This window comes from Mesorhizobium sp. M4B.F.Ca.ET.203.01.1.1, assembly GCF_004791025.1.
In the GTDB taxonomy this organism is placed as follows: domain Bacteria; phylum Pseudomonadota; class Alphaproteobacteria; order Rhizobiales; family Rhizobiaceae; genus Mesorhizobium; species Mesorhizobium abyssinicae.
On the sequence record NZ_SRUO01000004.1, the window covers coordinates 438,120 to 494,212 of the forward strand.

Sequence of the window (56,093 nt, forward strand, 5' to 3'; positions counted from 1 at the left end):
GCGGATCTAAGGGATATCGTCGAGCGGACGCTGGCGTGACTAGCGATCTCCCCCCTCGTGGGGGGAGATTGGCAGTTTCGACGAATTTCAATCAACTTTTAATCTTTTTTGGCCGCGCCTCTGGACAACGCGAATCACCTTTGATTCTTTAATGACGATTCGGACGTGCGGCGTAACCGGATCATCAAGCAGAGGGAATTCGGGGAGTAGCCATTTATGGCCAAGGCGGACGCGTGGGGCGCGCCCGGAGGGAAGGCTTTTGAGCGTCGCAAGGCGCGGCGCGACGGCCTTGCCGGCAATACAAGGCTGATCGCCGAACCCGCCTATCGGCGGCTGCTGGCGGCCGAGCCGTGGCTGCGCCGCTCGATCCCTGCCCTCATCATCATCTTCCTGATCGTCATCGCCGCGCTGCGCGTCCTGTCGCTGATGAACGAGCGCGACGAGGTCGAGCGCGACGCCAAGGCAATCCTTTCGCTGGCGGTGGGCCAGATGGCGAGCGCGATCGCCGCCGACCCGAATGCGGCCACCGTCAGCGCGGCGGACCTGATGGAGAGCACCGGCCGCCAGGGCGCCATGGGCCGCAGCCATGTGCTGGCGATCACCGACGGCAGCTTCAAGATCATCGCCGTGTCGCCGCTGTCGAGCGGCTGGCAGGGGCGTTCGCTGGACAGCCTCGTTCTCGGCGGCCAGCCGCTGTTCATGTTCGGCGAGCGCGCCGGCGTCATGGAGGTCAGCATCGGCGGGCAGGACTGGTACGCGGCGGTGAGCCTGACGGCCAGCCGCAAGAACGCCGCCGCCGCTCTGGTGCCGAAAGACGCAGTCTTCGACAGCTGGCGCAAGACGGTCTCGCTCAACGTCACCCTGTTCGTGCTGACGGCCGGCGTGCTGATTATCATCCTCTACGCCTATTTCGGCCAGGCGGCGCGCGCCCAGGCCGCCGACCGCATTTACCTCGAGGCGCATCAGCGCATCGACATGGCGCTGGTGCGCGGCCGCTGCGGCCTGTGGGACTGGGACATGGTGCGCGGCAAGATGTACTGGTCGCGCTCGATGTACGACATGCTGGGCTACGAGCCCTGCGACACGATGCTGTCCTTCGGCGAGGTCGACGAGATCATCCATCCCGAGGACGGCGACCTGTTCGAACTCGCCAACCGCATCGTCGAGCGCGAGATCGATCATATCGACCAGGTGTTCCGCATGCGGCACGCCGACGGCCAATGGGTATGGATGCGCGCGCGGGCCCAGGTGATCGACCCCGAGGCGCCGGAGATCCAGCTGATCGGCATCGCCGTCGACGTCACCGAGCAGCGGCATCTCGCGCTGCGCTCGGAGGCGGCGGATCTGCGCTTGCGGACCGCCATCGAGAACATCAACGAATCCTTCGTGCTGTGGGATGCCGCCGAGCGGCTGATCATGTGCAATTCCAAATACCAGAAGGACAACGGCCTGTCGGACCGCGACGTGATGCCGGGCGCCGTCCGCGCCGTGCTGGAGGAGCGGATGCTGGCCTTCGCCTCGGAGCGCAGGCTGGCCAACGCCAACGGCCCACAGGGCGGCTCGACGTTCGAGCGCCAGCTTGCCGACGGCCGCTGGCTGCAGGTCAACGAATTGCGCACCAGGGACGGCGGCACCGTCTCGGTCGGCTCCGACATCACCCAGATCAAGCTGCACCAGGAAAAGCTGGTCGACAGCGAACGACGGCTGATGGCGACGATCCACGACCTCAGCCTCGCCCGCCGGGCGGAAGAGGAGCGCGCCAGGGAACTGGTCGAACTCAACCGCAAATACATGAAGGAAACCGAACGCGCCGAGGCGGCGAACCGGGCGAAGTCCGAATTCCTGGCCAACATGTCGCATGAGCTGCGCACGCCGCTCAACGCCATCATCGGCTTCTCCGAATTGATGGAACAGGGCCTGTTCGGGCCGCTCGGCTCGCCGCGCTACGAGGAATATGCCACCGACATCAACGGCAGCGGCAAGTACCTGCTCGGCGTCATCAACGACATACTCGACATGTCGAAGATCGAGGCCGGCCAGTTCTCGATGGACCGCGAGGAGATCGACCTCTGCCCTCTGATCAAGGAGACGGTGCGCGTCATCTCGTTGCAGGCGGCGGAGAAGTCGATCACGGTGGAGACCCGCATCGCCGATGCGATGCGGCTGTTCGCCGACCGCCGCGCCATCAAGCAGATCGCCATAAATCTGCTTTCCAACGCCGTGAAGTTCACCGGTCAGGGCGGGCACATCTCGGTGCGGGCGCGCAGCGCTTCAGGAGCGCTGGTTCTGACGATCGAGGACAATGGCTGCGGCATCCCCAAGTCGGCGCTGAGCAAGCTCGGCCGGCCGTTCGAGCAGGTGCAGAACCAGTTCTCCAAGAACCATGCCGGGTCGGGCCTTGGGCTCGCCATCTCGCGCTCGCTGGCCGAGCTGCAGGGCGGCGCGTTGAAGATCCGCTCGACCGAAGGCGTCGGCACGATCGTGTCGGTGCGCATCCCGCTGAAGAAGGCGACGCCTTCGGTAAAAGCTGCGGCTTAGTTTTTCAGCTTCGCGTGTTTCAGAATCCGGCTATGTCGGCGGGACAGCACCCCCTCTGTCCGGCAGGACAGAGGGGGGCGCGAAAGAACGTGGCCTTTCGAGAGTCCGGCACTCCAGTCGCCGGATCCAGATCATTCAGCCTCACTGCACGCCGTCGTCGCCGTCCCCGCCGTCCCACTGCCGATGACGTCCGAAGCGGCCGCCCTTCGGCAGTTCGCCCTTTTCGATCTTGCCGTCATTGTTCCTGTCCAGCATGGCGAACAGCTTCTTCTGGCGGCTCGTGATGTCGTCTGCGGTCAGCGTGCCGTCGCCCCTGCTGTCGAAGCGCGCGATGATGCGCCTTGCCATGCGCTCGAAGCGCGCCTTCTCCAGCGCGTCGGCGAGCTCGCCGACAGTCAGCCTGCCGCCATTCTCGGCGACGAGCTTCTTCAGCCGCGAGTCCATGGCGTCGGAGAACTGGTCGAAGGTGATGGCGCCGTTGGGGCCCTTCAGCGCCTCGTCGAGGCGCTGCATCATGTCGTCACGCATTTTGGCGCTGGCGTTGTTTTCGGCATAGGCCGTGGTGCCGACAGCGCCCGCGAGCGCCATGAAAGCAAGGGCAAGCTTGGTAGACTTTCTCATGGTCTTCTCCTGTTGCATCGTCACCCCCGATGCCAGGACGGCAACCTCTCAATCAGATTCAGGCCGCCATCCATCTCTTTGTTCGAGCATCGGATTTCCTCCGCATCGGGCCCGACGCTCTCGCCGTAACATTCATCCCTTCGTCATGAGTTCTTAGCACGCAGCAAGAGGTCGAAATCCTGTCTGACCTTTCGCGACGTGTCCTTGAGATGCGCTTCCAGAACAGCGAAATCCGGCAGGTCGGTCACCGCCAGAAGCAGATCCGAGAGCCCCGGCGGCACGTCGTCGCGCTGGAACTCACCGGTGAGGCAGAGCCTGATCATCTGGGTCAGCGCGAGATAGAGCGCGTAGGCATCGCACAGTTGCTGCCTGACATCGGCGCCGGCGAAATCGGGAGAAAGCCGCGCCAGGATGTCGGCCGTCGCGGTCACCCTGCGGCCAGCCTCGACGACATGGCCGGTGAGCACCGCCACCTGGGCGATGAATTCGAGATCGATCAGGCCGCCCGGGATCAGCTTGATGTCCCAGCGGTCGCGCGGCGGCTTTTCCTTCTCGATCAGCGCGCGCATCTCCGACGCCTCGGCCACCACCTTGGGGGCGTCGCGCTGCAGGGCCAGCACGGCGGCCACCTCCGTCTCCACCTCGGCGCAGAGTGCGGCGTCACCGCCTATGGCGCGCGCCCGCGCCAGCGCCATGTGCTCCCAGGTCCAGGCGTCCTGGCGCTGGTACTTCTTGAAGGCATCGACGTGAGTGGCGACCGGCCCCTTGTTGCCGGAGGGGCGCAAGCGAAGGTCCAGCTCGTAGAGCACGCCCTCCGCCGTCGGCGCCGAGACGGCGGCAATCAGGCGCTGCGTCATGCGGGTATAGTAGTGGGAGGGCGCAAGCGGCTTTTCGCCGTCGGACTCCTCTGCGTCCGGATCGTGGTCGTAGAGCAGGATCAGGTCGACATCGGAGCCCGCCGTCAGCTCGCGGCTGCCGAGCTTGCCCATGCCGAGCAGCGCCACCGTGCCGCCGGCGATGCTGCCGTGGCGCAGCGCGAATTCGGCGATGACCGCCTGCAATGCCGCCTCGATGGTGAGATCGGCAAGGTCGGAAAAGGCGCGGCCGGCGCGGGCCGGATCGATGGCGCCGGCAAGCAGCCTGACGCCGATCAGGAATTTTTGTTCCGAGGCAAAGATGCGCAAGCGATCGAGCACGTCCTCGTAGGCGCGGTCGCCCTCGATGAAAGCGGCGAGCCGCGCCGAGAGATAGGCGCGGTCGGGCAGTTCGGCGAGCAGAGCCGGATCGAGCAGGCCGTCGAAGACATGCGGCCGGCGTGTGATGATGGCGGCAAGCCTCGGGGCGGCGCCCATGATCGTCGCCATCAATTTCAGCAGAGCCGGGTTGGACTGCAGCAGCGAGAAAAGCTGGATGCCGGCAGGCAGGCCGGCAAGGAACTCGTCGAAGCGCATCACCGCCTCGTCGGCCCGCCGCGTCTGGCCGAAAGCCTTGAGCAGCGCCGGCGTCAGTTCGGTCAGCCGCTCGCGCGCCTCCGCCGACAGGGTGACGCGGTAGCGGCCGAAATGCCAGCCGCGGATGACGCGGCAGATGTCGCTCGGCCGCTGGAAGCCGAGGCGCTGCAAGGTCTGCAGCGTATCGGGATCGTCGACGTCGCCGGTGAAGACCAGGTTGCCGACGCCGGCCGAAAGTTCCGGCGCGGTCTCGAACAAAGCCGCATAGTGACGCTCGACCTGCTGCAGCGAGGCGCGGAAGGCCTCGGCGAAGCGCGCCTGGTCGACAAAGCCGAGCATGCGGGCGATGCGCTCCAGCCCCTCGTCGCTCTCGGGCAGGATATGGGTCTGCTCGTCCGCGACCATCTGGATGGCATGCTCAACGCGGCGCAGGAACCAGTATTGCCGGGCGAGGGCATCGCGCGCGTCGGCGGTGATCCAGCCGCGCGCGGCAAGCTGGCCGAGCATCGGCACCGTCTCGCGGCCGCGCAGTTCCGGGAAGCGGCCGCCGGCAATCAACTGCTGCGTCTGGACGAAGAACTCGATCTCGCGGATGCCGCCGCGACCGAGCTTGACGTTGTGGCCCTTGACCGCGATCTCGCCGTGGCCCTTGTGCGCATGGATCTGGCGCTTGATTGAGTGGACGTCGGCGATCGCCGCGTAGTCCATGTATTTGCGCCAGACATAAGGCTGCAGCTCTTTCAGGAACGCAGCGCCCGCGGCGAGATCGCCGGCCACGGGACGCGCCTTGATCATGGCGGCGCGCTCCCAGTTCTGACCGCGCCCCTCATAGTAGTGAAGCGCCGCCTCGACCGGTATCGCCAGCGGCGTCGAGCCGGGATCGGGCCGCAGCCTCAAATCGGTGCGGAAGACATAGCCATGCTCGGTGCGGTCCTGGAGGATCCGCACGAGGCGGCGTGTGAGGCGCGCAAACAATTCCGTCGCATCGAGCGGATCGACGATCGCCGGCGCGTCGGGATCGAAGAAGACGACGAGGTCGATGTCGGACGAAAAATTCAGCTCATGCGCGCCGAGCTTGCCCATGCCGAGCAGGATCCAGCCCGACTGGCGCGCCGGGTTTTCGGGGTTGGGCAATCTGAGCTTGCCCTGCCCGTGCGCGTCGCGCAGCAAAAAATCGACGGCGGCGCGGGTGCAGGCGTCGGCGAGGTCGCTGAGGCGCCGCACGGTCAGCGCCGGCTCGGCCTCGCCGGCGAGATCGGCCAAGGCGATCAGGAAATGCGACTCCGTCTTCCATTGCCTGAGCTCCATCATCAGGCTCTGTTCGGAGACCGTCTCGGCCCGCGCCGCCTTGCCTATGGCCTCGCCGATCGCTGCAAGCCGAGCCTTCACATCGGTGTCGAACAAGACATCGAGGATTTGCGGGCGGCGCCGCGCCACATCGCGCAGGAATGGCGACAGGTCGAAGACGGCGGCGAGGAGGTCCTGGTCCACGCCCTCGGCCGCCAGGAATGTTTCCAGGCGGGCAAGGCCTTCTTCCGCGGCCGCCGAAGCGATTTCCGACAATTCGCGTCTTGCGCGATCTGCGTCCAGCGGCAAAAGCGTTGCCGCCGGTTGCAGGCGCCATTCGGTATCAATGCGTTTCGCAGCCATCCTCACCGCCATCATTGGTTCTCCCGTGCGGGAAAACTCATGATAACGGACAATCCGGGATTGGCGGGCAGAAGATCAAGCCTGCCCTTGTGGAAAGTCATGATCGCCTTGGCGAGGCTCAGGCCTAGGCCCGACCCTGGCTGCGAGCGGCTCTTCTCCAGCCGCACGAAGCGCTCGGTCACCCTGGCGCGATCGGCATCGTCGGGAATGCCCTGGCCATTGTCCGTGACCGACAGCCTGACTTCCCTGTCGATGCGCTGCAGCGCCACGCGGACGGACGGCTTCGTCGTCGCGTCGGTCGAATATTTGATGGCATTGTCGACGATGTTCGAAAGCGCCTGGCCGATCAGTTCGCGATTGCCGTTGACGGCGAAATCCTCCTCGACGGAGGTCTCGATCGTCACGCCAGCCTCTTCGGCCACCGGCTCGTAGAGCTCGACGACGTCGCGGACGGCTGCCGCAAGGTCGACCGGGCTGGTGGTCTCCGAGGAATAGCCGGCCTCCAGCCTGGAGATCATCAGGATGGCGTTGAAGGTCTTTATCAGCTGGTCGGATTCGGCAATCGTGCTTTCCAGCGCCTGCCGGTAGTCGGGGGTCTTTTGCCGGCCGGCAAGCGTTGCCTCGGCGCGGTTGCGCAGCCTGGTCAGCGGCGTCTTCAGATCATGCGCGATGTTGTCGGAAACCTGCTTCAGCCCCTCGTTCAGCTTGGCGATCCTGGCCAGCATGGCGTTGAGGTTCTCGGACAGGCGATCGAACTCGTCGCCGGCGCCGGTGACCGGGAGACGACCGGTAAGGTCGCCGCCCATGATGCGGCGGCTGGCCTCGGACACACTGTCGATGCGCTTCAGCGCGGCGCGCCCGACGAAGAACCAGATCAGGAGCCCGCCAAGCCCCATCATGCCCAGCGCCAGCATCAGGGCGCGGCGGATGACGGCGCGGAAGCGCTCGGGCTCGCCGAGGTCGCGGCCGACCAGCATGATCATCTGGTTGGGAAGTCTCAGCACCAGCGCGATCGCGTTGTGGCCCTTTTCGCCCTCGGACTGCGTCTCGTTCTCGCCAGCCGGGGGCGTGGTCTGGTCGGGAGCCTGATTGCGCTGCCGTTCGAGTTCGCCCTCGCCGAAGCGCTGATATGAGAACGGCTCGGTCGTCCAGCCCTCGGTCTCGATCACCCCGGGCGCCAGGCTCTGCACGTTGCCGGTCAGGATCTGGCCGTTAGCGTCGGCGATGAGATAGAGATTGGCGCCGGGCTGGCGGGACCGGGCTTCGACAACGCGGACCAGAACCGGCAGGCCGCCGCGCTGATAGGCGCGGGCAAGCCCCAGTACCTCGTCGTTGATGGTCTCCTGCGTCTGCGCGGTCAGCATGCGCGCCGACAGCGAGGTCATGTAGAAGACCAGCAGCACGGCGCACAGGGCGAAGAGCAGGAAATAGAGCGCCGAGAGCCGCGCTGCCGTCGTCCTCATGATGGCGGGCACGGACAATGCCATGGCAGGTGCTACCCGCCCTTCAGCATATAGCCGGCGCCGCGAACCGTGTGCAGGATCGGCTTGTCGAAACCCTTCTCGATCTTGCCGCGCAGGCGCGAGACGTGGACGTCGATGACGTTGGTCTGCGGATCGAAATGATAGTCCCAGACATTCTCGAGCAGCATGGTCCGCGTCACCACCTGGCCGGCATGGCGCATCAGATATTCGAGCAGGCGGAACTCGCGCGGCTGCAGCGTGATCTCGCGCGCGGCGCGGCGGACCGAATGGGAGAGCCGGTCGAGCTCGAGATCGCCGACCCGGTAGACGGTTTCGGCTTCCCTGGCGCTGGCGCGGCGGTTCAGCACCTCGACGCGGGCGAGCAGTTCGGAAAAGGCATAGGGCTTGGTCAGATAGTCGTCGCCGCCGGCGCGCAGGCCGGTGACGCGATCGTCGACCTCGCCCAGCGCCGACAGGATCAGCACCGGCGTCGTGTTGCCCCTGGAGCGCAGGCCGGCGATCACCGACAGGCCGTCGCGGCGCGGCATCATGCGATCGACAACCATGACGTCATAGTCGCCGGCATCGGCGAGCGCGAAGCCGGTTTCGCCGTCGCCGGCGACATGGGCGGTGTGGCCGGCCTCGGCAAAGGCCTTCTGCAGATAGTCGGCGGCCTCGCGATCGTCTTCTATGACCAGAATCTTCATAGAGCCGTTATACGCAATTTCGCTCTGAGATTGAGTGGCCGGCATGAGCATCAGGGCCTTTGATGGTTGGGAGCGGCAGCGGGCGATGGGAAGCCCGCTGCCGCCGGGGTCGGAACACGGTGACTGACTAACGTATTCGGGCCCCGTGCTTTCCCCTGCGGCGGCTCGGGGGTGTTGAAACCGCCGCTTCGGGAAAAGTTGCGCGATCGTCAGCCCTTGGCGACGGGCAGCGCGACGAAGCGGTTCGCGTCGTCGCGGGTGATCTGCACCAGCACCGCCTTGCGGCCCGACTTCACCGCGTCGGCCATCGCCTTGTCGACATCTGCCGTGCCGCTCACCTCGGTCGAGTTGACCGAGGTGATGACATCGCCGGGCTGGATGCCGCGATCGGCGGCGTCGCTGTCGGGATCGACATCGGTGACCACCAGCCCTTTGCCGTTATCCGACTTGGTGACGGTGAGGCCGAGATCGGCCAGCGTATCGGCCTTTGGCGTCGCCGGCTGCTTGCTGTCATCGTTCGACGCCTGCTTGTCGCCCGCCGGCAGCTTGCCGAGGTCGACCTTGACGTTCTCGCTCTTGCCGTCGCGCCACACGGTGACATCCACCGACTTGCCCGGCGCATAGGCGCCGATCAGACGGGCGAGCTCTTTCGGCGAAGCGACGTCCTTGCCGTCGACCTGGGTGATGACATCGCCGGCGGCAATACCTGCCCTCTTGCCAGGGCCGTCGTCCTGGGCGCTCGACACCAGCGCGCCCTTTTCGGACTTCAGCCCGAGTGACTCGGCGATGTCGGAGGTGACCGGTTGGATCTCGACGCCCAGCCAGCCGCGCTGGACGGAGCCGCTCTTCATCAGGTCCTGCACCACTTCCTTGGCGGTCGAGGCCGGGATGTCGAAGGCGATGCCGACGCTGCCGCCCGAGGGCGAGAAGATCGCGGTGTTGATGCCGACGACCTGGCCGTTGAGGTTGAAGGTCGGGCCGCCCGAATTGCCGCGATTTACCGAGGCGTCGATCTGCAGGAAGTCGTCATAGGGGCCGGCGCCGATATCGCGGCCGCGGGCCGAGACTATGCCGGCGGTCACGGTGCCGCCAAGGCCGAACGGATTGCCGACGGCCACCACCCAGTCACCGACGCGAACCTTGGAATCGTCGGCGAAGTCGACATAGGTGAACTTGCCGTCGCCTTCGACCTTGAGCACGGCGAGATCGGTGCGCGGATCGGTGCCGATCAGCTTGGCGTCGAGCTCCTTGCCGTCGTTCATCACCACGGTGAAAGCGGAGCCCTCTTCGACGACATGGTTGTTGGTGACGAGGTAGCCGTCATCGGAGATGAAGAAGCCGGAGCCCTGAGCGACCGGGCGCGGCTGGCCGTCATTGTGGCCGCGGTGATTGAAACGGCGCATGCCGAACTGGCCGCCCTGATCGCCGAAGCCACGGAATTCCTTGAAGAAGCGGCGCAGCTGCGGATTGTCGGGCAGGTTGTTCATGCCGTCCTGATCGTCGGACTGGTCGGAACCGTCATCGGCGGCGGGCTCGATCTTGGCCTTGACTTTGACGCTGACGACGGCCGGGGAAACGCGCTCGACGACATCGGCGAAGCTTGGAACCTGCGGCGCCTCGACACGCACTGCATCGGCCAGAACGGGGGCGGTTCCGGTGGCGAGCGCGCCGACGCCGAGCGCGCCTATGACAGCCAGCGACGCAACGGTCGCGGTCAGCCGCTTGCGGGTGCCGAAATATGAATTGGGGGCAATATTCATGGGTCTCGTATCCTCTTTCACAAGGGATGCGCTCAGGCTGGCATCCTCCGGCAAGAGGAATAGAGAGCCGCACATTACGGCGCCATTTCCGGTACATGAAAGTTTTGTAATGTTGGTGCTCAGTCGCGCAGCATCTTGTCCAGCGCCGCCTGCTCCTCGGCGGTGAGCGTGTTCGCGGGGGCCGAGCGGCGTGAGCGGGCGCTGAGCAGGATGAACAACCCGCCGGCAAGGAGAAGAATGACCGGCGTGCCCCACAGCAGCGCGTTGCGCAGGCTGAAGCGCGGCTTCAACAGCACGAACTCGCCATAGCGAGAGACGATGTAGTCCATCACCTGCTGGTCGCTGTCGCCGGCAACGAGGCGCTGGCGCACCAGGAGGCGCAGGTCGCGGGCGAGGTCGGCGTCGGATTCGTCGATCGACTGGTTCTGGCAGACCATGCAGCGCAGCCCTTCCGACAGCGCGCGCGCCCTCGCCTCCAGCGCCGGATCGGCGAGCACCTCGTCGGGCTTCACCGCGAAGGCGCTGCCGGCGAAGAGCAGGCCCAGCAGCAACGCCAGCGAGGCGAGCGAAAGCCTGACCTTCATGGCGCGCTCGCGGCAGGCGCGGCGCCGGCCGGCTTGCGGCGGCGCGACGGCGCACCGACGCGCAGGCGGCGGTCCATCAGCGACATCAAAGCGCCCGCCATCATCACCAGGGCGCCGCCCCAGATCAGCGTCACCAGCGGCTTCCACCACAGCCGAACGACGACGGAGCCGTCATTGCCCTCGTCGCCGAGCGAAAGGTAGAGCTGACTGAACCCGATCGTCCTGATGCCGGATTCGGTCGTCGTCGTCTGCCGCACCGGATAGAAGCGCTTTGCCGAGCTGATCTCGCCCTTGGCGTTGCCGTCGGTGCCGATGACGAGGAAGCGGCCACGATCCTCGCTGTAGTTCGGTCCCTGCGCCGGGTAGAGGCCCTCGAAGCGCAGCGTGTTACCGGAAAGCTCCACCGTTTCGCCGGCGTGCATGGTCAGGATCTTCTCGGTGCCGAATGAGACCGTGCCGACGATGCCGAGCAGGGTCAGGCCAAGGCCGAGATGGGCAAGCGCGGTGCCGAACACGGAGCGCGGCAGGCCGGTAAAGCGGCTGAGCACAACCGCCGGCGCAACATTGCCGAGCCCGGACTTGACGGCGAGATCGGTGAGCGCGCCGCAGAGCAGCCAGACGGCGAGACCGACGCCAAGGGCGGCGAACACCGAGGCGCCGTCGATGAACAGCGCCGTCACCAGCACGGCGACGAGCGCTGCGGCGAAGGCCGCCATAAGGCGCTGGGCGGCCGCAAGGACATCGCCGCGCTTCCAGGCAAGCAGCGGCCCGAACGGCACGATCGCCAAGAGCGGCAGCATCAGCGGGCCGAAGGTGAGGTCGAAGAACGGCGCGCCAACCGAGATCTTGCCGCCGGTGACGGCTTCGAGCGCCAGCGGATAGAGCGTGCCGACGAGCACGGTTGCCGTGGCGGTGGTGAGAAACAGATTGTTGAGGACGAGCGCGCCCTCGCGCGAGATCGGATGGAACAGGCCGCCGGCTGTCAGCCTCGAGGCGCGCAGCGCGAACAGCGCCAGCGAACCGCCGATGAACAGCGTCAGGATGCAGAGGATGAAAACGCCGCGCGCCGGGTCAGTGGCAAAGGCATGCACCGAGGTGAGCACGCCGGAGCGCACCAGGAAGGTGCCAAGCAGCGACAGCGAGAAGGTGAGGATGGCGAGCAGCAGCGTCCATATCTTCAGCGCCGAGCGTTTTTCCATGACGATCGCCGAATGGAGCAGCGCCGTGCCTGCGAGCCACGGCATGAAGGAGGCGTTCTCGACCGGGTCCCAGAACCAGAAACCGCCCCAGCCGAGCTCGTAATAGGCCCAGTAGGAGCCCATGGCGATGCCGCCGGTGAGGAACATCCAGGCGACCAGCGTCCATGGCCGCACCCAGCGCGCCCAGGAGGCGTCGATGCGGCCCTCGATGAGCGCGGCGACCGAAAAGGAGAAACAGATCGAGAAGCCGACATAGCCGAGATAGAGCAGCGGCGGATGGATGGCGAGGCCGAGGTCCTGCAGGATGGGGTTGAGATCACGGCCCTCGATCGGCGCCGGATTGAGCCGGATGAAGGGATTGGACGTCGCCAGGATGAACAGGAAGAAGGCGGCGCCGATCGTCCCTTGCACGGCGAGCACATTGGCCCTGAGGGTTGCCGGAAGGTTGGAGCCGAACACGGCGACAAGCGCGCCGAAAAAGGTCAGGATCAGCACCCAGAGCAGCATCGAGCCCTCGTGGTTGCCCCAGGTACCGGTGATCCTGTAGATCAGCGGCTGCAGCGAGTGCGAGTTCTCCCAGACGCTCGCCACCGAGAAGTCGGACCCGGCATAGGCGCTGGCCAGCGCGGCGAAGGACAGCGCGGTGAGCGCGAAGCCGGTGACCGCCACCGGACCGCCAACCGCCATCATTTTCAGGTTGCCGACGCGCGCGCCATAGAGCGGCACCAGCATCTGCACCAATGACAGCGCAAAGGCCAGGACGAGCGCGAAATGTCCGGTTTCGACCATTATTGGCTCTTGCTTTCCTGCCAGACACCCTTGGCCTTCAGCCCGTCGGCGACTTCCTTCGGCATGTAGCGCTCGTCATGCTTGGCAAGCACGCTGTCAGCGACGAAAATGCCGTCCGCGCCAAAGCTGCCTTCTGTGATGACGCCCTGCTCCTCGCGAAACAGGTCGGGCAGGATGCCAGTATAGGTGACCTTGACCGATTTCTGCTTGTCGGTCACCGAAAAGGCGACCGTCGCGCCCTGCCCGCGCACGATCGTGCCCTTTTCGACGAGCCCGCCAAGGCGGATGCGCTGGCCGGGCTGGACAGTCGCTGTTGCCAGATCGCCGGGCATGTAGAAATAGGACGCCTTCTGGCCAAGCGCGTAGAAGGTGAGACCGGTCGCGGCGGCGAGGAATGCCAGCCCGGCCACGATCACCGACAGTCGCTTCTGCTTGCGCGTCATCGTCTACTCCGTCGCCGCCAGGCCGAGCGTGGCGGCAAAGGCGGTGAATTTCTTCGCTTCCTCGCTGTCGGCGCCAAAGGCGGCAATGGCGCGGCCGAGCGCATCGCGCGCCTGGTCGGCCTTGCCCAGCACCGCATAGGAACGAATGAGCCGCATCCATCCTTCCACATCGCGCGGGTTTTGCTTGAGCTTTTCGTCGAGGCTGGCGACCATGGTCTCGATCATCGCTTGCCTGTCCTGGGGCGACATCTGCTGCGCGGCGTCCACGGCTTGCGCATCCGGGCCGTTGGCGGGTGCGCCCGCCGCAGCGGACTTGCTTGCCGTGTCGGCCAGCGCCTGCTCGACCGCGCCGCGCCACGGAGAGTCCGGCGGCAGCGCGGCCAGCATCTTTTGCCAGGCCGCCGTCGCCTCGCCGGTGCGGCCCTCCTGCGCCAAGCCCATCGCCAGATAGAAGCTCGCCTTCGCATTGGCGGGGTCCTGCTTCAGCGCCGCCTCGAAGGCAGCCTGAGCCTCGGCCGACACGATGCCGCCGGCGGCGTTGGCGATCGCCTCGCCGAGACCGGCCTGGCGGGCCGCGCTGTCGCCGTCGAGGCGGATGGCGTTGCGGTAGGCGCTGACCGCGTCGGAATAGCGCTGCAGCCGCAGATAGACCGGCGCCAGCACGTCCCAGCCCCTGCCATCGGACGGGTTGGCGGCAAGATGCGCCTCGGCGCGCGCCACCAGTTCGTCGACCGAGGAGTCGGCGGGGTTCTTGGCGAGCCTCTCCGTCAGAGGCTGCGACGGCAGGTCGGGCGAGCCGAGCTTGATATAGAGGCCCCAGCTGACCAGTGGCACCGCCAGCACGGCCGCCGTCGCGACCAGCCTGGTCGCCATGGATGACCGCCGGGCGGCCGGGCCGGACTGACCAGCAGCGCCCAGGCGCAGGATGCGACGACCGATTTCGGCGCGCGCTTCCTCAGCCTCCGCCGGCTGGATCAGGCCACGCGCCACGTCGCGGTCGAGTTCCGACAACTGGTCGCGATAGACTTCGAGGTCATGCTCGCCGGCGCTGGACGCGCCCTTGGTGCCGCCGGCCAGCGGCAGCAGCACCGCCAGGCTGGCGCCCAGCGTGAGGATCGCGGCTATGACCCAGAACAGCATGGTTCTTCCAATAACGGCAGAGCCCTGCCCTGCCAACACAGGCACGCTGCGACGCTTTGACGGCCAAGCGTCCGCCCGTCATTGATCGACGTCAACCCGACAAGCCTCTGGCCGGTTTCTTCTTGATGCATGTCGTTGTCCCAAAACCGCTTCACACTTTTGGGCGACATGCATTGGTCAGGTCAGCGGCGTCCAGCTGCCGTCGCCGTTGCGGCAGGCGGTACCGCGCGCGGTGGCGCTGGCGGTGCCGGTGAAGACCGTATGGGTGTACTGCCGGCAGTCCTGCGAACCCACCCTATACGGCTGAGCTGCGACGACTTCGCCGGAATGGCCCGTGCTGTCGCCCTTCCAGGTCACCTTCTGGCCGCTCGCCGTGTATTCGAGCGCCTTGTATTCGGCTTCCAGCGCCTTGCGCTTGTCGGTGTCGTCGAGGCCGGAGCCGATCGATCCGCCGACAAGGCCGCCGTGCATGGCCGAAATGATCGTGGTGGCCACCTTGCCGCCGGCCGGCGGCGTAGCGGCCGGCGTGACGCCGGCGTCCGGGCCGCCCCGGCTCAGCGTCGTGCAGCCGGAAACGGCCAGCAGTGCGGAAACGAGCGCGACGCGAATCTTCATGCCAACAACCGGTTTTCTCGAGCAGGATGTGCTGGGGGCGGCGCCATCGGGAAAGTTGGCGTGGCCATAGTGTTGATGTTTGTCGGAAATTTGGCCGCGGCCGCCGACATCGGGAGCAATCGACGTGGCGCATACCATGCTCCGCCCATCGATGTCGACCGGCCCGGGCAAGGCATCACTGAAGGCTCCGCAACCGCACCACCGCCTTCAAGCCGCCCGTGGCGGAGCGTTCCAGCGCCAGCACGCCGCCATATTCGTTGACGAGGTCGGCGACAATGGCGAGGCCGAGCCCGGTGCCGGGCTTGGTTTCGTCGAGGCGCCGGCCCCGCTTCAGCGCCTCGCGCGCCTTGTCCTCGGGAATGCCCGGGCCGTCATCCTCGATCGATATCTCGAACAGGCCGACGCCGGGAACCGGCGCCACCGAGACGGCGACCGCACCCTTCGCCCATTTCAGGGCGTTGTCGAGGAGGTTGCCCAGCAGTTCCTCCAGATCCTCGCGCTCACCGCCGAAGATGATCTCGGCCGCCGGCAGCGACAGTGTAAGCTTGATCTCCGGCTTGAGCTTCTGCAGCACCCGCACCATGCGCTGCACCAGCGGCGTGACCGGCGTGCGGTAGACTACGCTGTCGCGCTGGGCGGCGACGCGCGCCCGCTGCAGATAGTGGTCGACCTGCTTCTGCATCGAGGCGGCCTGTTCGGCGATGAGCTGGCCCTTGGCGCCGCCGAGCGCCCGGCCCTCGTTGAGCAGCACCGCGAGCGGCGTCTTCAGCGAATGGGCGAGGTTGCCGACCTGCGTGCGCGAACGCTCGACGATGCGCTTGTTGTTCTCGATCAGCGCGTTGGTTTCGTTGGCAAGCGGCTCGATCTCGGCCGGGAAGCGGCCGTCGAGCCGCTGCGCAGTGCCCTCGCGCACCATGGCCAGCGCGTTGCGGACACGGCGCAGCGGCTGCAGGCCGATCAGGATGGCAATGGCGTTGATGGCTATCATGCCGACGCCGAACAGCGACAGATAGGTGAGCAGGCGGCGCTGGAAGGTAGCGATCTCCTGTTCCAGCTCGGTCTGATTGCCCATGACGCGGAAGCGCGCGGCGCGGTTCTTGGCGTCGAGGACGAATTCGCTCTCGAACACTTCAAGCTCCTCGCCCTTGATGCCTTCGGCCGAGTAGCTGCGCTGGAAGTTCGCGTTAAAGGGAACCTCGGCGACGGAAGGCGACAGGACCGACGTCGTCATCGAGGAGGAGTGGATCTCGCCGTGGACGCCCTCGGAGGCCGGCTCCACGGACCAGTACCAGCCGGAATTCGGTTCGGAAAAGCGCAGGTCGCCAAGATCCGGCGCGCCGGTGAGCGCCCCGTTGTCGGAAATGCCGACCGACCCGATCAGGTTGAACAGATGCGCCGACAGCAAGCTGTCGAAGCCGCGCTCGCTCGCCTGACGGTAAAGCGTTGTGATCAGGGTGAAGATGACGACCAGCGTCAGGATCGCCCAGAGGGTCGAGAACGCAATGACGCGGAAGGCCAGCGAGCGCGGCCAGAGCCGCGCCGCGAAAGGCTTCCTTGCGATTGTAGCGAGCGGTTCCGCCTTACGCCTCCGGCTCACGCATGCGGTAGCCCATGCCGCGCACGGTTTCGATCATGTCGATGCCCATCTTCTTGCGCAGCCTGCCGACGAAGACTTCGATGGTGTTGGAATCGCGATCGAAATCCTGGTCATAGAGGTGTTCGACCAGTTCGGTGCGCGATACCACCTCGCCCATATGGTGCATGAGATAGGCAAGCAAACGGAATTCGTGCGAGGTCAGCTTCAGCGGCACGCCGTCGACATCAGCTTTGGATGCCTTGGTGTCGAGGCGCAGCGGCCCGCAGGTCAGTTCCGACGAGGCATGGCCGGCGGCGCGCCGGATCAGCGCCCTGACCCGCGCCAGCACCTCCTCGATGTGGAAAGGCTTGGTGACATAGTCGTCGGCGCCGGCATCGATGCCGGCCACCTTGTCGCTCCAGCGGTCACGCGCGGTGAGGATCAGCACCGGCATCTTGCGGCCGCCGCGGCGCCAGCGCTCGACCACGCTGATGCCGTCCATCTGCGGCAGGCCGATATCGAGGACGACGGCGTCGTAAGGCTCGGTGTCGCCGAGGAAATGCCCCTCCTCGCCGTCGAAGGCGCGGTCGACGACATAGCCGGCGTCGACCAGCGCGTCCGACACCTGCCGGTTGAGATCCTTGTCATCTTCGACGACGAGCACACGCATGCCGGAGTTCAAACCTCTTGACGTTCAGGGCGGATATACAGCGATTCCAATAGTTTGGGAAACTTCGATATCAATTCAGCGGAACGACGATCTCGGTGCGGCGCGGGCGCTGCCCATCCTTGCCGGGCACCAGCACGACGATGACGCAGACCGCCTGGCCGCCACGCGTCGCCTGCGAGGCCTTGGCCAGCGTGCCGCCATTCTGCGCCGCCACCTGCTGGCCGATCGCGTAGCAGTCCGATGCGGCGACCACGAACGGCTGCGTGTCGTCAGGCGCGATGGCCGGAGCCGACATTGCCTGCGACGCGAGCAGGCCCGTCGCTGCGAGCGCCAGTGTCGCGGTTCGGAGATGGGAGCGAAACGTATTCATGGCAGGCGTTGTAACGCATCGGTGCTGAACGTGAAATGAACGGTGAACGCCCGAAAAACCATGCCCGCAACACCCCCTGAAACGCAACTGCGATCGCGCCGTTCCCCTCAGGCCCGACCCCAGACTCATAACCGGAAAACGGCGGTGGCGGCTAATGGTTTCGTTGCAGACCTTTCGCCTTGCCCCGGGTAGAGTACGAAGACCCGATGAGGAGAGTAGCAGGCGATGGGACGCGAGGAACTTGCCGAACTTTACCGTGGCTACATCGCGTGTCTCAACGCCCAGGACTGGGCCAATCTCGGCCGGTTCGTCGGCGAGGCGGTGCAGTACAATGGCGAAACGGTTGGACTGTCGGGCTATCGGCGCATGCTCGAAGGCGATTTCCAGGCCATTCCCGATCTCCGTTTCAGCATCGAACTCCTGGTTTGCGAGCCGCCGCGCGTGGCTGCCCGCCTGCATTTCGACTGCACACCCAAAGGCAGGTTGTTCGGATTGCCCGTGAACGGCAAGCGGGTCAGCTTCGCCGAGAACGTGTTTTACGAATTTCGCGACGCGCACATATGCGAGGTCTGGTCGGTCATCGACAAGGCCGAGATCGCGGCTCAGCTTTAATGCGATCCGTCAGGCGTCTTCCCGCGTGACGGCGCGGAAGCGCTGCAGTCCATGATGGACCGCAAGGTCCTCGTCGTAGCGAGCCTCGGCGAACTCCAGCGACAGGCGTGTTTGCCCGCGCGGGCCGATGGACAGCGCCGCTCCCGCAAGGCGCGCCTCGATGCGGTTCATGATGAGGCGCGTTTCAGCCTCGCCATGGGCCTTCGACCAGACATGCAGCGTGACAAGCTGGTCGGCGTCGTTGTCGGCGCCGGTGTCCTGGTCGAACGCGCTGGTGTGGCCGTACGTGACATAAGGAAAGGCGGCGTTCTCGGTTGCCCGCTCGAGCAGGCCGGCGCCGCCCAGCAGCGCCGTCAGCTTCGCGTCACTCTTCAATCTCTGGAACAAGGCCTGCAGCAAATCGTCGGGCGCCGTCATCGTCGTCTCCGCTCGCCAGTCACGCCTTGGACAATCCCTTGCGCCGCCAACAGTCTTCACATGCAGCGTAGCCGCGTCGCAAGACCCGCGCCAGACCGCATGACACTTCCTGTCCGGATATGACTGGCCTGGCGTCAGGAATGCCTTGTCGCCTTGCGGCAGTTCCGCAAGGCTGGACTGATCTCCGTCAAGACACCGGCGCAGCGCCGCCCTCCTCGGTGCGTCGGGCGATGAACTCGTCGAGCACGCCGGCCGTGGCGGCGGCCGAAGCCGGGGGCTGGAAGTCGGCGAGCAGCCGCTTCCAGATGCCGGTAGCGCGCTCGGTGGCACTCTTCGAACCGGCCTGCGTCCAGCTACCGAAGTTCGACCAGTCGGCGACCAGCGGCTCGTAGAAGGCGGTGCGGTAGCGCGCCATGGTGTGACCGGCGGAGAAGAAATGGCCGCCCGGTTGCACCTCCGCGATGGCCTCGAAGCCGATGGAATCCTCGTCGCCGGGTGTCCTCGAGCAAAGCTCGGCGACCGTCTGCAGCGCCTCGATGTCGGTGATCAGCTTCTCGTAGGAGACGCTCAGCCCCCCTTCCAGCCAGCCGGCGGCGTGGATGCAGACGGTGGCGCCGGCCAGTACCGAGCCCCACAGCGCGAACTGCGTCTCATGCGCGGCCTGAGCGTCGGAAATGTTGGCGGCGCTGCCGCCGCCGGAGCGCCAGGGCAGTCCGGTGAAGCGGGCGAGCTGGCCGGCGCCGAGCGTCGCCTTGACGTGCTCCGGCGTGCCGAAGGCCGGCGCGCCCGACTTCATGTCGACATTGGAGGAGAAGGAGCCATAGACGACCGGCGCCCCGGGTCGCACGATCTGTGCCAGCGTCAGCCCTGCCAGCGCCTCGGCATGCTGCAGCGTCAGCGCGCCGGCAACGGTGATCGGCGCCATGGCGCCGGCCAGGCAGAAGGGCGTGATGATCGACACCTGGCCGGCCCTGGCGAAATCGATGATGCCTTGCGCCATCGGGATGTCGAGCTGGCGCGGCGAGTTGGTGTTGATGACGGTGTAGCAATGAGCGCCGGCGCGGAACTCGTCCTCGGAGAGGCCGCGCGCCAGGCGGACCATCTCGAAACTGTCGTCGACCTGCGGAGTGCCGCGCGCGAAGACGAACGGGAACTTGTCCGAGAGCGTCAGCTGCGCCCGGTTGACGGCATAGTGACGGAAGCGATTGTCGACATCCTGCGGCTCGATGCTGGGACAAAGCATGTGCAGCACGTCGAAATGCTGGATGAGCTTGGTCAGTTCCTCGTAGGCGGCCAACGTGCCCGGCCGCCGGCCGCGTTCGAGATCGGTGACGTTGGGCGCGCCGGCCCCGGCGAGGAAGGTCATCGAGCCCAGTTCGAGCATCAGATCGCGATCGCGCGCGCCGCCATGGGCTTTGATCGAGCGCGGCGCCGAGGCCAGTGCCGCCTCGACCAAGTCGCGGCCGATGCGCACCATCTGGCTGTCCTCGTCGACCAGCGCGCCGGCGCCGGCCAAGACATGCCGCGCTTCCGGCAGCAGCACCTTGATGCCGAGTTCCTCCAGCACGCGCAGCGCCGTGTCGTGGATGGCCGCGACCTGGTCCTCCGAGAAGATCGGCTGCGGCAGGAACGGGTTCTTGAGCGACCGGTAGTCCGGCCGGCGGCTTGACTCGCTGCCCGCCTCGCCGGTGCGTCCACGCCGGCGTTCGCGCCTCAGATCGCGGGCGACATCTTCAACCATGTCATATCCTCCTTGGAACAGGATGACTTTTCTTCGAAGCGTCATCCCGTTCCATCTTATCCTCTTGTTTGGGCATGATCTTTTCCGAAAACCGGTTCCCACTTTTCGGGATCATGCTCTATTGCCGCATCGCCTTGCCGTCGGGGTCGTGGGGTGAGGCAGGGATGACGCGCGCCGGCCGTTCGACGCCGACAATGTGCACCGAAAGCTCCGTCCCCTCCCCGGCGAAATCGTCGTCCACCAACGCCAGCGCGACGCTCTTGCGAACCGTGTAGCCAAAGCCGCCGGAGGTGACGAAGCCGACGCGCCGACCCTTGTGCCAGACCGGCTCGAAACCGCTGGCGTCGGCATCGACGGCATCGATCTCCAGCGTCACGATCCGCCGCGAGACGCCGGCGTCACGTTCCTTCAGCGCCGCGTCACGGCCGATGAAGTCGCGCTTGGAGACGGCGATGAAACGGTCGAGGCCGGTCTGCCCCGGCGTACGACTTCACGAGCCTCTCCCTCTCGTTGGAAGCCGTGACCATATACCCACTGTACATATGTGTCTAGACACTTATGTGCAGAGCTTGCGCGAGGCAACTGGCCGTGCCACTTGTGTGTCCATGATCATGATTGCTCCGCAGGACGAGCCGGCGCCCGGCAACATCAAGGTGACGCGCCAGGACTGGATCAAGCTCGCGCTCGAAATCCTGATTTCCGACGGTATCGAGAGCGTGCGCGTGCTGTCGCTCGGCCAGAAGTTGGGCGTGTCGCGATCGAGCTTCTATTGGTATTTCGAAAGCCGGCAGGATCTGCTCGACCAGTTGCTGAAGCATTGGCATGAGACCAACACCAAGGCGATCGTCGAGCGCGCCCGGCGCCCGGCCGCAACCATCATCATGGGCGTGCTCAACGTGTTCGAATGCTGGGCCGACGAGCGCATGTTCGACCCGAGGCTCGATTTCGCCATCCGCGAATGGGCACGCCGTTCCGACGACGTGCGGCGCATGATCGACCAGGCCGACGACGATCGCCTCACCGCCATCCGCGACATGTACCAGCGACACGGCTATGACGCGGAGAATGCCTTCATCCGGGCGCGCGTTCTCTACTACATGCAGATCGGCTACTATGTGCTCGACCTGAAGGAACCGGTCGAGGCGCGCGTCAGCCATCTCGCTGCCTATCTGCGCGCCTTCACCGGCCAGGAGCCGAGCGATGCGGACGTGGCGCATTTCATGCGCTTCATCGCGGCGCGGTGATATCGCTGAGTCCGCATTATCAACCTTAGCGATCAACAAAGCTTGTGTGTGGCTTCGCTGCCCTTGTGAGCGGTGGTAAAATGGTCGAATAGTCGCGCAGGGTGCCACTCTCCGAAACTACCGATGCTGTTTCGGGCAGTGCGCTGGGGCGGAATTCTGCAATGGCAAGTCCTTTGAGACCACGCAAGAGAAGGGGCCGCATCGCCTCGGCGCTGCTTGCCATCGACGCCTGGCTCGATTCCTCGCTCTACGAGATCGGCTTCAAGGCGCGGGAATTCTGGGAATCGGCGACCATCTTTTCCCGCCGCTTCCGCGTCAAGGGCTGGCGGCGCGGCATCATCGAGGTGCTCAGCGAAGGCTTCACCATGGGCGCCGGCGGCGTCGTCGTCCTGCTTGCGCTGGCCATGCCCGCCTTCCAGATCACCGACGGAGACTGGCGCGCCCAGGGCGACTTCGCCGTCACCTTCCTCGACCGCTACGGCAACGAGATCGGCCAGCGCGGCATCATCCAGCGCGATTCCGTGCCGGTCGACGAGATGCCCGACCATGTCATCAAGGCGGTGCTGGCGACCGAGGACCGGCGTTTCTTCGATCATTACGGCATCGACGTGCTCGGCCTGTCGCGCGCCATCTTCGAGAATGTGCGCGCCAATTCGGTCGTGCAGGGCGGCTCCAGCATCACCCAGCAGTTGGCCAAGAACCTGTTCCTGACCAATGAGCGCACCCTGGAGCGCAAGATCAAGGAAGCTTTCCTGTCGCTGTGGCTGGAGGCCAACCTTTCCAAGAAGGAGATCCTGCAGCTCTATCTCGACCGCGCCTATATGGGCGGCGGCACGTTCGGCATCGAGGCGGCGGCGGATTTCTATTTCGGCAAGAGCGTCAAGGATCTGAACCTCGCCGAGGCGGCGATGCTGGCCGGCCTGTTCAAGGCGCCGACCAAATACGCCCCGCACATCAACCTGCCGGCCGCCCGCGCGCGGGCCAATGTGGTGCTGTCCAACCTCGTCGATTCAGGCTTCATGACCGAGGGCCAGGTGCTGCAGGCAAGGCTGCATCCGGCCGACGTCGTCGACCGCGGCGAGCAGAAAAGCCCGGATTACTTCCTCGACTGGGCCTTCGACGAGGTCAAGAAGATCGCCAAGCCCGGCCAGCATTCGCTGGTCGCCCACACCACCTTCGACGCCAACATTCAGAAGGCGGCGGAGGAATCGGTGGAATTCCATCTCCGCCAGTTTGGCAAGGAATACAACGTCACCGAAGGCGCGGTGGTGGTGATCGAGACCAACGGCGCGGTGCGCGCCATCGTCGGCGGCCGCGACTATGGCGCCAGCCAGTTCAACCGCGCCACCAAGGCGCTGCGCCAGACCGGCTCCTCGTTCAAGCCCTATGTCTATGCGACCGCGATGGAGCACGGCTTCACGCCGGACTCGGTCGTCTCCGGCGGCGCGATCAGTTGGGGCGGCTGGTCGCCGCACAACTACAATGGCGGCTCGGCCGGCAATGTGACGCTGATCACGGCGATCGCCAAGTCGATCAACACCGTGCCGGTGCGGCTGGCCAAGGACCATCTCGGCATCGGCCCGATCAAGGCGATGGCCGAATCGATGGGCGTGGAGTCGCCGCTGGAAGGGCACAAGACCATGGTGCTCGGCACGTCGGGCATGACGGTGATGGACCAGGCGACGGGCTACAGCGTCTTCGCGCAGAACGGCCTCGTCGGCTCGAGGCACGGCATCACCCAGCTCGTCACCCGCACCGGCGATGTCGTCTATGACTGGGCCAAGGACGCGCCGCCGCCGCACCGGGTGCTGTCGGAGCAGGCGCTGAAATACATGAACACGATGCTGGCGGCGGTACCGGTGATCGGCACGGCACGGCGCGCCCAGCTTCCCAACATCGTCGTCGCCGGCAAGACCGGCACGACGCAATCCTATCGCGATGCCTGGTTCGTCGGTTTCACCGGCAACTACACGGCCGCCGTCTGGCTTGGCAATGACGACTTCACGCCGACCAACAAGATGACCGGCGGCACGCTGCCGGCGATGGTGTGGCAGCGGCTGATGGTCTATGCGCACCAGAACATCGACCTGAAGCCGATCCCCGGCCTCGACCACCCGTTCGTCGATCCGGAAGTCGCGGCCAAGGCCGAGGAGGCCGCCAAGAAGAACGTCGAGGCGGCCGAAGCGCAGGCCGCGGCCGAGCGGCCGCCGGTGTTGTCCAGCCAGACCACCCAGATGCTGCGCGAGATGACCAAGGCGTTCCAGACAGCCCCAGTGCTCGACGCGCCCAAGGCGCCGGAAACGCTGTCGGCGCTCTGAGCTGCGCTCTGCTCCCACTAGGGGAGAAGGGGGAAGTCCCGCTTGCCACGAGGCCCCTGCCCGCGATATCCCCGAACGGCAAGTTCTCCTGTTTTGGCTGTTCATGCTCAAGACCGCCCTCCTGACGCTGCTTTCGCTTGCCATTGCCGTCGGCGTCGGCGGCGGTAGCGTCTGGTATGCGCTGCAGGCGCAGGACGGCGTCGGCGCGATCAGGATCGGCCAATGGACGGCCTTTCCCGAGATCGGCACGCAAGGCGCCGATCCCTATTCGAAAGCGCGCGTGGCGCGCGAGGGCGTGCTGGCGCTGGGCAAGGCCGAGGGCCTGTCCTTCATCGCCGAGCGCGATGCCGCAGGCGAGCCGTTGAGGCGCGAATGCGCCTATACGATCGAAGGCGGATTCCCGACCGCCCGCTTCTGGACGCTCTATGCCGCCGACCAGTCGCTGGGCGTGGTCGACACCGGCAAGCCGAGGCTGGCCGCGCTTCAGTCCTACCAGGTGCTGCGCCAGCCCGACAATGCGGTGACGATTGCCGTCGGCAACCGCCCCGCCCCCGGCAACTGGCTGCTGACCGACGGCTTCGGCAAGATGTATTTCGTGCTCACCTTCTACGACACGCCGATCGCCAGCAGCACCGGGCTTTCCGACGTGGCGCTGCCCAGCATCGTGAAAGTGGGCTGCAATGCGTAGGCTCTTCCACGCCGTGCTGCTCGGCCTGATCGGCGCCGGCATCGTCCATATCGTGGTGCTGATGCTGGTGCCGGATTTTTCCGAGCGCGATGCCTGGTCGCGGCTGGCGATGGCCTCGGACCTTTACAGGATGACCAGGCTCGACGCCGAGGCCGGCGGCGCGCCGGTGGTGAAGTCGGTCGATCCGCTGTTCTACGCGGCCGCGTGCCGCTTCGACCTCGCCGAAGGCCTGGTGCGCATCAAGGCGCCGGGCCACGTGCCGTTCTGGTCGGTCTCGGTCTATGACCGCAACGGCCACAATTTCTATTCCTTCAACGACCACACCGCGACCGGTGGCGTGCTCGATACGGTGGTGCTGACGCCGGCGCAGATGATCGATGTGCGCCGGGAACTTCCGGAGGAGCTCCAGGGCGCGATCTTCGTCGAGGCGCCGATCGAGGAAGGCATCTTCGTCATCCGCGCCTTCGTGCCGGACGACAGCTGGAAACCGATCGTGTCACGCTTCCTGGAGCAGAGCTCCTGCGAGCTGCAGGAGTACTGACCGGCCGGCCCCGCCTGCGCTATCCCCAAGTGCTGGAGCGTCCTTGCCGCCCTCTAGTGATGCGGCACGGGCGTCGGCGGCTTGTCCGGGCCAGCCGGCCGCGTCTCGCCGGCCACTGGCGGCTGTTCGTAGCGGACGCCGGGGAAGATGATCACCGCCGCCGGCGTGCCGGTGTTCTGAACTGCTCGATTTACTGGTGCCGGTCGCGGCACGAAAGACAGTACCATGCCCATGGTTCGCGTATTCCTCTCGGTTGCACCGGAGCAGAACGCAACGCCTCCAAAGTTGATTAAGGCGGGCAGAGGGTTAACGGAGCGCTAACGGATCGCCGCTAATTTGATCTTTGTTTCTGGCGGACGCGAAACCGGCACGGTTCGGTCGAGCAAAGCCAGGCTTGTGTCGAGTATCGGGCGTATCCTCCGTGTCATCTTCGGATTTCAGGCAAATCGCTATTCGGACGGAGGCGGGAAAGGCCGAAAGGCTGTTCCGCGCATCGGTATCGGCATTCTGCTCGCTCACGCGCCCATCGCGGCGCGAGATCGGCCAGCTCGAGGACCTGACGCTGCCGCTGTTCGAAGAGGTGTCGGTCGAATCGCGCCGCTACGTCGCCGCCGCGCTTTCCGAATGCGAATACGCGCCAGGCGCCCTGGTCCGGCGGCTGGCTGAGGAGCCGGTCGACATCGCCGCTCCCTTGCTGACCCGCTCGCGGGCGCTGAGCGACATCGACCTCATCGCGCTGATCGGCCGCCACGGCCTGCCGCATGCGCGCGCCATTGCGCGCCGCAAGGAACTGAACCCGACCATCGCTGATCTGATCAGGGCGCTCGAGAAGCCGACGCTGGTCAGGGTGCGGCCGCCGCAGCCGATCGCGCAGCCAGTGTCCGCGAAGGCCGAAGCGGCGTCGGCCAAAGCCGAAGCGACACCGGCCGCGGAATCGCTCGCCATCGCCAGCGACGATGACGCGCGGCAACCGCCAGGCATGGCTGCCGAAAATGCCAGGCGCCGGCTGCGCGCGATGATGCGTCCTGAAACTGGAAGCGAGAGTGTCAATCCGTTCGTCGGCCAGGCGAGCTATGTGAAGCTGCGCGAGACGGCGCTGACCGGCAATGCGGCGTTCTTCCAGACCGCGCTGGCGGACGCACTCGACATCGATTTCCAGACGGCGCGCTCGCTGACCGAACAGGCCAGCTATGCCGCGCTGCTCGCGGCCTTGCGCTCGCTCGACCTCAGCGAGGATCGCGCCTTCCTGATCGCCGTCGCCGTCTACCCCCGGGAGTTTCCCCATCCGCAGGCGATCCGCCTGTTCCTCGACCGCTACCGCCTGCTGCATCGCGAGGCGGCGCTCGACAAGGTGCGCAACTGGAAGGCCGAGACGCTGTCGCGGGCGATCCGCGGCAACGCCGCCGATACGGCGAATGACGAGGAGCGCCGGGCCTCTAACAGCGGCGACGCGGCCGCCAGCCTCAAGGCGTCATGAGTCCGTCCTGACGGACAAAAGCTCCTCGACCGGAACGGCGCCGGCCTCGATCTCGACCACCCATATATCGGGATCGAACTTCTTCTCGCGCTCCAGCCTGGCGTCGAACGGCGCGGCATCGTCGCCGGAGCCGAGCAGGCTGAAGAAGCGCTCGTCGGGCTTGGCCGAATCGTAGCTGGTCTGCGGCGCCGGCCCGAACAGGGCGACCTCGCCCAGCCGGCCGCGCGACAGCACGAAGATCGCGCCCGCCTCGGCCGCGCCGCGCGTGACCACGGCGGCAAAACCGCCAGCGGCGAACACCCGGCGCAACAGGGCCGACACCCACAGGTCGGTGGTCACGCGCATGGCAAGGTTCCGGACGACATGCGCGGCTCCTTACAGCATCAAGCCGGAAACCAAAACAGATCGCTCCAGCTATCGGCCGACGCTCAGTTGGTCAGGCCGATCTCGCGCATCTTGACGTAGACGATCTCGTCGGGCTCGCCGGTCTGCGGCAGGCCGAACAGCGACTGGAATTCCTTGATCGCCGCCTTGGTTCGCGCGCCGACGACGCCGTCGAGCTGCATGTCGTCATTGCCGAAGGCCTTCAGCCCGGCCTGGATCTTGACGATGCGGGCATCGGGCGCCGGCGCGGCGGCATCGGCCGGCGCGGAGACCGGGATCGGCGCCGGCGCGACGGCCGGAGCGGCGACGCTGTCCACCGGCCTCGGCACCGGATGCGGGATGGCCGCCGTCGTCTGCCTGGCGCCCAGCTGGTCGAGCAGCACGGCATCGATCTCGCCGGTCGCCGGCAGCCCGACCTTCTGCTGATAGGCCTGGATGGCCTTGCGCGTGTTGGGGCCGGAGATGCCGTCGACGGTGCCGGAATAGAAATCGAGATCCTTCAATATGCCCTGGACCTGCTCGACGGTGGGGTCGGTCTTGACCGGCGGACGCACGATGTTGATCGTCGTCTCGGGCTCGTCAGCCGCGCGCGGAAAGTCCTCGATACTTCGGGTGGCGAAGAAGGCGCCGGCGTGCGGGAACGGCTGGTACCAGAGCGCGTTGGCCGACACGTAGAACAGCGTCACCAGGAAAGCGGTCGAGCCGCCGACCAGCACCGGATTGCGCGAGATCATGCCGCCGAGCGCGAGCGCGCCCTCCTCGAAGGCGCTGCTTTGGCGCTTGACCGCCCTAGGCTGTCTTGCGGAGCGAGCCATTCCTGTCCCCTTTCGCATGCCCCTTGGTCTTCACCGCTGGTATCGCCAGCACGCCGCTATCCTTGTCCCGCGAATGGCCCTTCGGCCCGTTCACCGGCAGGCTGATCGTCACCGTGGTGCCCTCGCCCGGCATGCTTTCGATCGACATGGTGCCGTCGTGCAGCGCCACCAGGCCCTTGACCAGCGACAGGCCGAGCCCGGTTCCCTCGAAGCGGCGCGTGTAGTCGTTCTGGATCTGCATGAACGGCTTGCCGAGATTGGCGAAATCCTCCTCGGCGATGCCGATGCCGGTATCGCTGACCCAGAAATGCAGCCGCGAGCCGACGCGCTTGGCGCCGACCACGACATTGCCGCCATCCGGCGTGAACTTGATGGCGTTGGAAACGAGGTTGATCAGGATCTGCTGCACAGCGCGGCGGTCGGCATTGATCTCGCCCGCATCCGGCGCGATCTGCGCGGCAAGGCCGATGTTCTTGGCCGCGGCCTGCAGCCGCATCATCGACCGGCACATATCGACCGCCTCGACGAAGCGGAACGGCTCCGGCTCGGTCGAATAGGCGCCGGCCTCGATGCGGGAGACGTCGAGGATCGAGCTGACGACGCCCAGAAGATGCTGGCCTGAGTCCCTGACCAGGCTGACATATTCCTTCTGGCGCGGATCCTTGAAGGGGCCGAACATCTCATGCAGCAGCATGTCGGAGAAGCCGATGATGGCGTTGAGCGGCGTGCGAAGCTCGTGGCTGACCACGGCCAGGAAGCGCCCCTTCGCCACCTCGGCCTCGGCTGCGGTCTCGTTGGCGGCGGCGAGCTCTTCGCGCAGCGCCGCGACATCGTCGTTCTCGCTGAGCAACAGCGTGAACGCGTCCTGCTGTTCGCCCCGCATCAGCTGAAGGCGAAACGGCTGGAAATTGTCGGCGGCTGCCGAGCCATCACGCGGCAGCCGGATGCGCAGATCGATCCGGCGCATGGCGGCGCCGTCGCGCATGTCGGCGAGCGCCGAGAGATAGCCGACGCGGTCGGCGAGATGTATGCGCTCGAACAGGCCGGTGCCGAACAGGAGTTCCGGCTGCAGCCGCAGGATGGTGCGCGCCTTGGCCGAGGCGTCAAGCACCTCGCCATGCCGGCCGAGGCGCAGGACCACGGCATCGATTATATCCTCCAGCCGGTCGCCGGCAAGCGACGCCGGCTGGGTGCCAGCCGGGTTGCGCAGCGAATTCAGGCGCGGGATCAGCGTCGACGCCCAGGCCAGGGGCAGGAGCCAGTGCCAGGCAGCGATGCCGGCCGGGGCGAGCGGTGGCAGCGAGCCGGCGAAAGGTTGCAGCAGGACCGCGCCGAGCGCGGACAGCGCGCCCCAATAGACTGCGCGTCGCGAGCCGCCGATCCACCAGGTTTCGAACGGCAGCGCAAGCGCAAGCAGCGCGACGGGCGAGGCCAGCCCGCCCGCGGCGAAGATCGCGGTGCCGAGGGCAAGACCGCCGAGCACGAGCGCCGCCTGGCCGGCAAGCGCCATCCGGCCCGAGGCCGCCACCAGCAGCGCGGCGAACCAGCAGAAACCGAAGGCGGCGAAGATCGCGGCAATCGTCACGGCGGCGCCGAGGCTCGATGTGACCAGCGTCACCGCGGCGCCGGCGGCGAGGAAGGGGGCCGCCAGCATGACACCGATGAAGCGGCGCTGGCGCAGGCGCTCGCCCGCGGCGGTAATGGTCGGATGGACCATACGGTCGCAGCCGGCAGCCATCGCGCCAGGCAATTCAACGTATCTGGCCGTAATCGAACTCAACGCACTCGCACCCGATCGTGAACTGCCCTGCTTTTCGCAGATCGCTGTTGTTGTCCTGAAACTCTCATTCAGCGTTTAAGGAATGGATAAGGCGGACCCGGTCGACGCCCGGCCCGCGGCAAATATTGGGACGCCGTCACGGCGAAACCCGGCGATCTCGCGCCATGGTAAACGGAGGGTTATGCAAAACCGGTGGAGGCAAGCTGCGCAGAACCGAGCGTCAATCGCCCTCGTGTTTCAAAATACAATTTAATAACAACAAGATACATGGTTATCGTAAAGTTAATGCAAGCGATGAGATTTAAGTGAAATCGGTTGCAAAACCAATCCTTTCGAATTTGCCTAAAATTTGAGGAAAATTCTCTGTTTGCTTACAAGCCGGTCTTTGCGCGTGTGTGCCACTATGCAGCCCATAAAAGAGGTCATGCCGAAGGATGCGTGATCCGGTCACGGACGAGAGGGCATTGAGATGGGCTTTCTTATTAGAATGGCTTTCTGGTTTTCGCTGGTGCTGCTGGCCCTGCCGCTGAATGTCGGCAGCGACGAGGCCGGCCAGGACAGCGTCGGGCCGATCCAGGCGCTGTTTGCGGCGCGCGAGGCGGTCGGCGACATTGCCGGCATCTGCGAGCGCAAGCCCGATGTCTGCGAGACCGGCAAATCCGCCATGCACACGATCGGCGTCCGCGCCAGGGAGACCGCCAAGATCGCCGCCGCCATGATGGATGACACCGGCGACAAGCCGGCGAACGGGCTCGACACGTCCGTCGCCACCGGCAGCGTCGACATCGTCCTGCCGGCGACCGTCAACATCCCGGCGAAGGCGCCGACGAAGAATTGAGTTTTCAGCCGCTGATTGGCGACACCGCAGGCCCGTCCGACCTCTCGACGCCTGCGGTGTTTTCTTCTTTTTCCGTGACGCGAGGACGCCGGATGACTATATCCGGCACAATGACAACGACGATCCAAACGATCCGCGACGACTTTTCCCTGCTCGACGAGTGGGAGGACCGCTATCGCTATGTGATCGAACTGGGCGAAGCGCTGCCGCCGTTTCCGGAAGCCGAGCGCACCCCCGCCAACAAGGTGCCGGGCTGCGTCAGCCAGGTGTGGCTCACCACCGAGCACGGACCGGGCGCCGATCCGGTCATCGCCTTCAGGGGCGATTCGGACGCTCATATCGTGCGCGGCCTGGTCGCCATCATGCTGGCGCTGTATTCCGGGCGGCCGGCGAGCGAGATCCAGAAGACCGACGCGGAAGCGACGCTGAAGGCGCTCGGCCTAGACGAGCACCTGTCGCCGCAGCGCGCTAACGGCCTGCGCTCGATGGTCAAGCGCATCAAGCGCGACGCCGAAGCGGCGCTGACGCAGGCCGCCTGACCTGACAAATCGGATTTTTGGGAACGATTGGCGCGGCGACCGGCCGGCGCGCCGGCGAGTGCTCAAAGCAAGACGGCGCCCGAAGGCGCCGTCCGGCATCGAAGTGAAGATTGCCTTCAGCGGCCCTTGCGCTTGCGGCCGAGGCCCATCTTCTTGGCAAGCTGCGAGCGGGCGGCGGCGTAATTGGGAGCCACCATCGGGTAGCTTGCGTCGAGACCCCACTTCTCACGGTATTCATCGGGCGTCAGATTGTAGTGGGTCATCAGGTGGCGCTTCAGCGACTTGAACTTCTTGCCGTCCTCAAGACAGACGATGTAGTCGTCATGGACGGAGCGCTTCGGATTGACTGCAGGCTTCTGCTTGTCGGCGGGCGGCGCTTCGGTGGCACCGCCCACGCGGCCAAGGGCTGCATGGACATCGGCGATCAGGTTCGGCAGTTCGCCGACGGGTACGGGATTGTTGCTGACATAAGCTGCGACCACATCGGCGGTCAGCTCGATCAGCGCGTCGCTGTTTCGGGAAGGTGTTTCGGCGATATCCATTGTGTTCAGGCCCCAACGAGAGTTGTTTCTAACTGCGCCCATTTTTTGGCTGGGCTTCGCGCGAATTTCATGCAGGAAAGAGCCTCTGCGATTCGCGTCGCATGATCTTAATGATCCCAATAGTCAAGTAAGTCAATTCGCCTAACGTGCTATATTCAGCGATATTAATCAAATATTCCCCGTTCAGCTTCAACCTTTCGTGCATCGCGTAACTTAGCGAGATTTTTCTGGTCAGACCAGCACCACCTGACGCGGCGTCACGTCGCAATTACATCGGCAAAAGCAGCTAAAATGAGCGAAATGCTTCGCCTATGCTTGATCCGCGACAGGTCGCAAGGTTTCCGCATCCTAATGAAATCACGGGTTGCAAGGCATTATTGCTGCGCGCGGTCGGAGATAAGCGGAGCATATCGGGCCGCTCAATAGGGCGCGATATACTTGCCATAGACCCAGCCGGTGACGAAATCGCCGTCCCGTGCCGGGTCGTGCCAGATCTCGCACCAGCGATAGCGCACCGCCTGGCGCTGCTTCCAGTGCGGCTGGCCTGCGATGTCGAGCAGATTTATCCCGCCGGTGCAGCGGCCGGTCATCTGCAGCACGGCACCGTTGGGATAGGCGGCCTGCTTCTGCGAGCTGCCCGATGGATATTTGCGCGCGTTGAGCGTGTCGCCGTAGGGCACGCCCGACACTTGCCAAGCGGCGAAGGCGGTTGCATGAGACTGGCCGGCGGAGGCCAGAACAGTCGAAGCGACGGCAAGAGCCGCGGCGGTGCGAATACAGTAATTCATCATCTTCCCTCTCTCCGGCCTATCGTGGAGCCGTCGCAACAATGCCGGCCGGCTCTTGAACCGACGCTGATCGGCGTGTTCATTTGCCATTCAAGCAATTTCCGCAGCGAGACCTAATGACCAGATCTTCCGCCTTTCCGACCGCCACCCCGCCGCAGACCGAGAAACGGTCCATCTTCGACACGCATTACGGCTTCACCCGCACAGACGACTACGCGTGGCTGCGGGCCGACAACTGGCAGGCCATGTTCAGGGATCCTTCCCTGCTCGACAGCCGGATCCGCGCGCATCTCGAAGCCGAGAATGCCTATCAGGCAGTGCTGATGGCCGACACCGCGGAACTGCGCAAGCAGCTCTTCGCCGAGATGAAGGGGCGCATCAAGGAGGACGATTCCACCGTGCCGATGAAAGACGGCCCCTATGCCTATGGCTCGTCCTACAGGCTGGGCGGCGAGCAGCCGCGCTATTTCCGCACGCCGCGCGATGGCGGCACGGACGAGATCCTGCTCGACGGCGATGCGGAAGCCGAAGGCAAGCCCTATTTCCGCCTCGGCGGCGTCGACCATTCGGCCGACCACAAGAAGCTCTTGTGGGCATTCGACGACAAGGGGTCCGAGTTCTTCACGCTCCGCGTGCGCGACCTCGGCAACGGCCACGAACTGGCGGACAGGATCCCCGATACCGGTGGCGGCGGCGTCTGGAATGCCGGCGATGACGGGTTCTTCTATACCCGCCTCGACGACAATCATCGTCCCTCAAAGGTGTTGTTCCACGCGCTTGGCGACAGCGCCGAAAACGATCGGCTGATCTATGAGGAAACCGATCCGGGCTTTTTCATGGATGTCGGCGGGACGCGTTCCAACGAGTGGATCATGATCGGCATCAACGATCACGAGACCTCGGAATACCGGCTGATGCGCGCCGATGACCCGCTTGCCGAGCCGAAGCTGGTCGCCGTGCGCGAAACCGGCCTGCAATACGACCTCGAGGAAGGCGGCAACATCTTCTTCATCCTCACCAACGCCGACGGCGCCAAGGATTTCAAGATCATGACGGCACCGGTCGAAAATCCGGTGCGCGCCAACTGGCGCGAGCTGGTTCCGTACGAGCCCGGACGGCTGATCCTCTCGGTCCTGGGCTTCAGCAACTACATGGTCCGCCTGGAGCGCAGGGAGGGCCTGCCGCGCATCGTCGTGCGCGATCGCGAAAGCGGCGAGGAGCACCTGATCTCGTTCGACGAGGAAGCGTTCTCGCTCGGCCTGTCGGGTTCTTACGAATACGATACCGAGATCATGCGCTTCACCTATTCGTCGATGACGACGCCGGCGCAGGTCTTCGACTACAACATGCGCACACGCGAGCGCGTGCTGTTGAAGACCCAGGAAGTCCCTTCGGGTCACGATCCCGACCACTATGTGACGCGCCGGCTGATGGCGCCCGCCAGCGACGGCGAACTGGTGCCGATCTCGCTCATCCACCACCGCGACACGCCACTCGACGGCTCGGCACCTTGCCTGCTCTACGGCTACGGCTCCTACGGCATCACCGTGCCGGCGTCCTTCAACACCAATTGCCTGTCGCTGGTCGACCGTGGCTTCGTCTATGCCATCGCCCATGTCCGCGGCGGCAAGGACAAGGGCTACGGCTGGTACGATGACGGCAAGCGTGCGCAAAAGATGAACACGTTCACCGACTTCATCGCCTGCGCGCGCCATCTGGTGACCGAGCGCTACACGGCGCATGACCGCATCGTCGCGCAAGGCGGCTCGGCCGGCGGCATGCTGATGGGGGCGATCGCCAACATGGCGCCGGAGTGTTTTGGCGGCATCGTCGCCGAAGTGCCGTTCGTCGACGTGCTGACCACGATGCTCGACGCGACCTTGCCGCTGACGCCGCCGGAATGGCCCGAGTGGGGCAATCCGATCGCCTCGGCCGACGACTACGGCACGATCGCGGCCTACTCACCCTACGACAATGTGGCGGCGCTCGACTATCCGCCGATCCTGGCGCAGGCCGGGCTCACCGATCCGCGCGTCACTTACTGGGAGCCGGCCAAATGGGTGGCGAGGCTGCGCGAGCGCAAGAGCGGCGACAACCCGGTGCTGTTCAAGATCAACATGGAGTCCGGCCATGCCGGCGCCTCTGGCCGTTTCTCCAGGCTGGAGGAGATCGCCTACACCTATGCCTTCGCGTTGAAGGTGGCGGGCAAGGCCGATTCAGTCTCGGCGGCGGCGAGCGGGTGAGAAGGCCATTGCGTCGCGAGCCACGGCGTGGCTTTGATTGGGCGAAGTCGCGGAGGACCCTGGAATGATCGACTTGGCCACATTGGCGACCTATGTCGCGGTCGTGCTCGGCTTTGTATTCATTCCCGGCCCCGCCACGCTGCTGACCGTCGCGCGGGCGACGAGTTCGGGAACGAAAGTGGGCATCGCCACCGGCGCCGGGATCGCGGCCGGCGATATATTCCACACCGTCATGGCGATGGTCGGCATCTCGGCGATCATCGCCACATCGGCGATGCTGTTCAGCATCGTCCAATATGTCGGCGCGGCCTATCTCGTTTATCTTGGCATACGTGCGATCATCGAGAAGACATCGACCGATCCAGCCGCCGGTGCGCTTGCGATCCGGGCGGGCAAGGCTTTCCGCCAGGCGGTGCTAACCGAGATGCTCAACCCCAAGACCGCGCTGTTTTTCCTCGCCTTCCTGCCGCAATTCGTGCGGCCGGAAAACGGATCGGTGATGCTTCAGCTGGCGGCACTGGGAATCATCTTCGTCCTGATAGGCCTGTTCAGCACGGTCGTCTTCGCGGTGAGCGCGGGTGGGCTGGGTGCCTTCCTGCGCCGGAATCCCGCGGTGCTGAAATGGCAAGGCAAGGTCGTCGGCGCGATCTACTGCGCGCTCGGTGTGCGCCTGGCGTTGCAGCAGCGCTGAGCGGTGCGCACCTGCTGTTCAGAGCAGCGCAAAACGGCCGCCCAACGGCCAATAGGGGGACCTGCCGGCATCGCTCCCAAACTGATGCGTCCGGTCATAAATTTTTGATTTGCGCATGACGTTTTCAGAGGCTTCATTTCGCGCTCATGCGCGGCGATTTTGTGCTCGCAATTGCCGCTGTCGCGCGCTACCCAATGCCCGGCTTTTTTCGAGCCGCGCCTGCCAGTCACCGTCTTGCAAGGGTCCGCCATGCTGCTCGTCGACGTCTATCTCGACAAATCGCCCATCCAGGGCATCGGCGTCTTCGCCAAGAACCACATCCCCCAGGGCACGCTGATCTGGAAGCTCGACCCCAGATTCGACCGGGTGATCGAGGTCGACACCTATGAGAACGAGACCGGCCCGGTGAAATCCTATCTTGACCGCTATTCCTATCCCGACCGCCGCGATCCGGCCTACATCGTCTTCGAGGCCGATGACGCCCGCTACATGAACCATGACGACGACCCGAATTGCGACGTCTCCTCGCCGGAGGAAACCTACACGCTCCGAGATATTGCGCCTGGCGAAGAGCTGACCTGCAACTACAATCACTTCTTCGAAAGCGGCTTCGATTTCCTCGGCGACCGCCACCCGTAGCCCGAGCGGCTCAAGCACGACCGCGGACTAGGCGTCTCACGCAGAGAGCAATTCCGGCTGGCGTCCTACCGCCAATCTGCCGCGCAGGTTTCGAACGGCGGCCAAGGCTTTGCCGGCGATGATGCCTAGGGTGACGCCGCCAGCCATCGCAAGCAATTGGAAGCCCGGAGCCGGCAACCGGCCCGCGACGGGCGCCATCAAAAGCTCCGGGACGAAGCGGTGAAACAAATAGATCGGGAAAGCCGCGACGGCGACCTGCATAACCAGCCGCCCCACCCCGGCTGGCAGGCGAAGACGCGGTAGATAAAGAAGAGCCGAAAGCGCCGCGAAAATCATCAAATACTTGACCGTGGTGCCCAGCCAGACCGACTCCCAAAAGGCCAGATACCCCAGCACAAAGGCGGCAGACGCGGTCACGACGATTTTCCTGACGGGCGTGTCGGCCAACCCGGCGCACCAGCCGAAGACAGCAAGGTGGAAGACCCAGTAGATCGCGAATATCTGGCGGTTGCCTAGCTCGACGAACAACGGGACCGAAAAGCGCGCGGCAGCGGCAAATACCAAAAGGCCCAGCGAGAAGGCGAAGGGTCGAGCTCTGGCCAGCCGGCGTAGAATGGGAATGGCGAAGATGAGAGCGAAGACCAGAAGCGTCTGCGCGTAGGCCTCGATGAACCAGTAGAGATAAGGGATCATCTCGTGACGTTCCGGTTCGGCATAGCCGAAGTTGCCGGTAAGGGTCATCGAGGCCCAAGGCGCCGCCTGCCAGGCGACGGCGTAAGCGGCGACAATGAAGAAATACGGGATCAGCACGTCGATCGCAGGTTTCAGCGCGTGCCGAATTCGCCCGGCAAGCAAATGGGCCGACTGGAAACGCGCAAGACTGTAGCCGACAAGCAGCATCATGACCCCGGAACCGCCGGGGATAGGCCACAGCGTCTCGTGATGCACGACCACCAGAAGGATCGCGATGACCCTCAGCACCAGATCGACCGGCAGTTCGGTTGCCTGCATGCGTGCGAGAGGCCGCGCCGCCGCATGACGATGTGTCAGTTCCGCGACGCTTAGCCGTTCCCAGCCGTCCGGCAGCTCCAAGCCGAGCCGTTCGAGTTCCAGAGCCAGTTGCAGGAAGCGAAGGGAATCGCCGCCGAGGGAGACAAAGCTGTCGTTGCGACCGACGCGGAGCGGGTAGAACACGCGAGCATAGGCATCGGGCACGCCGCCCCTTTCGGAGCGGGCCCCCGCCCGTCCTTCCAACATCTCGCGCTGAAGGCAGCCATAGTCGACCTTGCCGGATGCAAGCCTTGGAAAGTCGCCGCGCGTCGCAACCCGAACCAGATTGGCGGGCAAGCGGCTGACTTCGGCCAGGATACGGTGTGCCCTCCCCGCCGAGCCGGCGCCGACCACATAGGCATGCAACCCTCGATCGTCGCCGAGCACGGCGGCGGCAATACCTTGCCGCTGCAGCGCCTGCTCCATGACATCGAAGCCGATCCTGAGGCCGGCAATCTTGGCAAAGCGGCTCTTGCGCCCGACGATGCGGAAGAAACCATGCTCGTCCTGCACGGCAATGTCGCCGGTGTTCAGGGTCTCGACCTCGGCACCCCGCAGCAGATCGCAACGCTTCGCGCCGTAACCCATCATTACGTTAGGACCGCGATAGACGAGTTCTCCGGGAATGTCCGCTCGCCTGATCGGCTCTCCTTCGGCGTCGACGATGCAAAGGCTGCCGCCCGGGATGGCGACGCCGATCCGCTCCTCCCTGTCGGAAAGGCTCTCAGGCGGCACGAAAGCGATGCGCGCCGTGGCCTCGGTCTGGCCGTACATGACGAAGAAGCCGCCGCTCCGGGCGCGCATGTGATCCCTGTAGAGGCGGATAAGGTCGGGGCGGAGCTGTCCGCCCGCCACCGTCATCATCCGCAGTGTGCTGAACTCGACCTCGCGAAAACGCGCTCTTTCCAAGAGCTCGTAGGAATACGGTACGCCAGACAGATTCGTGCAGCCGCCGTCGGCGATTGTCGTGAGGAAATCGCCGTCCATAATGGAGGCGCCGGGAAAGAGGACGCTGGCGCCCGCGATCAGATGCGAGTTGAGGACCGACAGCCCGTAGGAATAATGCAGCGGCAGCACGAGAGCGGCCCGGTCGTCCGAAGAGAGTTCGAGATAGGCCGCAATCGAGCGCGCATTGGCTTCGAGATTGCCATAGGACAGCCTGACGGCCTTGGCTGCGCCCGAGCTGCCGGACGTCATCAGGAGCAGTGCGAGATCGGGGTGCAGCGGCTCGGCGTCCCGTGCACACCGAGCCTCCCTGACCAGACGCCATCGGCCGTCGAGTGGCCGATAGGTGAAGTCCGGCTGGAAGGCCGCCAGGAAATCATCCCAAAGTCGGTTGTCGCATGGCGGCAGCATGGCCACCGCATGGCCCGCCCGCAAGGCTCCAAGATAGGCGACGATCGCATGCTCGGAGGCTTCCGCCGCGATGGCCACCAACTGCTTTTCTGCTTGCCCCAGCCTCGCTGAGAAGCGCTGCGCAAGGCTGTCCAGCTCCGCGTAGCAGAGCGTTCGTCCATCAGCGAGGAGAAGCGCCGTGCGCTGCCCGCCAAGGCTAACTCCGGACACAAGATCGATCGAGGGCATGGCAACTTCGGTTAGCCGGAAAACTGGCCGAAGCGCCTATAATACATGAGTATTGAAGTCAACTAATATGCATCGCGAGACCAATTGCGTGGATGGTGCCACGCACGGGCGACATGCAGGCGGTCAACTCGCCGGCTTTTTGCGCGCCGGATAGCCGTTGGGATGCGGCGGCACGGCCTTGAGATAGGCGGCGATCGCGGCACGGTCGTCGGCAGTCAGTTCGGCCATGTTCTTCTGCACGTCGACCATGGCGCCGCCGACGGAATCGAAATCCGGCGTAAAGCCGGTCTCGAGATAGTTGGCGATATCGCCCTCCGACCACTCGCCGATGCCGCCCTCGCCCGCCGTGATGTTGGGCACGATGCCCGAGCCTTCGGCGGCCGTGGCGCCGGCCAGCCATTCGCTCTTCCTGGTGCCGCCGGCAAGGTCGCGCGGCGTGTGGCATTCGCCGCAATGGCCGGGGCCTTCGACGAGATAGCGACCGGCCGCGACCTTGTCCGGCGCGCCGTCGGCCACGGCGATCACCTGCTCGGGGTTGAGATAAAGCCGCTTCCACAGCCCGATGCCGCGGCGGATGTTGAAGGGGAAGGCAAGCTTGTGATCAGGCGCCTTGCCGGCGACTGCCGGCAGCGTCTTCATGAACGCGTAAAGGTCGGCGACATCGGACGGCTTCATGCGCGCGTAGGAGGCGTAGGGAAAGGCCGGGTAGAAATGCTCGCCCGCCGGCGAGACGCCCCTCAGCATGGCGTTGGCGAAGTCTTCCTCGCTCCAGGCGCCGATCCCGTCCTTGGCATCCTGCGAGATGTTGGGCGGCACGAAGGTGCCGAAAGGCGTCTTCAGTTCGAGGCCGCCCGCAAGTTCAAGGCGGACTTCGCCCTTCGCGCCGGGCCTGGCGTGGCAGGAGGTGCAGCCGCCGGCATAGAAGATGCGCTTGCCCTTGGCGGCATCGCCGGGGCCAAGCTGCGCGACGGTCGCGGCATCGAGCCTGACCGGCGCCGACAACACCCATCCGGCAACCGCGCCGACGCCGCCCAGAACGAGGGCGGCGCCGACGAGTTTCCTCAGCCAGGGCATTGACCGCGATCAGCCCTTCTTGATCCTGTAGTTCTGGTGGCAGGTGCCGCAGTCGCCGCCGATCGTGTTGAGCTGCGCCTTCAAGGCATCGACATCGGCTGGCGGAGCCGCGACTGCGGCCTTGACGTCGGCCAGGAACTTGTCCTCGGCCGCGTTGAAGCCGGCCGTATCTTCCCAGATCTTCGGCGCGGCGGTGGTGTCGCCCTTGTCGCTGCCGGCCGGAAAGAACTTCTCGGTGTCCCATTTCTCGCCATTGGCCTGCAGCGCCTGCAGCGCGGTCAGCACGGCGGCGGCGTCGAAAGCCTCCTCGCCCTTGACGACCTTCGACAATTGTCCGGCGAGCTTGCCGCGCTCCTTCATCAGGGCCTGGCGATCCTTGATCGGATCAGCGAAGGCGGCCGAACCGGCAATGGCGAGCATAGAGATGGCGAGAACAAGCTTTCTCATTCAGTGGCTCCTTGGTGAAGAGAGTTCGCGACTGGACGTTAACGGACGTCGCAAGGGAAATATTCCGTCCACTCAGCAACGATTTTCGCTTTCCGTTGCCGGCAGAAAAGAAAAAGCCCCGGTCGTGCCGGGGCTTTTTCTCCAATCAATCAGCCATTGGCCTTTTCATAGAGCTCAAGGACATGATCCCAGTTGATCAGGCTGTCGACGAAGGCTTCGAGGTATTTCGGGCGGGCGTTGCGGTAGTCGATGTAGTAGGAGTGCTCCCAGACGTCGACGCCGAGGATCGGCGAGGCGCCATGCACCAGCGGATTCTCGCCGTTCGGCGTCTTCGAGATCGCGAGCTTGCCGTCCTTGACCGAAATCCAGGCCCAGCCGGAACCGAACTGGGTGGTGCCGGCGGCGATGAAGTCTGCCTTGAACTTGTCATAGCCGCCGAGGTCGTTGTCGAAGGCCTTCTGCAGGGCCCCAGGGAGCTTGGAGCCGCCGCCGCCCTTCTTCATCCACTTCCAGAAGTGGATGTGGTTGTAGTGCTGAGCGGCGTTGTTGAAGAGGCCGGCGTTCTTGCCGAAGGACTGCTTCACCACCTCCTCGACCGAAAGGTCTCCCAGGCCGGCTTCCGCGGCGAGCTTGTTGCCGTTGTCGACATAGGCCTTGTGGTGCTTGTCGTGGTGATACTCCAGCGTCTCCTTCGACATGTAAGGCTGCAAGGCCTCGTAGTCGTAGGGCAAAGCGGGCAGCTCAAAAGCCATGGATGGTACTCCCTCATGGAAAATCCGGTGTCGATACCGGACTAAGATAGGTCTGGAATGGTTGGGGACAACTCCGGAATGAAGCGCCGGTTCCCTTTCTAGAGAGGTTCCGGAAGAGTGTCACATGGTTTTGCAGCAGGTGGCCGCGTGAAAGGAAAGCCCGGCCGCGGATCAGGCGGCGGACGCCGAATGCGCCCAGTCCCAGTAGAGCTCGCGCGCCTTCTTGGCGACCGGCCCGGGCTGGAGGTTGCGCTCCTCGATGCGGGTGATCGGCACGATCTTGGAGTGGTTGCCGGTGGAGAAGATCTCGTCCGCTTCGAGGAATTCGCGCACCGAGAGCGTCCTTTCGGTGGTCTTGAAGCCGTAGTCGCCGAGCAGGTTTATCGTGCGCGAACGGGTGATGCCGGACAGGAAGGTGCCGTTCGCCGCCGGCGTCAGCACATGGCCGTCCTTGACCAGGAAGATGTTCGAGGTTCCGGTCTCGGCGACGTTGCCCAGCATGTCCAGCACCAGCGCATTGTCGAAGCCGCGCATCTTGGCCTCGAGGATGGCGCGGCCGTTGTTGGGATAGAGGCAGCCGGCCTTGGCGTTGGTCGGCATGGTCTCGATGCTCGGCCGCCGGAACGGCGACAAGGTGATCGAAAAGCCAGCCGGCGAGATCATCGGCGATTCGTAGAGGCAAAGGCAGAAGCGGGTCGAGGCCGGATCGGCCGGCACGCCCATGTAGCCGCCATGCTCGGCCCAGTACATCGGCCTGATATAGACCGCCGTCTTGCCGTCGAACTTCTTCAGGCCATCCCAGGTCAGCCCGACGATCTTGTCGGTGGTCATGGTGGGTTTCAGGCCGAGCGCGATGGCCGAGGCGTTCACCCGGGCGGCGTGAAGCTCGAGGTCGGGCGCCACGCCCTCGAACCAGCGGGCGCCGTCGAAGACGCTGGTGCCGAGCCACATGGCGTGGCTGCGGGGGCCGAGAATGGCGACATTGCCTTCATGCCAGTCGCCGTCGACGAAGGTCCATGTCGCGGATTGCGCCGCTGCCGCCAGTGTCATTGCTCGTTCCGTCCAGATGCTTTTCGCGAAGCGGGCATAGGAAGATGCTTTGAAGGCCGCAGTCAACCGGTATCGCGGAGATTTGTTGAGGCCTGCGGCTCTTGGCCTGGCGGCTATCCGCAAGCATCGATTGGCGCTGGCCGCAATCAACGCTTGCGCTCCGCCTGCCCTCGCCTCACAACTGTCGCATGCACCATGCGGCTTATGTTTTCGACGCCTACGGCACGTTGTTCGACGTGCATGCCGCCGTGCGCCGCCATGCCGGCGAGATCGGGCCGGACGGCCAGCTGCTCTCCGACATCTGGCGCGCCAAGCAGCTCGAATATTCCTGGGTCAGGACGCTGATGGGCGCCTATGCCGACTTCTGGCAATTGACCGAGCAGGCGCTGGATTTCGCCCTGCGCAAGGTACCCTCGGTCGACAGGGGGCTGCGGGCCAAGCTGCTTGAGGCTTACTGGCGGCTCGACTGCTATCCGGAGGTGCCGGCCGTGCTCAAGGCGCTCAAGGCGTCCGGCGCTCGGCTGGCAATCCTCTCCAACGGCTCGCCCGAGATGCTCGAAGCTGCGGTCAAGTCGGCCGCGCTCGACCAGGTGCTGGACGACATCTTTTCCGTCGATCAAGTCAGGCGCTTCAAGACCGACCCCTCGACCTACGACATGGTGACCACCGGCTGGCGCCTCTATCCGGATGCGGTGTCGTTCCAATCGTCCAACCGCTGGGACGTGGCGGGGGCCGCCAAGTTCGGCTTCCGCACGGTGTGGATCAACCGCGCCAACCAGCCTGACGAATACCGCGATTTCATGCCGGGATTGATCCTGCCGTCGCTCGAAGGCCTGCTGACCGCTTGAGGTAGGTTGGTATTCAGGGGATGCCGACTTGACCTGGATCTCAACATAGCTTGGGGTCGCCAGGCCGCATGTGGCCGTGGCGCAACAGGCCGGATGCGGTCACAGCTTTGCCTTTGTTTGTCCACCCTGAGGCCAGAATCGGAACCGCCTATCGCCGCCAACTGTTAAAGGCGAGAGTGCTCCCGTTAACAGTCCGCACCGGCGCATTTATGCTTTGTTGCGACTTGAGACCTAAAAAAGGCAACCATGTTCACATCCGATCCGTCCTCCCTTCGCCTCAGCCGCCGCGGCTTTCTCAATGCCGCGGCGCTCGGCGCCGCCTCGGTCGCCGTTTCGGCTTGCGCCACGACGAGGCCGGAACCAGTCGAGCCGCCGCCGCCGGCCTATGTCGAGCCGCCGCTGGGCGACTATGCGACGATGTACGGCCCGATCTCGGACAGCGGTTTCGAAGTGCCGGCCATACCGTTCCAGAAGATCGATCCGCAATTCCTGCGCCAGATCGTTCCCGATCCGACTGGCCAGAAGCCGGGCACCATCGTCGTCGATACGACCGGCCATCACCTCTATCTGGTGCGTGAGGGCGGCCAGGCGATCCGCTACGGCGTCGGCCTCGGCCGTGCCGGCTTCGAATGGGCGGGCGACGCGGTGGTGCAGTGGAAGCAGAAGTGGCCAAAATGGACGCCGCCGGACGAGATGGTCGCCCGCCAGCCGGAGCTGAGGGAGTACAGCGCCGACAATGGCGGCATGCCCGGCGGGCTGAAGAACCCGCTCGGCGCGCGCGCGCTCTATCTGTTCCAGGGGAATGTGGACACGCTCTACCGCCTGCACGGCTCGCCGGAATGGAACTCGATCGGCAAGTCGGTGTCGTCGGGCTGCGTTCGCCTGATCAACCAGGACATCATCGATCTCTACGATCGCGTGCCCTCGAAGACGCCGGTGATCGTTACCGCCGATGTCGGCCAGCCGATGGTGGCGAGCGCCAATCGCAAAGCCATTCCGATCGACGCCGGCGTGCCCGATGGATCGATCCTGCTTGGGCCGATCAGGCGCGATACCGACGAGCTCTTCTGAAGCCTGAATCTCGTCAGCGGTGCGCGGCCAGCACAGTCGCCAGCATTGCAACACCGCGTCTCAGTACCTCCACGTCGAGCCCTGCATAGCCGAGGATGAAGCCGGCCGTTTCAGGTCGCGGCTCGGTTGGGTCATAGAGCGGCGATACCGGATAGAGGCCGATCCCGGCGGCGCGCGCAGCCGCGATGATCGCCGGCTCGCGTTCGGCATCGATGCCGTTCATCCAGGCGACGACATGCAGTCCGGTGTCGGCTCCCGCGACGGAGACTCCTGCACCCAGATGTTCGGACAACGCCTGCAGCAGGGCCTCCCTGCGCTCGGCGTTCTTCCTGCGTATGCTGCGGACGTGACGCTCATAAGCGCCGCTCGCCAGCAGGTCGCCCAGTATGTCTTGTTCCAGCATCGGAGCATGCCGGTCGGTCAGCCGTTTCGCCTCGCTAAACGCCCGGGTGAGGCTGGCGGGAACGACGAGATAGCCGAGCCTCAGGGTCGGCGAAAGCGTCTTGGACAGCGTGCCGATATAGATGACGGAGTCAGGATCGAGGGCCTGCAGCGGCGGGATGGGGGAGATGTCGTGACGGTATTCGCCATCATAATCGTCCTCGACGATGTAGGCGCCTGTGGCCTTGGCCCAGGCCAGGAGGGCGCGCCGGCGCGTCGCGGAAAGCACGCTACCGAGCGGAAACTGATGCGACGGCGTCACGCAAGCAAGGCGGGCCGGCGGCAAGGCATCCGTCCTCAGCCCGTCGGCGTCGACCGCAACGGGCACGGCGATGCCGCCTGCCGCCGCGAAGGCATTGCGGGCCAGCAGATAGCCCGGGTTCTCGATCACAAACGGGTCGCCGGGGTCAAGCAGCAGCCGCGCGCAGAGGTCGAGCCCTTGCTGGGAGCCGTTGACGATGACGATCTGGTCCGGCGTGCAATTGATGCCGCGAGCGCGCCAGAGATAGCCCTGAAGCGCGCCGCGGGCGGCAAGGGACCCCTGAGGGTCGCCATAGCGCAGCCGAGCGGGGCGTCGCAAAATGGCTTTGTTCGACGCCCGCCGCCAGGCCAGCACCGGGAAGTCCGCCCCGGACAGGTCGCCATAGCGGAAATCGGCAAGCTTGGCCGGCTGCATTTCCGCCGGCGCAGGCAGGGCCACGAGGCGGCGGGCGAATGCCGACAGGTTGCGGGGCTGAGCGGCCTCGAGGGGCGTCTCCATCGACGGCGCCTCCAGCCCCGAGGCCACGATCGCGCGTGCTCCCGGCCGGATGATCAGATAGCCTTCGGCGTCGAGCTGGCTATAGGCGGCCGTCACCGTGGTGCGTGAGGCGCCCCATTCGGCGGCAAAGACCCGCGTCGACGGCAGGCGGTCGCCAGGCCGATAGGCGCCGCTGTGCACCTGCGCCTTGATCGCCGCGATGATCCGGCGCGCGACGCCATCCTTCTCCAACTGGACCACAGAGAACCTGCGAAACTGGATATTTCCACCAAGCCAGACTTGCGGCATCGTCGCCTGCAACGCAAGGAGTTTTGCCATGTACATACCGCCCGCCTTCCGTGATGACGACAAGGAGAGCCTGAGAGCAACGATCCGCGCGGCGCGTCTGGCGACGCTGGTCACCGCCACGGCGGAAGGACCGCAGGCGACGCCGTTGCCACTTCTTCTCGACGAGAACGAGGGCGAGCACGGCGTGATCTACGGCCATGTCGCGAAGGCAAATCCGCAGTGGCGCGCACCGGTATTGGGCGACGGCCTGGCGATCTTCATGGGACCGGACGCCTATGTGACGCCGGCGTGGTATCAGGCCAAGCAGGAAACCGGGAAGGTCGTGCCGACCTGGAACTATGTCGCCGTCCATGCCTATGGACCGATTGAATTCTTCGACGATGCCGACAGGCTGCTCGACGTGGTGACGCGTCTCACCACCCTCCACGAAGGCGGCCGCGCCTCGCCCTGGGCCGTAGCGGATGCGCCGCCGGATTTCATCCAGGCGCAACTGAAGGGGATTATTGGCCTGCGCATGCCGATCACGCGGCTCGAAGGCAAGCGCAAGATGAGCCAGAACCGCAACGCTGCCGATCGTGCCGGTGTGCTGGCTGGCCTCGCGGCGAGCGACCGGCCATCGGACCGTGAGGTGGCTCCGCTCATCCCGGTGTGAGGTCGCTCCGCTCATCCCGGTGTGAATCCGTCATCGCGAATCTGAGCCAGTTCGCCTGGTACTTCGCCGCGGCTTCCTGCTCGCCATAACGCAGGAAGGATTGATCACGGCAGCGCTCTGTCACCGCGCTTGAAGCGACCTCCGCCCTTCTCGTGCAGACATCCTACCGCCCCCTGGCCAGGCTCCCCAGGATCCCGCGCACGATCGCGCGGCCGACAGACGAGCCGACCGAGCGCACCACCGACTTGATCGCCGCTTCGGCCACCGTCTGGCGGTTCGAGGGGCGTGGCGCCGGGGCGCGGCGGCCGCCGGACTGCGGAGCGGGATCGTCGCCAAAACCGGGAATCGTCCAGCGCGAGCGGCCGCTGTCGGCCTGTTGCGCCTGCTCTTCGGCCTCCTGCGCCTCTTTCGCCTTCTTCTGCAACAGCTCGAAGGCCGATTCGCGGTCGATCACCTGGTCGTATTGGCCCGAGACCGGGCTTTCCCCGATCAACTGGCGGCGCTCGTCCGGCGTGATCGGGCCGAGCCGCGACGACGGCGGCCGGATCAGCGTGCGCTGGACCATGGAGGGCACGCCCTTGGCCTCCAGCGTCGAAACCAGCGCCTCGCCGGTGCCGAGCTGGGTGATCGCGGTCATGCAGTCGAAATCGGGATTGGGGCGGAACGTCTCGGCCGCCGTCCTCACCGCCTGCTGTTCGCGCGGAGTGTAGGCGCGCAGGGCATGCTGGACGCGGTTGCCGAGCTGGGCCAGAACCTTCTCGGGAATATCCAGCGGGTTCTGGGTGACGAAATAGACGCCGACACCCTTGGAGCGGATCAGCCGCACCACCTGCTCGACGCGGTCGACCAGCACCTTCGGCGCGTCCTCGAACAACAGATGCGCCTCGTCGAAGAAGAAGACCAGCTTCGGCTTGTCCGGATCGCCGACCTCGGGCAATTCCTCGAACAGCTCCGACATCAGCCAGAGCAGGAAGGTGGCGTAGAGGCGCGGGTTCATCATCAGCTTGTCGGCGGCCAGCACGCTGATGGCGCCACGGCCGTCGCGGGTGGTGCGCATGATGTCGGCGATGCGCAGCGCCGGCTCGCCGAAGAAATTCGCCGCGCCCTGCTGTTCCAGCACCAGCAGCGTGCGCTGGATGGCGCCGACGGACGGCTTGGTGACATTGCCGTAGCGGGCGCTGAGCTCATCGGCGCGCTCGGCGATGTTGGCGAGCAGCGCCTGCAGATCCTTGAGGTCGAGCAGAAGCAGGCCTTCCTCGTCGGCGATGCGGAAGGCGATGTTCATGATGCCTTCCTGCGCTTCGGTTAGGTTCATCAGCCGCGACAGCAAGAGCGGTCCCATCTCCGAAGTCGTGGCGCGAATCGGGTGGCCCTGTTCGCCGAACAGGTCCCAGAAGATGACCGGGAATTCCTGGAAGTCGTAAGGGTCGAGCTTGATCTGCTCGGCGCGCTTGACCAGGAAATCCTTGGCCTCGCCCATCATGGCGATGCCGGAAAGATCGCCCTTGATGTCGGCGCAGAAGACCGGCACGCCGGCGTTGGAAAAACCCTCGGCGAGGATTTGCAGGCTGACCGTCTTGCCGGTGCCGGTGGCGCCGGTGACCAGGCCGTGGCGGTTGCCATATTGCAGCAGAAGCTGCTCGGGGCGCTGATAGCTGTCGTCGGGCTTGCGGCTGGCGCCGATGAAAATGCTCTTGTCGTCAGCCATATGTCCGGTCTCCGCAACCTGATGAAGTTAAAAGCAAAGGGCCCTCGCTGAGGTATAGTGAGGCGACACGGCAGCGACAATGCTCCAATCGCGAATCGGGCTTTCAGTCGGAGTTGGAACCGAACGCAAATCCCGACTTGCCGGGCTTCCTGCAGCTTGCGGACTTTGCGCATGTTTGGCAATCGGTCGGTGGTTCACCCGGCCGCATGCGTGGCGCATTGTGATATCGGACAGGGAACCTTAGACTGACGGTTCGAATTGATGCGGCAGAAAAATCAGGAGTGCGGATGGGCGCCGGCGCCTTGACCAGGGAAGTCGACCTTCAGAACGCTGACCGCCAGCGCTGGCTGGCGCTCGCCGAAAAGGCGCTTGCCGGCGGCTCCTTCGAGGACAGGCTGGTTTCCCACAGCGACGACGGCATCCGCATCGAGCCGCTCTATGAGCGCTCGGCCACGGCCGAACCGATGGTCAGGGCAAATCCGGGAGCGCCCTGGATCGTCAGCCAGCGCGTCGACGATCCGGATATTGGCCGCGCCAAGGCGCAGGCACTGGACGATGTCGCGCAAGGGGCGACCGGTCTGTCACTGGTTTTCGAGGGCGCGCCGAACGCTTTCGGCTATGGCCTGCCGCGAACGGCCGAGGCGCTGGAAGCGGTGCTCGACGGCGTGCCGCTCAACCGCGTCCAGGTCCGCATCGATGCCCATCCCTGGAGCCGTGCGGTGGCCGACTGGCTGGTGGCATTCCTGGGCAAGCGCCGCTCCGATCCGGCCAAGCTCAACCTTTCCTTCGGCATCGATCCGGCGGCGATCTTCGCCGGCACCGGCCGGCTGCGCATGTCGATCGAGGCGCTGCAGGAATCGATGCCGCAGTCGATGGCGCATTTCTTCTCGATGGGAGTGCCCGGCGTGCTGCTCGAGGCCGACGGGCGCGTCTTCCACAATGCCGGCGCCACCGAGGCCCAGGAGCTCGGCACGATGATGGCGTCGGCGGTCTCCTATCTCAGGATGTTCGAGAAGGCGCGCCAGCCGCTGGTCTATGCCGCACCCCATATCGGCTTCGCGCTCAGCGTCGACCAGGACCAGTTGCTGTCGATGGCCAAGGTGCGCGCCTTGCGCCGGCTGTGGGCGCGGATCCAGGAAGCCTGCTCGATCCCGGCCTCGACGGCCAGCATCCACGCCGAGACGTCCTATCGCATGATGACGGCGGCGGACCCGGAGACCAACATATTGCGCACGGCGATCGCCTGTTTCGCGGCCGCCGCCGGCGGGGCCGATTCGATCTCCATCCTGCCACACACAATCGCGCATGGGCTGCCGGCCGGCTTTGCCCGCCGCGTCGCCCGCAACGCGCAGCTGATCATGGCCGAGGAAAGCCACGTCGATCACGTCGCCGACCCCGCTGGCGGATCGGGCGCCGTCGAGGCGCTGACCAATGATCTCTGCGCGGTCGCCTGGCAAGAATTCCAGCGCATCGAGGCCGAAGGCGGCGTGCTGGCGAGCCTGCAGCAAGGCTACATCCAGAACCGCGTCCAGACCGCCGCTGCGAAGCGCAACGCCGAATACCGGACGGGCGCGCGCGCTATCGTCGGCACGACACTGTTCCGCGCGGGCAGCGAACGCCCGGTCGAAACACTGGCGGCGGAGCGGCGACCGGCGCTGACGGAAGGCGTCGCGACCTGCGAGCCGCTGTTTCCGGTGCGCATCGATCAGTCGATCGGAGCCGGCGCATGATCCCCGATTTCAGCCAGATCGGCTGGTCTGCTCCGCGCCGCGCGCCGGTCGAGCTCAAGGGCCAGCGGATGACGCCGGAAGGCATCGCCGTGAAGCATCTCTACATGCAGGGCGATCTCAAGGGCCTCGCCAATCTCGATACCTATCCCGGCTTGGCGCCCTTCGTGCGCGGCCCCTACCCGACAATGTACGTCCAGCAGCCCTGGACGATCCGGCAATATGCCGGCTTCTCAACGGCGGAAGAGTCGAACGCCTTCTACCGGCGCAACCTGGCGGCCGGGCAGAAGGGCCTGTCGGTCGCTTTCGATCTCGCCACGCATCGCGGTTATGACAGCGACCATCCTCGCGTCGCAGGCGATGTCGGCATGGCGGGAGTCGCCATCGATTCCATCCTCGACATGCGCCAGCTGTTCGACGGCATTCCGCTCGGCGAAATGACGGTGTCGATGACCATGAACGGCGCGGTGCTGCCGGTCATGGCGCTCTACATCGTGGCGGCGGAGGAACAGGGAGTTGCGCAAAAGGATCTCGCTGGGACCATTCAGAACGACATTCTGAAGGAGTTCATGGTCCGCAACACCTACATCTACCCGCCGAAACCCTCGATGCGGATCGTGTCGGACATCTTCGCCTACACGTCGCGCAACATGCCGAAGTTCAACTCGATCTCGATCTCGGGCTACCATATGCAGGAGGCCGGCGCGACGGCGGACCTCGAGCTCGCCTACACCATCGCCGACGGCATCGAATATGCCCGCGCCGGCGTCGCTGCCGGGCTCGACATCGACCGCTTCGCGCCGCGGCTTTCCTTCTTCTGGGCCGTCGGCATGGACTTCTTCATGGAGGTCGCCAAGCTCAGGGCCGCGCGCCTGCTGTGGTCGAGCCTGATGAAGAAGAATTTTGCGCCCAAGGACGAGCGCTCGCTGTCGCTGCGCACGCACTGCCAGACGTCAGGCTGGTCACTGACGGCGCAGGATCCCTACAACAACATCACCCGCACGATGATCGAGGCGATGGCGGCGACGCAGGGGCATACGCAGTCGCTGCATACCAATTCCTTCGACGAGGCGATGGCGCTGCCGACCGACCATTCGGCCCGCATCGCCCGCAACACGCAGCTCATCCTGCAGAAGGAATCCGGCACCACGCGCATCGTCGACCCGTGGGGCGGCTCGGCCTTCGTCGAGCGGCTGACGCAGGATCTGGCGGCGCGCGCGCTCGCTCACATCGAGGAGGTCGAGAGCCTCGGCGGCATGGCGGCGGCGATCGAGAAAGGCATTCCGAAGCTGCGCATCGAGGAGGCCGCGGCCCGCACCCAGGCACGCATCGATTCCGGCGAGCAGACGCTGGTCGGCGTCAACGCGCATCGGCCGCAAACCGACATCGAGGTCGACGTGCTGAAGATCGACAATGCCGAGGTCAAGGCCAGGCAGTTGGCGAAGCTGCAGCGGCTGAAGGGCACGCGCGACGTCGGCGCGGTCGAGGGCGCGCTTGCCGCGTTGACGCGGGCGGCCGAGGACGACGAGAACCTGCTTGAATTCGCCATCCGCGCGGCGCGCGCCAAAGCGACCGTCGGCGAGATTTCGCTGGCGCTGGAAAAGGTTTTTGGGCGTCATGTCGCCTCGGTGCAGACGATCTCCGGCGTCTACCGCGATGCGCTCGGCGACAATCCGGCGGTCGACAGGCTGCAGGACAAGATCGCGACGTTTGAGGAGAAATCCGGTGGCAAGCCACGTATCCTGGTTGCCAAGATGGGTCAGGACGGCCATGACCGCGGGCAGAAGGTGATCGCCACCGCCTTTGCCGATCTCGGCTTCGACGTCACCGTCGGTCCGATGTTCCAGACGCCCGAGGAGATCGCGAAACTGGCGGTCCAGCACGACGTCGACATCATCGGCGCCTCCTCGCTCGCGGCCGGACATTTGACGCTCATTCCTGAGCTCAAGGAAGCGCTGAAGAAGCTCGGCCATGGCGACATGCTGATCGTCGCCGGCGGCGTGATCCCGCCGCAGGACTATGATGCGGTGCTGAAGGCGGGTGCGGCGGAAATCTTCCCGCCGGGCACGGTCATTCCAGAAGCGGCGGACAGGCTTATGGACCGCTTGCTGGCGGCGGCATGAGGCCGTTATAATTCCTGTTGCAACAATCGGCGTCTGGCGTTATAATCGGCGTTGCAACAGGATGATCCGTCATGAACACGACCATTCGCAAAATCGGCAATTCCGAAGGGCTGATCCTGCCGAAGGAACTTCTCGACCGGGTGAACCTGAAGGCGGGCGACAATGTGGTCGTCGTCCAGGAGGGTCAGGAGCTTCGCTTGCGCCGCCTTGAGGACTCTGCCGAAGAATTCGAACGCAAGATGAAGATCGCGCGTGAGCGGATGAAGAAATACGAGGTTGCCTACCGCGCGCTCGCGAAATGACCGCGCATCATTCGCGAGAATTCGTGGAGGCGATGCACGCCGAGCAGTTGCGCCTTCACGGCGGTGCGCCGGGCATTCGTGACGAAGGCATGCTGGAATCAGCGCTTGCTAGGCCTCAGCAGAAGGAGGCCTATGGAGAGCCCGATCTTTGCGAACTGGCGGCCGCTTATCTCTTTGGCATCGCAAAGAACCACCCATTCGTCGACGGCAACAAGCGCACCGCTTTTGCCGCAGCCGATTTGTTTCTCTACTTCAATGGATTGAGTGTCGAGGCCGAGCAGGAGGACGTCATCCAAATGGTGATGATGGTTGCAGCGGGTGAAATCGACGAAGCCGGGGCCGCGGCATTCTTCCGCGACCATGTCGTCAGGCTGGAAGACTAGCTCTCAGCCTTGTCCGAAAGCTTGGTGATCTCCCACTCCTTGCCGTTGACCGACGCGATGTCGCCAAGCTTCTTGCCGAACAGCGCCACTGCCATCGGCGAGACATGGGAAATGCTGCCCTTTGAGGGATCGGCCTCGTCCTCGCCGACGATCTTCCAGTGCACTTTCTTGCCGTCATCGCCTTCCAGCGTGACGCCCATGCCGAAGCGGACCACGTCGCTGCCGGGCTCGGGCACGGAAAGCTCCGCACTCTCGCGCCTGGCGGTCCAGTAGCGCAGGTCGCGCGACACGAGCGCGATGCGCTCGCGGTCGGCTCGCCTCTCGGCCTTGCCCAATTCGTCGCGCAGTCCTTCGAGTTCCTGATCGATCATTGCCAAGCCACGCTCCGTCACCAGGTTGCGGTGCTGGCTGATCGGACGCTCGCCAATGCCGGCGATGGCGTTTTCGCTGTCTTCTTCGCGGGTAAAAGCTCTGCTCATGCAATGAACTTAGGCCCGGTGCCGCCTCTGTACAAGCTGTAGTCCGACGGCAGGCCTGGCACGATTCCTGCGACAGGGATGGCAAACGCCAGGACCTGTGCCGATGTTGAACAGACGAATGCTGCTCGCCCAGACCGCCGGCTTTGCCATTGCGGGCCTTTGCGCTGGCAAAGTCTCGGCCAAGGTGCTGCCCGGCATCGCGAAAGCCTCGATGCGCGGTTCGATCAACGCCACCGAGCTCGGCGTGCAACCAGGCACGCTTGACGACCAGAGCAAGGCCTTCACCAAGCTCCTCAACGACGCCAGCGAGCGCGACGCGCCGGTGTTTTTGCCGCAGGGCACCTATGTCGTGTCCAACCTCAAGCTGCCAGCGCGCCTGCGCCTGAGCGGCGTGCCGGGCGCCACGCGCATCGTCTATGGCGGCAACGGCCATCTGATGATGGTCGAGCAGGCCGAGCATATCGAACTCGGCGGGCTGGTGTTCGACGGCTCGAACCGCTGGCTGGCCGACTATGCGCAAGGCCTGCTCGACCTGCGTCGCGTCGGCCATCTCGTCATCGACAATTGCCAGGTCACCGGCAGCGGCAAGAACGGGCTGGCGCTGGAGCATGTTTCGGGCCGCGTCGGGCGTTGCGACATTTCCGGCGCGGCGGACGCCGGCATCTATTCGGTCGAAGCCGGCGGGCTGGAGATCTCCGGCAATACGGTTTCCGACTGCGCCAATGGCGGCATCCTCGTGCATCGCTGGCAGCAGGCGGAAGACGGCACCCTCGTCAGTGGCAACCGCGTCGAGCGCATCGGCGCCAGGAGCGGCGGCACCGGCCAGAACGGCAACGGCATCAACGCCTTCCGCGCCGGCAATGTCGTGATCTCGGGCAACATCGTCTCGGACTGCGCCTTCTCGGCGATCCGCGCCAACAGCTCCAGCAATCTGCAGGTCACCGGCAACACCTGCTCGCGCTCGGGCGAGACGGCGCTCTATTCGGAATTCTCCTTCGAAGGCGCGGTCATCGGCAACAACATCATCGACGGCGCCGCCAACGGCATCTCGATCGTCAATTTCAACGAAGGCGGCCGCATGGGCGTGTGCGCGAACAACATCGTGCGCAACCTGTCGACGGTCGGCCCCTACCCCGCCGACGCGCCCGGCTTCGGCGTCGGCATCAGCGTCGAGGCCGACACCACCGTGTCGGGCAATGTCGTCGAGAACGCGCCGCTCTATGGCATGCAGATCGGCTGGGGGCCTTATCTGCGCAATGTCGTTGCCACCGGCAACATCATCCGCAAGGCCGGGACCGGCATTGCGGTGTCGGTGGTCGAGGGCGCAGAAACGGCCATCATCTCGGACAATGTCATCGATGGCGCGCTGAACGGCGCTATCGTCGGCCAGCGCTGGGCCGATCCGGCGACCGCCGACCTCGCCCAGTCAGGCAATGCCGGCTATGCGCATCTGACCGTTGAGCGCAACCACGTCAGTTGAGCGCAGCCGTCGGCCGTAGCGTGCCAACCTTGGCGCCAATCCGGCTTTCGACGGGGCGATGGGCGAGCTCCATCAGTTTTGCGGCGAGGCCTTCGTCGCCACGCAGCAGCCTGGCCAGCACCGCGGCGATCATCACCTCGGCGGCGCGGCCGGCGCCGTCGTCGCATTTCAGCGCAATGCCGAGGCCAAGCTCGGGAACGGCGGCGCAATAGACGCCCTCTGCACCGGTCTTGACGAAGATGCGGCCGGGCGCCGCCTGCATCAGCGCGACATCGGCGCCGCCGCTGCCGGAGACCAGGAAGGGCTCGGCCATGCAGGCGGACAAGAGCCGCTTCGCCGCCCTGGCCCGCTCCGGCGCAAAGCCCCTGCCCGTCGCCATGCGGGCAAAGCCGAGCGCGAAGCTCTTTAGCGGCACGGCATAGGTCGGGATGGAACAGCCGTCGGTGCCGCAGTGGTCGACGTCATGGGCGGCACCGGTCACGGACTGCATGGCATCGCGAACCATCTCCTGCTGGGCGTGGCCGGCCTTGACGTAGCCGCGATGGGCGATGCCCGCATGCACGCAGGTGCATAGGAAGCCGGCATGCTTGCCGGAGCAGTTGTTGTGCAGCGCGTTCGGCACGCCGCCGGCACGGGCAAGCGCTATGGTGGCGTCATGGTTCGACGGCCAATGCGCGCCGCATTCGAGCGCGGTTTTGTCGAGACCGGCTTTCGCCAGCATGGCTTGCGCCAGTTCGACATGCGCGGCCTCGCCGGTATGCGAGGCGCAGGCCAGCGCCAGTTCGCGGTCGCCGAAGCCATAGGCGTCGGCCGTACCGCTTTCGACCAATGGCAGCGCCTGGATCGCCTTCACCGCCGAGCGCGGAAACACCGGGCGGACCGTCTCGCCGATTTCGAGCAACGGCTTGCCGTCAGCATCGAACACGGCGACCGCGCCGCGATGGGCGCTTTCGACCACCGCGCCGCGCAAAACCTCGACCAGAACCGGATTTGACATGCTGCCTCCCGCACGCGCGCGCCCAGAGGGCGCCGCTTTAAATGCGGGCCGCTTCTACCTGATCCGGTCGAGAATGGAAACGTAGTTGGCAACGGCAGCGCCACCCATGTTGAAGATGCCGCCGAGCTTGGCGCCCGGCACCTGGATGCCGCCCGCCTCGCCGGTGAGCTGCATGGCGGTCAGCACATGCATCGACACGCCGGTGGCGCCGATCGGGTGGCCCTTGGATTTAAGGCCGCCGGAGGGGTTGACCGGCAGGCGGCCGTCCCTGGCCGTGGTGCCGTCCAGCGCCAGCTTCGCGCCTTCGCCTGGCTTGGCCAGCCCCATCGCCTCGTATTCGATCAGTTCGGCGATGGTGAAGCAGTCATGCGTCTCGACGAAGGAGAGGTCGTCGAGCGTCACGCCGGCCTTCTTCAGCGCCTGGTTCCAGGCCTGCTCGCAGCCCTCGAAGGCGAGGATGTCGCGCTTCGACATCGGCAGGAAATCCTGGACGTGCTCATTGGCGCGGAAGGTGACGGCGCGGCGCATCCTGAGCGCCGTCGCGGTGTCGGTGAGCACAAGCGCGGCGGCGCCGTCCGAAACCAGCGAGCAGTCGGTGCGCTTCAAGGGACCGGCGACGAACGGGTTCTTCTCGCTTTCCTGGCGGCAGAATTCAAAGCCGAAATCCTTGCGCATCTGCGCGTAAGGATTGTCGACGCCGTTCTTGTGGTTCTTGGCGGCGATCATGGCGAGCGCATCCGACTGGTCGCCATAGCGCTGGAAATAGGCCTGCGCGATCTTGCCGAAGACGCCGGCAAAGCCGGCGGGCGTGTCGCCATCCTCCGGCAGGTAGGAGGCCTTGAGCAGGTTTTTGCCGATCTCGGGGCCGGGCGTGGTGGTCATCTGCTCGGCGCCGACCACCAGCACAATGCGGGCCGCATTGGCGTCGATGGCGCGGATACCTTGCCTCACGGCGGCCGAACCGGTGGCGCAGGCGTTTTCGACGCGCGTCGCCGGCTTGAAGC

General features: G+C 65.3%; 52 protein-coding genes and 1 pseudogene (2 of these 53 cut by a window edge). 21 read left to right on the plus strand and 32 right to left on the minus strand.

What is annotated here, in order from left to right; translation table 11 throughout:
• Both pepN and EN846_RS12035 read left to right on the plus strand, forming a co-directional pair.
• On the plus strand, positions 1-39 hold the end of the coding sequence (pepN, locus tag EN846_RS12030) for an aminopeptidase N (protein WP_128346632.1). 2,607 nt of this gene lie to the left of the window's left edge; the window shows 39 of its 2,646 coding nt (coding positions 2,608-2,646); the start codon falls outside the window, past its left edge; its stop codon occupies positions 37-39.
• A 177-nt stretch (positions 40-216) separates the two neighbouring features.
• Positions 217-2,538 (plus strand): PAS domain-containing sensor histidine kinase, encoded by a 2,322-nt coding sequence (locus EN846_RS12035; RefSeq protein WP_127391059.1) that lies wholly within the window; start codon positions 217-219, stop codon positions 2,536-2,538.
• A gap of 141 nt (positions 2,539-2,679) precedes the next feature.
• On the opposite strand, the gene EN846_RS12040 is transcribed toward EN846_RS12035, so the two are convergent.
• The 13 genes from EN846_RS12040 to EN846_RS12100 all read right to left on the minus strand — a co-directional run bounded on the left by EN846_RS12040 (position 2,680) and on the right by EN846_RS12100 (position 17,576).
• Positions 2,680-3,159: a hypothetical protein gene (locus EN846_RS12040; protein WP_127391058.1), complete on the minus strand. Its 480-nt coding sequence runs from the start codon at positions 3,157-3,159 to the stop codon at positions 2,680-2,682.
• Between the two features lie 143 nt (positions 3,160-3,302).
• Complete coding sequence (locus EN846_RS12045; RefSeq protein ID WP_187331252.1) at positions 3,303-6,272, minus strand: bifunctional [glutamine synthetase] adenylyltransferase/[glutamine synthetase]-adenylyl-L-tyrosine phosphorylase; 2,970 nt, start codon at positions 6,270-6,272, stop codon at positions 3,303-3,305.
• Positions 6,272-7,747 (minus strand): HAMP domain-containing sensor histidine kinase, encoded by a 1,476-nt coding sequence (locus tag EN846_RS12050; RefSeq protein WP_127391056.1) that lies wholly within the window; start codon positions 7,745-7,747, stop codon positions 6,272-6,274. Before EN846_RS12050 ends, EN846_RS12045 begins: the two co-directional genes overlap by 1 nt.
• A gap of 8 nt (positions 7,748-7,755) precedes the next feature.
• The gene (locus EN846_RS12055) at positions 7,756-8,430 is read right to left on the minus strand and encodes a response regulator transcription factor (protein WP_187331196.1); all 675 of its coding nucleotides are present in this window, start codon (positions 8,428-8,430) and stop codon (positions 7,756-7,758) included.
• 209 nt (positions 8,431-8,639) lie between these two features.
• On the minus strand, positions 8,640-10,190 hold the full coding sequence (locus EN846_RS12060) for a Do family serine endopeptidase (protein WP_127391055.1): 1,551 nt from the start codon (positions 10,188-10,190) through the stop codon (positions 8,640-8,642).
• A 119-nt stretch (positions 10,191-10,309) separates the two neighbouring features.
• Complete coding sequence (locus EN846_RS12065) at positions 10,310-10,774, minus strand: cytochrome c-type biogenesis protein (RefSeq protein WP_127391054.1); 465 nt, start codon at positions 10,772-10,774, stop codon at positions 10,310-10,312.
• A complete protein-coding gene (locus EN846_RS12070; RefSeq protein WP_127391053.1) occupies positions 10,771-12,762 on the minus strand; it encodes a heme lyase CcmF/NrfE family subunit in 1,992 nt (663 codons plus the stop codon). The genes EN846_RS12065 and EN846_RS12070 overlap by 4 nt, the downstream gene beginning before the upstream one ends.
• Positions 12,762-13,205: a cytochrome c maturation protein CcmE gene (gene ccmE / locus EN846_RS12075; RefSeq protein WP_127391052.1), complete on the minus strand. Its 444-nt coding sequence runs from the start codon at positions 13,203-13,205 to the stop codon at positions 12,762-12,764. Before ccmE ends, EN846_RS12070 begins: the two co-directional genes overlap by 1 nt.
• Before the next feature lie 3 nt (positions 13,206-13,208).
• Positions 13,209-14,345: a c-type cytochrome biogenesis protein CcmI gene (gene ccmI, locus EN846_RS12080; protein ID WP_127391051.1), complete on the minus strand. Its 1,137-nt coding sequence runs from the start codon at positions 14,343-14,345 to the stop codon at positions 13,209-13,211.
• 177 nt (positions 14,346-14,522) lie between these two features.
• A complete protein-coding gene (locus EN846_RS12085; protein ID WP_127284047.1) occupies positions 14,523-14,960 on the minus strand; it encodes an RT0821/Lpp0805 family surface protein in 438 nt (145 codons plus the stop codon).
• A 175-nt stretch (positions 14,961-15,135) separates the two neighbouring features.
• A complete protein-coding gene (locus EN846_RS12090) occupies positions 15,136-16,557 on the minus strand; it encodes an ATP-binding protein (protein WP_127391050.1) in 1,422 nt (473 codons plus the stop codon).
• The gene (locus tag EN846_RS12095) at positions 16,541-17,206 is read right to left on the minus strand and encodes a response regulator transcription factor (RefSeq protein WP_127284049.1); all 666 of its coding nucleotides are present in this window, start codon (positions 17,204-17,206) and stop codon (positions 16,541-16,543) included. Before EN846_RS12095 ends, EN846_RS12090 begins: the two co-directional genes overlap by 17 nt.
• A gap of 70 nt (positions 17,207-17,276) precedes the next feature.
• The gene (locus EN846_RS12100) at positions 17,277-17,576 is read right to left on the minus strand and encodes a hypothetical protein (protein WP_127284050.1); all 300 of its coding nucleotides are present in this window, start codon (positions 17,574-17,576) and stop codon (positions 17,277-17,279) included.
• A 225-nt stretch (positions 17,577-17,801) separates the two neighbouring features.
• Between EN846_RS12100 and EN846_RS12105 the strand changes: the two genes are divergently transcribed.
• On the plus strand, positions 17,802-18,188 hold the full coding sequence (locus tag EN846_RS12105) for an ester cyclase (protein WP_127284051.1): 387 nt from the start codon (positions 17,802-17,804) through the stop codon (positions 18,186-18,188).
• A gap of 9 nt (positions 18,189-18,197) precedes the next feature.
• Here EN846_RS12105 and EN846_RS12110 read toward each other — a convergent pair whose 3' ends face one another.
• From EN846_RS12110 to EN846_RS12120, 3 genes and pseudogenes are all read right to left on the minus strand, one after another.
• Positions 18,198-18,605 carry a DUF3168 domain-containing protein gene (locus EN846_RS12110; protein WP_127284052.1) on the minus strand — a complete coding sequence of 136 codons (408 nt, stop codon included), beginning with the start codon at positions 18,603-18,605 and terminating at the stop codon, positions 18,198-18,200.
• Between the two features lie 187 nt (positions 18,606-18,792).
• Positions 18,793-20,346 carry a trimethylamine methyltransferase family protein gene (locus tag EN846_RS12115; protein ID WP_128346657.1) on the minus strand — a complete coding sequence of 518 codons (1,554 nt, stop codon included), beginning with the start codon at positions 20,344-20,346 and terminating at the stop codon, positions 18,793-18,795.
• Positions 20,347-20,464: 118 nt separating this feature from the next.
• Positions 20,465-20,827 (minus strand): annotated as a pseudogene (locus EN846_RS12120) (glycine cleavage T C-terminal barrel domain-containing protein); the annotation flags it as partial.
• A gap of 124 nt (positions 20,828-20,951) precedes the next feature.
• On the opposite strand from EN846_RS12120, the gene EN846_RS12125 reads away from it, so the two are divergent.
• From EN846_RS12125 to EN846_RS12140, 4 genes are all read left to right on the plus strand, one after another.
• Complete coding sequence (locus EN846_RS12125) at positions 20,952-21,590, plus strand: TetR/AcrR family transcriptional regulator (RefSeq protein ID WP_127284054.1); 639 nt, start codon at positions 20,952-20,954, stop codon at positions 21,588-21,590.
• A gap of 161 nt (positions 21,591-21,751) precedes the next feature.
• Complete coding sequence (locus EN846_RS12130; RefSeq protein ID WP_127391048.1) at positions 21,752-23,908, plus strand: penicillin-binding protein 1A; 2,157 nt, start codon at positions 21,752-21,754, stop codon at positions 23,906-23,908.
• 103 nt (positions 23,909-24,011) lie between these two features.
• Complete coding sequence (locus EN846_RS12135) at positions 24,012-24,596, plus strand: DUF1214 domain-containing protein (RefSeq protein ID WP_127391047.1); 585 nt, start codon at positions 24,012-24,014, stop codon at positions 24,594-24,596.
• On the plus strand, positions 24,589-25,137 hold the full coding sequence (locus EN846_RS12140; protein ID WP_127283109.1) for a DUF1254 domain-containing protein: 549 nt from the start codon (positions 24,589-24,591) through the stop codon (positions 25,135-25,137). Before EN846_RS12135 ends, EN846_RS12140 begins: the two co-directional genes overlap by 8 nt.
• Before the next feature lie 53 nt (positions 25,138-25,190).
• Here the strand turns inward: EN846_RS12140 and EN846_RS12145 are convergent, their stop codons facing one another.
• Entirely contained in the window at positions 25,191-25,370 is a 180-nt protein-coding gene (locus tag EN846_RS12145; RefSeq protein WP_187331197.1) for a hypothetical protein, read from the minus strand.
• A 188-nt stretch (positions 25,371-25,558) separates the two neighbouring features.
• On the opposite strand from EN846_RS12145, the gene EN846_RS12150 reads away from it, so the two are divergent.
• Positions 25,559-26,614, plus strand: a complete 1,056-nt coding sequence (locus EN846_RS12150; protein ID WP_127391046.1) for a DUF2336 domain-containing protein — start codon at positions 25,559-25,561, stop codon at positions 26,612-26,614.
• On the opposite strand, the gene EN846_RS12155 is transcribed toward EN846_RS12150, so the two are convergent.
• The 3 genes from EN846_RS12155 to EN846_RS12165 all read right to left on the minus strand — a co-directional run bounded on the left by EN846_RS12155 (position 26,609) and on the right by EN846_RS12165 (position 29,530).
• Complete coding sequence (locus EN846_RS12155) at positions 26,609-26,959, minus strand: DUF1491 family protein (RefSeq protein ID WP_127283106.1); 351 nt, start codon at positions 26,957-26,959, stop codon at positions 26,609-26,611. The two genes, EN846_RS12150 and EN846_RS12155, sit on opposite strands and share 6 nt — an antisense overlap.
• An 83-nt stretch (positions 26,960-27,042) precedes the next feature.
• On the minus strand, positions 27,043-27,813 hold the full coding sequence (locus tag EN846_RS12160) for a peptidoglycan-binding protein (RefSeq protein WP_127391045.1): 771 nt from the start codon (positions 27,811-27,813) through the stop codon (positions 27,043-27,045).
• On the minus strand, positions 27,788-29,530 hold the full coding sequence (locus EN846_RS12165) for a HAMP domain-containing sensor histidine kinase (RefSeq protein ID WP_127391044.1): 1,743 nt from the start codon (positions 29,528-29,530) through the stop codon (positions 27,788-27,790). Before EN846_RS12165 ends, EN846_RS12160 begins: the two co-directional genes overlap by 26 nt.
• Before the next feature lie 532 nt (positions 29,531-30,062).
• On the opposite strand from EN846_RS12165, the gene EN846_RS12170 reads away from it, so the two are divergent.
• Entirely contained in the window at positions 30,063-30,431 is a 369-nt protein-coding gene (locus EN846_RS12170) for a DUF5330 domain-containing protein (RefSeq protein WP_128346432.1), read from the plus strand.
• Positions 30,432-30,541: 110 nt separating this feature from the next.
• A complete protein-coding gene (locus EN846_RS12175; RefSeq protein WP_127393555.1) occupies positions 30,542-30,970 on the plus strand; it encodes a SufE family protein in 429 nt (142 codons plus the stop codon).
• Between the two features lie 116 nt (positions 30,971-31,086).
• On the opposite strand, the gene EN846_RS12180 is transcribed toward EN846_RS12175, so the two are convergent.
• Both EN846_RS12180 and EN846_RS12185 read right to left on the minus strand, forming a co-directional pair.
• The gene (locus EN846_RS12180) at positions 31,087-31,512 is read right to left on the minus strand and encodes a MucR family transcriptional regulator (RefSeq protein ID WP_127283102.1); all 426 of its coding nucleotides are present in this window, start codon (positions 31,510-31,512) and stop codon (positions 31,087-31,089) included.
• 419 nt (positions 31,513-31,931) lie between these two features.
• On the minus strand, positions 31,932-32,300 hold the full coding sequence (locus EN846_RS12185) for an SH3 domain-containing protein (protein WP_127393558.1): 369 nt from the start codon (positions 32,298-32,300) through the stop codon (positions 31,932-31,934).
• 116 nt (positions 32,301-32,416) lie between these two features.
• Here EN846_RS12185 and EN846_RS12190 point away from each other — a divergent pair, with 116 nt between their 5' ends.
• The 3 genes from EN846_RS12190 to EN846_RS12200 all read left to right on the plus strand — a co-directional run bounded on the left by EN846_RS12190 (position 32,417) and on the right by EN846_RS12200 (position 35,873).
• A complete protein-coding gene (locus EN846_RS12190) occupies positions 32,417-34,543 on the plus strand; it encodes a S9 family peptidase (RefSeq protein WP_127393556.1) in 2,127 nt (708 codons plus the stop codon).
• Between the two features lie 64 nt (positions 34,544-34,607).
• Positions 34,608-35,234 (plus strand): LysE family translocator, encoded by a 627-nt coding sequence (locus tag EN846_RS12195; protein WP_127393557.1) that lies wholly within the window; start codon positions 34,608-34,610, stop codon positions 35,232-35,234.
• Positions 35,235-35,483: 249 nt separating this feature from the next.
• On the plus strand, positions 35,484-35,873 hold the full coding sequence (locus tag EN846_RS12200) for an SET domain-containing protein-lysine N-methyltransferase (RefSeq protein ID WP_127283099.1): 390 nt from the start codon (positions 35,484-35,486) through the stop codon (positions 35,871-35,873).
• Positions 35,874-35,909: 36 nt separating this feature from the next.
• Here EN846_RS12200 and EN846_RS12205 read toward each other — a convergent pair whose 3' ends face one another.
• The 5 genes from EN846_RS12205 to EN846_RS12225 form a co-directional block, all read right to left on the minus strand.
• Positions 35,910-38,507 carry an AMP-binding protein gene (locus EN846_RS12205; RefSeq protein WP_128346433.1) on the minus strand — a complete coding sequence of 866 codons (2,598 nt, stop codon included), beginning with the start codon at positions 38,505-38,507 and terminating at the stop codon, positions 35,910-35,912.
• Between the two features lie 123 nt (positions 38,508-38,630).
• Positions 38,631-39,581 carry a cytochrome c gene (locus EN846_RS12210; RefSeq protein ID WP_127392297.1) on the minus strand — a complete coding sequence of 317 codons (951 nt, stop codon included), beginning with the start codon at positions 39,579-39,581 and terminating at the stop codon, positions 38,631-38,633.
• A 9-nt stretch (positions 39,582-39,590) separates the two neighbouring features.
• Positions 39,591-40,028 (minus strand): cytochrome c, encoded by a 438-nt coding sequence (locus tag EN846_RS12215; protein ID WP_127392296.1) that lies wholly within the window; start codon positions 40,026-40,028, stop codon positions 39,591-39,593.
• Between the two features lie 149 nt (positions 40,029-40,177).
• Positions 40,178-40,780, minus strand: coding sequence for a superoxide dismutase (locus EN846_RS12220; protein ID WP_127392295.1), 603 nt, complete (start codon positions 40,778-40,780; stop codon positions 40,178-40,180).
• Between the two features lie 171 nt (positions 40,781-40,951).
• Positions 40,952-41,830: a branched-chain amino acid aminotransferase gene (locus EN846_RS12225; protein ID WP_127283095.1), complete on the minus strand. Its 879-nt coding sequence runs from the start codon at positions 41,828-41,830 to the stop codon at positions 40,952-40,954.
• Between the two features lie 188 nt (positions 41,831-42,018).
• Between EN846_RS12225 and EN846_RS12230 the strand changes: the two genes are divergently transcribed.
• Both EN846_RS12230 and EN846_RS12235 read left to right on the plus strand, forming a co-directional pair.
• Complete coding sequence (locus EN846_RS12230) at positions 42,019-42,678, plus strand: haloacid dehalogenase type II (RefSeq protein WP_127392294.1); 660 nt, start codon at positions 42,019-42,021, stop codon at positions 42,676-42,678.
• A gap of 246 nt (positions 42,679-42,924) precedes the next feature.
• A complete protein-coding gene (locus EN846_RS12235) occupies positions 42,925-43,749 on the plus strand; it encodes a L,D-transpeptidase (protein ID WP_127392293.1) in 825 nt (274 codons plus the stop codon).
• A 13-nt stretch (positions 43,750-43,762) separates the two neighbouring features.
• Here EN846_RS12235 and EN846_RS12240 read toward each other — a convergent pair whose 3' ends face one another.
• On the minus strand, positions 43,763-45,268 hold the full coding sequence (locus EN846_RS12240) for a PLP-dependent aminotransferase family protein (protein WP_245493351.1): 1,506 nt from the start codon (positions 45,266-45,268) through the stop codon (positions 43,763-43,765).
• Here EN846_RS12240 and EN846_RS12245 point away from each other — a divergent pair.
• A complete protein-coding gene (locus EN846_RS12245) occupies positions 45,267-45,890 on the plus strand; it encodes an FMN-binding negative transcriptional regulator (RefSeq protein WP_127392292.1) in 624 nt (207 codons plus the stop codon). The genes EN846_RS12240 and EN846_RS12245 overlap by 2 nt on opposite strands.
• A gap of 163 nt (positions 45,891-46,053) precedes the next feature.
• Here EN846_RS12245 and EN846_RS12250 read toward each other — a convergent pair whose 3' ends face one another.
• Positions 46,054-47,598: a helicase HerA-like C-terminal domain-containing protein gene (locus EN846_RS12250; RefSeq protein WP_127392291.1), complete on the minus strand. Its 1,545-nt coding sequence runs from the start codon at positions 47,596-47,598 to the stop codon at positions 46,054-46,056.
• 287 nt (positions 47,599-47,885) lie between these two features.
• Between EN846_RS12250 and EN846_RS12255 the strand changes: the two genes are divergently transcribed.
• The 4 genes from EN846_RS12255 (at position 47,886) to EN846_RS12270 (ending at position 52,133) form a co-directional block, all read left to right on the plus strand.
• Positions 47,886-49,328 carry a methylmalonyl-CoA mutase subunit beta gene (locus EN846_RS12255; RefSeq protein WP_128346297.1) on the plus strand — a complete coding sequence of 481 codons (1,443 nt, stop codon included), beginning with the start codon at positions 47,886-47,888 and terminating at the stop codon, positions 49,326-49,328.
• A complete protein-coding gene (gene scpA, locus EN846_RS12260) occupies positions 49,325-51,448 on the plus strand; it encodes a methylmalonyl-CoA mutase (RefSeq protein ID WP_127283089.1) in 2,124 nt (707 codons plus the stop codon). The genes EN846_RS12255 and scpA overlap by 4 nt, the downstream gene beginning before the upstream one ends.
• Positions 51,449-51,519: 71 nt before the next feature.
• Positions 51,520-51,750 carry an AbrB/MazE/SpoVT family DNA-binding domain-containing protein gene (locus tag EN846_RS12265; protein ID WP_127283088.1) on the plus strand — a complete coding sequence of 77 codons (231 nt, stop codon included), beginning with the start codon at positions 51,520-51,522 and terminating at the stop codon, positions 51,748-51,750.
• Positions 51,747-52,133 carry a type II toxin-antitoxin system death-on-curing family toxin gene (locus EN846_RS12270; protein ID WP_127283087.1) on the plus strand — a complete coding sequence of 129 codons (387 nt, stop codon included), beginning with the start codon at positions 51,747-51,749 and terminating at the stop codon, positions 52,131-52,133. The genes EN846_RS12265 and EN846_RS12270 overlap by 4 nt, the downstream gene beginning before the upstream one ends.
• Here EN846_RS12270 and greA read toward each other — a convergent pair.
• Positions 52,130-52,612 carry a transcription elongation factor GreA gene (gene greA, locus EN846_RS12275; RefSeq protein ID WP_127283086.1) on the minus strand — a complete coding sequence of 161 codons (483 nt, stop codon included), beginning with the start codon at positions 52,610-52,612 and terminating at the stop codon, positions 52,130-52,132. The two genes, EN846_RS12270 and greA, sit on opposite strands and share 4 nt — an antisense overlap.
• 103 nt (positions 52,613-52,715) lie before the next feature.
• On the opposite strand from greA, the gene EN846_RS12280 reads away from it, so the two are divergent.
• Positions 52,716-54,092, plus strand: a complete 1,377-nt coding sequence (locus EN846_RS12280) for a TIGR03808 family TAT-translocated repetitive protein (protein ID WP_127283085.1) — start codon at positions 52,716-52,718, stop codon at positions 54,090-54,092.
• Here EN846_RS12280 and EN846_RS12285 read toward each other — a convergent pair.
• Together EN846_RS12285 and EN846_RS12290 are read right to left on the minus strand one after the other, a co-directional pair.
• A complete protein-coding gene (locus tag EN846_RS12285) occupies positions 54,085-55,089 on the minus strand; it encodes an asparaginase (RefSeq protein WP_127311124.1) in 1,005 nt (334 codons plus the stop codon). The two genes, EN846_RS12280 and EN846_RS12285, sit on opposite strands and share 8 nt — an antisense overlap.
• Positions 55,090-55,143: 54 nt before the next feature.
• On the minus strand, positions 55,144-56,093 hold the 3' portion of the coding sequence (locus EN846_RS12290; RefSeq protein WP_127393554.1) for an acetyl-CoA acetyltransferase. The gene runs 217 nt beyond the window's last position; the window shows 950 of its 1,167 coding nt (coding positions 218-1,167); its start codon lies off the right edge, out of view; it ends in the stop codon at positions 55,144-55,146.

Bases quoted from the DNA above. Each gene is read 5' to 3' on its own strand.
- EN846_RS12140 (WP_127283109.1), top strand. From the start codon at position 24,589: ATGCGTAGGCTCTTCCACGCCGTGCTGCTCGGCCTGATCGGCGCCGGC.
- EN846_RS12225 (WP_127283095.1), bottom strand. From the start codon at position 41,830: ATGACACTGGCGGCAGCGGCGCAATCCGCGACATGGACCTTCGTCGAC.
- EN846_RS12215 (WP_127392296.1), bottom strand. From the start codon at position 40,028: ATGAGAAAGCTTGTTCTCGCCATCTCTATGCTCGCCATTGCCGGTTCG.
- EN846_RS12155 (WP_127283106.1), bottom strand. From the start codon at position 26,959: ATGCGCGTGACCACCGACCTGTGGGTGTCGGCCCTGTTGCGCCGGGTG.
- EN846_RS12065 (WP_127391054.1), bottom strand. From the start codon at position 10,774: ATGAAGGTCAGGCTTTCGCTCGCCTCGCTGGCGTTGCTGCTGGGCCTG.
- EN846_RS12240 (WP_245493351.1), bottom strand. From the start codon at position 45,268: ATGGCAAAACTCCTTGCGTTGCAGGCGACGATGCCGCAAGTCTGGCTT.
- EN846_RS12100 (WP_127284050.1), bottom strand. From the start codon at position 17,576: ATGAATACGTTTCGCTCCCATCTCCGAACCGCGACACTGGCGCTCGCA.
- greA (WP_127283086.1), bottom strand. From the start codon at position 52,612: ATGAGCAGAGCTTTTACCCGCGAAGAAGACAGCGAAAACGCCATCGCC.
- EN846_RS12210 (WP_127392297.1), bottom strand. From the start codon at position 39,581: ATGCCCTGGCTGAGGAAACTCGTCGGCGCCGCCCTCGTTCTGGGCGGC.
- EN846_RS12055 (WP_187331196.1), bottom strand. From the start codon at position 8,430: ATGAAGATTCTGGTCATAGAAGACGATCGCGAGGCCGCCGACTATCTG.
- EN846_RS12285 (WP_127311124.1), bottom strand. From the start codon at position 55,089: ATGTCAAATCCGGTTCTGGTCGAGGTTTTGCGCGGCGCGGTGGTCGAA.
- EN846_RS12115 (WP_128346657.1), bottom strand. From the start codon at position 20,346: ATGGTTGAAGATGTCGCCCGCGATCTGAGGCGCGAACGCCGGCGTGGA.
- EN846_RS12235 (WP_127392293.1), top strand. From the start codon at position 42,925: ATGTTCACATCCGATCCGTCCTCCCTTCGCCTCAGCCGCCGCGGCTTT.
- EN846_RS12175 (WP_127393555.1), top strand. From the start codon at position 30,542: ATGACAACGACGATCCAAACGATCCGCGACGACTTTTCCCTGCTCGAC.
- EN846_RS12220 (WP_127392295.1), bottom strand. From the start codon at position 40,780: ATGGCTTTTGAGCTGCCCGCTTTGCCCTACGACTACGAGGCCTTGCAG.
- EN846_RS12070 (WP_127391053.1), bottom strand. From the start codon at position 12,762: ATGGTCGAAACCGGACATTTCGCGCTCGTCCTGGCCTTTGCGCTGTCA.
- EN846_RS12130 (WP_127391048.1), top strand. From the start codon at position 21,752: ATGGCAAGTCCTTTGAGACCACGCAAGAGAAGGGGCCGCATCGCCTCG.
- EN846_RS12085 (WP_127284047.1), bottom strand. From the start codon at position 14,960: ATGAAGATTCGCGTCGCGCTCGTTTCCGCACTGCTGGCCGTTTCCGGC.
- EN846_RS12270 (WP_127283087.1), top strand. From the start codon at position 51,747: ATGACCGCGCATCATTCGCGAGAATTCGTGGAGGCGATGCACGCCGAG.
- EN846_RS12230 (WP_127392294.1), top strand. From the start codon at position 42,019: ATGCACCATGCGGCTTATGTTTTCGACGCCTACGGCACGTTGTTCGAC.
- EN846_RS12035 (WP_127391059.1), top strand. From the start codon at position 217: ATGGCCAAGGCGGACGCGTGGGGCGCGCCCGGAGGGAAGGCTTTTGAG.
- EN846_RS12125 (WP_127284054.1), top strand. From the start codon at position 20,952: ATGATCATGATTGCTCCGCAGGACGAGCCGGCGCCCGGCAACATCAAG.
- EN846_RS12180 (WP_127283102.1), bottom strand. From the start codon at position 31,512: ATGGATATCGCCGAAACACCTTCCCGAAACAGCGACGCGCTGATCGAG.
- EN846_RS12280 (WP_127283085.1), top strand. From the start codon at position 52,716: ATGTTGAACAGACGAATGCTGCTCGCCCAGACCGCCGGCTTTGCCATT.
- EN846_RS12045 (WP_187331252.1), bottom strand. From the start codon at position 6,272: ATGGCGGTGAGGATGGCTGCGAAACGCATTGATACCGAATGGCGCCTG.
- EN846_RS12190 (WP_127393556.1), top strand. From the start codon at position 32,417: ATGACCAGATCTTCCGCCTTTCCGACCGCCACCCCGCCGCAGACCGAG.
- EN846_RS12165 (WP_127391044.1), bottom strand. From the start codon at position 29,530: ATGGTCCATCCGACCATTACCGCCGCGGGCGAGCGCCTGCGCCAGCGC.
- EN846_RS12250 (WP_127392291.1), bottom strand. From the start codon at position 47,598: ATGGCTGACGACAAGAGCATTTTCATCGGCGCCAGCCGCAAGCCCGAC.
- scpA (WP_127283089.1), top strand. From the start codon at position 49,325: ATGATCCCCGATTTCAGCCAGATCGGCTGGTCTGCTCCGCGCCGCGCG.
- EN846_RS12205 (WP_128346433.1), bottom strand. From the start codon at position 38,507: ATGCCCTCGATCGATCTTGTGTCCGGAGTTAGCCTTGGCGGGCAGCGC.
- ccmE (WP_127391052.1), bottom strand. From the start codon at position 13,205: ATGACGCGCAAGCAGAAGCGACTGTCGGTGATCGTGGCCGGGCTGGCA.
- EN846_RS12185 (WP_127393558.1), bottom strand. From the start codon at position 32,300: ATGAATTACTGTATTCGCACCGCCGCGGCTCTTGCCGTCGCTTCGACT.
- EN846_RS12160 (WP_127391045.1), bottom strand. From the start codon at position 27,813: ATGGCTCGCTCCGCAAGACAGCCTAGGGCGGTCAAGCGCCAAAGCAGC.
- EN846_RS12245 (WP_127392292.1), top strand. From the start codon at position 45,267: ATGTACATACCGCCCGCCTTCCGTGATGACGACAAGGAGAGCCTGAGA.
- EN846_RS12200 (WP_127283099.1), top strand. From the start codon at position 35,484: ATGCTGCTCGTCGACGTCTATCTCGACAAATCGCCCATCCAGGGCATC.
- EN846_RS12170 (WP_128346432.1), top strand. From the start codon at position 30,063: ATGGGCTTTCTTATTAGAATGGCTTTCTGGTTTTCGCTGGTGCTGCTG.
- EN846_RS12195 (WP_127393557.1), top strand. From the start codon at position 34,608: ATGATCGACTTGGCCACATTGGCGACCTATGTCGCGGTCGTGCTCGGC.
- EN846_RS12050 (WP_127391056.1), bottom strand. From the start codon at position 7,747: ATGGCATTGTCCGTGCCCGCCATCATGAGGACGACGGCAGCGCGGCTC.
- ccmI (WP_127391051.1), bottom strand. From the start codon at position 14,345: ATGCTGTTCTGGGTCATAGCCGCGATCCTCACGCTGGGCGCCAGCCTG.
- EN846_RS12135 (WP_127391047.1), top strand. From the start codon at position 24,012: ATGCTCAAGACCGCCCTCCTGACGCTGCTTTCGCTTGCCATTGCCGTC.
- EN846_RS12040 (WP_127391058.1), bottom strand. From the start codon at position 3,159: ATGAGAAAGTCTACCAAGCTTGCCCTTGCTTTCATGGCGCTCGCGGGC.
- EN846_RS12145 (WP_187331197.1), bottom strand. From the start codon at position 25,370: ATGGGCATGGTACTGTCTTTCGTGCCGCGACCGGCACCAGTAAATCGA.
- EN846_RS12110 (WP_127284052.1), bottom strand. From the start codon at position 18,605: ATGACGGCGCCCGACGATTTGCTGCAGGCCTTGTTCCAGAGATTGAAG.
- EN846_RS12095 (WP_127284049.1), bottom strand. From the start codon at position 17,206: ATGCGTGTGCTCGTCGTCGAAGATGACAAGGATCTCAACCGGCAGGTG.
- EN846_RS12255 (WP_128346297.1), top strand. From the start codon at position 47,886: ATGGGCGCCGGCGCCTTGACCAGGGAAGTCGACCTTCAGAACGCTGAC.
- EN846_RS12060 (WP_127391055.1), bottom strand. From the start codon at position 10,190: ATGAATATTGCCCCCAATTCATATTTCGGCACCCGCAAGCGGCTGACC.
- EN846_RS12265 (WP_127283088.1), top strand. From the start codon at position 51,520: ATGAACACGACCATTCGCAAAATCGGCAATTCCGAAGGGCTGATCCTG.
- EN846_RS12105 (WP_127284051.1), top strand. From the start codon at position 17,802: ATGGGACGCGAGGAACTTGCCGAACTTTACCGTGGCTACATCGCGTGT.